The organism is Halocynthiibacter sp. C4 (assembly GCF_028823805.1).
Taxonomy (GTDB): Bacteria; Pseudomonadota; Alphaproteobacteria; order Rhodobacterales; family Rhodobacteraceae; genus Falsihalocynthiibacter; species Falsihalocynthiibacter halioticoli.
Genome location: NZ_JAPEIE010000001.1, coordinates 509,519 through 567,189 on the forward strand (window position 1 = coordinate 509,519; position 57,671 = coordinate 567,189).

A 57,671-nucleotide genomic window follows, 5' to 3' on the forward strand; every position below is an offset into this window, starting at 1 on the left:
TCGAAATGATGGCTTGGTTCAATGCCGCAGGTCCGGAAAATCCATCATTTACAGGCTCAAAAGGCAGGAGTGCTCCGAGCAACTCGGAGCACTCCATCATTTTCTCGGTAATGATCGGGCCTAAGCTTCCACGATCAGCTTTCGTCTTCGACGAACCATTCCCAAGGGCGTGTGTACATCGATAGCGCTTTGCTGATGTCGGCTTCTGTTGCGTCGGTTTTTGATGTGATCTGAGCGACCAACCCACGCTTCTTGCTTTCAATAACTTCGACGACCTCTGCGTTAACCTTGGCCTTAGACAAGGCTGCGTCATAGATGCGCTTGATCGCCATTTTGCGCAGGTCGGGTTTGAACACTTTGCCCACGGCAGTTTTGGGAAGTTCGTCGATGATCTCGATATATTTCGGCCAAGCAGCGCGCTCATGTACGTGCGTCTTGCAATATTCGAGAAGTTCCTCGGTCGATACAGAAGCGTCTTCGACAAGCTCGACGTAGGCGCAGGGGATTTCGCCAGAGTGCGCGTCAGGCTGACCAATTGCACCCACGAACCCAACAGCAGGGTGACCTGACAGTGCTTCCTCTATTTCGGCAGGGTCGATATTGTGACCACCACGGATGATGAGGTCTTTTGCACGACCCGTGATCCACAGGTAACCATCTTCATCCAATCGCCCAAGGTCGCCTGTGCGAAGATAGATATCGTGATGGAAGAGGTCGTGGTTTTTGTCGGCTTCGGTATAGGTCGAGCCGGGGTTGACGCCAGGATTGTAGAGGCAGATTTCGCCAACTTCGTCTTGCGGAGCCTCAACAGGGCCGTCTGGGGTTGCCTGAAGGATTTTCACCTCGGTGTGCGGGAACGGAATGCCGACCGAGCCGATTTTCTTTTCACCGGATGGTGGATTGCACGACACCAGACAGGTCGCTTCTGTAAGGCCATATCCCTCAACGATAGTAACACCGCTTGCCTCTTCAAATCGGCGGTAGAGCTCGACCGGAAGCGGGGCGGAGCCAGAAAACGCCGTCCGAAGTGTTGAGATGTCCGCATCAACTGGGCGCTGCATCAGTGCTGAAATAGCGGTTGGAACGGTGATCATAAATGTGACCTGCCAGCGTTCTACGAGTTTCCAGAAATTGTCGAATACGCCTTCTCCGCGGTATCCCGCAGGAGTTGGGAAAACAACATGGGCACCAGAGGCGATCGTTGACATTAAGATAGGATGCACCGCGAACACATGGAACAAAGGCAGCGGACAAATCACCACATCCTCGTGCGTAAACAGCAACCGTTCCCCAAGCCAGCCGTTGTAGATCATGCCGGAATATTTGTGCTGCGCGACCTTTGGCATACCTGTGGTGCCACCCGTATGGAAATAGGCGGCAACGCGGTCTACTTTGCTGTCTTCAAAAGCGAGTTTGTCGGACGGGTGTTTCGCTAGTTCGGTATTGAAATTCAAAACTTGGGCTTTGTGCGACACAGGATTTTTCGGGCGTACCAGCCGCGCGAGCCAGCTTTTGGGTGGGGTAAGATACCGCGCCAAGTCGACTTCAAGAACGGTTTCAACATTCGGCGCAAGTTTAACGGCTTCGGCCGCTTTTTGTGCGACTTCGGTCTTGGGGAAAGATTTGAGCGTAACAAGAACCTTCGCGTTGGTTTCGCGGAGGATGGAGCCGATTTGCTCCGCTTCAAGCAGCGGATTAATCGGGTTGGAGATGCCAGCAATCATTCCGCCAAGCAGGGTCACAACCGTTTCGGTTGCGTTAGGCATTAGATAGGCTACAACGTCGTTTTCACCGACGCCAAGCGCGCGAAACATATTTGCGGCTTGTACCGATTTTCCGCGCAGATCATTCCACGTGAGCGTCTCTGCAGGGTCTTGAGGGCCTGACATGAGCTGAAACGAAAAGGCGTTGCGGTCGCCATGTTTGTTTGCAGCCGCCGCAACGAATTCATACATGGTCTTCGCGACATCCCGATCTTCCCATTCCGCTTCCGCTTCGATGGTTTCGATGTCTTTGCGCGACGCAAATTTGCTCATGCTTGTCCTCCCAATTCGACAAAAGCGTGATTTAGCCTTTGAGAAAACATGCGGATACTGCGGTGGATGCGCAAGTTTTACGTTGCGAAACCGCCAAGATTATTCTGCGGCAACGCCGTCAGTGAATTGAAGGCGTGCCAAACGTGCATAGAGGCCACCCTGTGCAACAAGGGCGACATGGGTGCCTTCTGCAACAATTTCGCCGCCATCAAATACCAATATCCGATCTGCCTTTTTCACAGTCGCAAGGCGATGCGCAACTATCAGAGTGGTTCGGCCCTTTGCCATGTCTTCAACAGCAGCCTGCACAAGTCGTTCGCTCTCGGCATCGAGCGCGCTTGTGGCTTCATCCAACAGCAGAATCGGTGCGTCTCGAAGGATGGCGCGGGCAATGGCGATCCGTTGCTTTTGGCCTCCAGAGAGCATCACGCCACGCTCGCCAACTTGGCTGTCGTACCCATCGGGTAGTGCTGACAAAAACTCATGCGCTGCTGCAGCTTTGGCCGCGGCTTCGACTTCTGCATCGGTTGCATCTGGGCGTCCAAAACGAATGTTCTCGCGTGCAGTGGTGCCAAAGATGATCGGGTCCTGCGGTACAAGCGCGATAGCTTCGCGAAAGTCTGTACGTTGCAAATCTTTGAGGTTGTACCCATCGATCTGAACCGTGCCGCTGGTTGGATCATAGAACCGTTGCAAGAGCTGGATGACGGTTGACTTACCCGCGCCGGATGGCCCAACCAGCGCAACTGTCTCGCCTGGGTTGATGGATAGATTTGCCCCCTTTAGGGCTGCGATATCGGGGCGGGCAGGGTAATGGAATGTAACGTCGTCAAACAGGATCTCGCCGCGAACAGGGCGGGGAAGGGGCTTGGGCTGGCTCGGGTCTTCGATCGCATCGGTGGCGTTTAGCAATTCGACGAGTCGTTCTGTTGCACCAGCTGCGCGTTGCAGCTCTCCCCAAATTTCAGACAGAGCGCCAACGGCGCCGGCAACCATGATCGCGTAGATTAGAAATTCAACAAGTTCACCAGGCGTCAGCGCTTCGGAACGTACACTTTGGACACCAACCCAAAGCACCCCAACAACACCGGAGAAGATCAAAAGGATCACCAGAATCGTCATGATCGCGCGGGTTTTGATCCGCTTCAGTGCGACCAGATAGGATTTTTCTGAGACATCGGCGAAGGTCCTTGCAGAGATTGCCTCGTGGGTAAAGGCCTGTACTGTTTGAACCGATGAAAGCGCTTCGCTCGCGTTACCGGAGGAATTCGCGATCCAGTCTTGGTTCTCGCGGCTGAGTGTTCGAAGGCGCCGACCGAGAACAACAATCGGAACAATCACGAGCGGTACGCTCAACAAAACAAAACCGGCAAGCTTTGGGCTCGCAAGGATCATCAAGACCATACCGCCGATCAGGATCAGGAAGTTCCGAAGGGCAACAGAAACCGAACTGCCAATGACCGAGAGAATAAGCGTTGTGTCGGTCGTGATCCGGCTTAGGACTTCGCCGGTCATAATCTTCTCGTAGAACTGCGGGCTCATGCCAATCACGCGCGCAAAAACAGCTTTACGAATGTCGGTCACAATGCGTTCGCCAAGGCGGGTTACGAGATAATAGCGCAAGCCCGTACCAATCGCGAGAATCCACGCAACTGCGAGAGCAGCCGCAAAGTAGCTATCAACGAGTGCGCCGTTGTCTCGTTCGAACTCGTCAATGACGCGTCCTACTGCTGCTGGCAAAACAAGTGAGGTTGCGGCAGTAAGGACAAGCGCAAGCGCGGCAAGCGTTACGAGCCCATAGTAAGGGCGAACAAAGGGCAAAAGGCCAGTGAGTGCCTTTATCTTTTTGGACTTTGCGCGCTCTTCTTCAACTTGAGCCATGCGTGTTCTCCGATAGTCTGGCGTTCCCCTCACATAATCCGCCAGCGCAAGCGCAACAAGCGCTATGTCGTCACGGTCATAAGTTTGGCGCGAACAGTAACCTTACAGCGCAATCAACGTTGTGCAAACGGCGCGCAATACAGAGTAAATTTACAGGATGGGGAGGTTGGAGCGGGCAGCGGGAATCGAACCCGCATCATCAGCTTGGAAGGCTGAGGTCTTACCATTACACAATGCCCGCGTAACAAGTGATCAACTATTTCATTGGATTTTGGCCGTCAAGGCAAATGCGCAAATTGAAAGTAAGTTTGAGGGAAATTTTGCGTTTGAACCGGTGCGGTAATCTAGAAAGCAAGGCGCAATGAACTTTGGGCCAAATTTCTAAAGTGGCCAGAAGAACATGATCGCCGGAACCGCAACGAGAATAACGATTACCTCAAGCAACAAGCCCATCCGCCAGTAATCACCGAACCTATAGTTACCAGGTCCAAGAATAATCGTGTTGTTCTTGTGCCCGATCGGCGTAAGGAATGCGCAGGAAGAGGCCACCGCAACCCCCATCAGGAACGGGTCTGGGCTTGCGCCTATAGACTGCGCAACAGAAACCGCAATTGGGGCTGCGATCAACGCGGTTGCAACGTTATTCAGAAAGTCGGAGAGGGTCATTGTTACGATCATCAATACGGCGAGAATAGCCCATGACGGGAAGCCTTGCATCTGGCCGACGATCTGATCGGCAATGAGTTGGCTGCCGCCTGACTCTTCTAACGCGGCACTTAAGGGGATGAGAGAGGCAAGTAACACAATGACTTTCCACTCTACCAATTCATAGAAATCCTCGCCCCCGACAAGATCAAGGGCGATATAGGCAATCACACAAATGCCGAGCGTGACAGCGAGCGACGTGACACCAAAAACAGAGAGCGCAATTGCCAAGCCGAATATGGTAATTGCTGCGATTGCTTTTGAACGCTGAATGACTTCTGTTTTGCGGTTTTCAAGCGGAAGGACACCAAGCCAATTGCACGCGGAGTTTAGTCGCTCATCCGGCCCAATCAGCAAAAGCAGATCGCCTGCTTTTATTTCCAGCTTCCGTACGCGATCGCGAAATCGTTTCCCCTCGCGCGAAACGCCGACAAGTGTCACGCCTTGCCGCCCCATGAGGCGGAGATCCATGGTGTTACGCCCAACAATCTTGGCCCCGTCTGGCACAATCGCTTCGACAAGGCTTAGCGAACCACTGCTTAGGCCCACGTGCTTCTCGGTGCCCACGACATCAAGGTCAGCGGCACCAAGAAAGGCCTCGAATTTCTTCGGATCGCCCTCAATTACGAGGAAATCACCTTTGCGAAGCTCCCTTGTTCTTGAGAAGCCGGACAAGCGCTTGCCCCCACGTACAAGCCCGAGAATAGTTACATCACTGTCCTGTGCTTTGGGATAAAGCTCCGCGACGGTTAAGCCGATTGATTTTGAACCTTCTTTTACGCGTGCCTCTGCGACGTATAATCCGCCGTCACCTTGCTTCGAAAGCACATCCGGACGCTCAGGAATAAAACGCCAACCGATGAGCGCGACATAGGCAATACCGACAATCGCAACAACAAGACCAACGGGTGTAAAATCAAACATGCCAAAGGCTTCGCCTAGAGCGTCGGCGCGGTATTGTGCGATCACAATGTTTGGCGGGGTGCCGATCAGAGTAATCATCCCGCCAAGGATTGTGCCGAAGGACAGGGGCATCAAACTCAACGAAACAGCGCGCTTTGCCTTACGCGCGGCATCAATGTCGAGCGACATAAGGAGCGCAAGTGCAGCGACGTTGTTGATGACCGCAGACAGTACCGCCCCCACAAGCGCCATGATCGAAATATGTTGTGGTAAAGAACGGTCAGGTTTCATCACCAAACGGGCGATGAGTTCCACCGCGCCCGAATTGATCATGCCGCGCGAAACGATCAGAACAAGCGCAACAATAACAACGGCGGGATGCCCAAACCCCTCGAATGCATGCGATGGCTCCACGAGCCCGCTTATTGCTGCGATCATAAGGGCGGTGAACGCAACAAGATCGTATCGAAACCGTCCCCAGACGAGAAATCCGAAAAGACAGAAGAACAGAGTGAATAATGCGATCTGTTCGTAGGTCAAATTCAAGTTCTCCCAATTGTTCTAGTACAAGAGTTGGTGGCAAAAAATATCAGCTCAAATACGTATTATCTGACCCAATAGTCACATGGATTCGGTGTTTTGTGAATAGCGAGAAATCCACGCTGACGACTTTCACAAGTATGCGGCAAATGACAATTGGGCCTAGTGGCGAGAGAAAGAGAGCTTGGTTTTCCCTGAACGGAACAAGGTTTGATTGCACGCCCTGTTGTGGTGCCAAAGATGGGAGCCGGTCTACTACCGCTGGATTGAAAGTCAGCTAATCTCGCCGAGTTTTTTGACGCTCTGAGTGCCGCGCGTTTTACTCAACGAACAGAGCGCGATGTTCTTTGCAATAGGTGACCAACATATCCCGAAACGCGCGCAGCTTTGGCGCTTTCCAAACGTCATCATGCCCGACGACCCAGACATCAGTGTAGGGCCGCGGAGGCAGAACCGGAACTTGTACCAATTCCGCGCTTCCTCGCCCAAGGAACAGTGGCAGTCGAACGACACCCAATCCTGCCTGGGCCGCGCCGACCATCGCGACCATGTCGTTAAAGCGGAATTTTATTCGATTGTTTGGGAACTCTGGCTCAATGTCGTTCGGAAGCCCAGAGTGTTTGGTATAGGCAATCCAGTCGATCATTTCGCTTGGGTCTTGTTGGATTCTTTCGGCCCATTTTCTACTGGCAAAGCTCGCCGTTTGTTGAGTGAGAAGCCGGCGCCCTTTGAGCGTGTCGCCAGGGCTGTCGCTAATGCGGATAGCGAGATCAGCTTCAAGCCGGGTCATGTCCAGAATCTTGTTCGTTGCCAGAATGCGTAGCTCGATCAAAGGATAGGCTTCGCTAAACTGGGCAAGCATTGGTGCAAGGAAATGAGCAATCAGCAGTTGCGGTGCCGTAATTGTCAGCGGACCGCTTAGCTTTGGATCGGCGCCGAGAAGATCGCGTTGAAGTTTATGGCTTACCTGTTCCATTTCCGTTGCGCCTTCGGCAATGATCCCTGCTGCGGCCGTAGGGACGTAGCCGTCCGGCGTTTTTTCAAACAGAAGTGTGCCGAGTGTTTCTTCGATGCGCTTGATGCGCCGCGCAATGGTTGTGTAGTTCACGCCGAGTTCCTGCCCAGTACGTGAAAGCGACTGATGGCGCACCAACATTAATACAGTTTGATAATCGTCCCAGTTCAGTCTCATGCATGCGTTTTCGCATATATGTCATGCATAGGCACGCGTTTTCTCGTGTCCGGTCAAAGCGTAATCTTAACGCACAATAGAAAGGATTTCGTTATGATTTATGCTTATGCAAACCTAAAGGTCACAAACAAAGAGTCGCTTTTGAAGTACCGCGATCTCGCAGGGGAGGCGCTTGCCAAACATGGTGGCAAGGTTGAAAGCTCTGCAAATCAGTTCACCAAGCTTGATGGATACCCAGATTTCCCCGATGTCGCTGCCCTATTGAGTTTTCCTGATCGAGACGCAGCAATTGCGTGGGCGGAAGATCCAGAATTGGCGCATGTGCACGAGCTTCGTCGTGGTGCAGGGGATTCGGAAATCGTGCTGCTTGGCTAAGTCTGTCTAACTTAATTGGCGCGGTTTATGGTTTGCATTATGCGAGCAGTGCCGTTTCCAAATAACTTTGGAAAGCGGAATTAAGTCTGAGCAAAACTTCCGCCAAGGCTAACATTTAGCTTCACAAAATCACGCGCTTGATTTCGAACATCAAGCGCGTATGCGTTCTCGTTGTTGAGAAGCGAACGCTCGGCATCAAGCACTTGAAGAAACGAAACCGAACCCTCTGCAAATCGTCTCTGGGCAATGCTGAGAACTTCTCTGGAGGCAATGACGGCTTCCCTGGATGCCTCTACCGCGATTTGGTGTTGTGACAGGCCGTAAATAGCATTTCGCACTTCTTCGACCGCAAGGACGACTTCCTTTTCCCAATCTGCCTGCCGTTCCGCAATTAGACCTTTGGCCGTTTCAATTCTTGCCTTCCGTACAGGCAAGTCGAAAATCGGAAGATCAAGCCCTAACCGTAAAAAGCCAGCGCCCGGCAAAACTTCCGCACCGCTGACATTCACATTGACGTTTCCGGTCAGTACCAGTTGCGGATAAAGGTCTGCTTTCGTTAACCCAAGAAGCGCTACAGATTCTGCTAAACGCTGCTCCGCACGAACGATATCCGGTCTATTACGCAATAAGTCCGCGGGGACGCCCGTCGAGACAATATGCGATTTGGCGACTGGCTGCGGGGCTTTGACATCAAGGTCTTCTCTGTTCGCAAGTTCAGTCGTTCCAACCAGTGCGACAATTCGATTTATTCTCTTAACGAACTCAATTCGTGCTTCAGGAATGTTGGATTGGGTCGAAAGCACGAGAGACCTTGACTGCGCGACTTCGAGGTCAGTTGCATTTCCTTCGTTAGCAAGCTTCAAAGTGGTATCTAATGTTGATTGGCGAGTGTCTAAGACCCTAATTTGTATGCGCAGTAGCTCTTGTGCATAGCGAAGGTCGATATATGCAGCGACAACCTCTTCGACGAACAAGAGCTTCCAAACATCAAGTTCAGCATATGCAGCGTCCAGACGCGCGAATGCCGCCTCGCGCTCGCGTTTCAATCTCCCAAATAAATCAATCTTCCAAGATGCTTCAGTTCTTACAAAACCAGTGCGTACAGTAGGGTTTCCTCCTCCGGCGTCGATCCTGGACTCTGCTACTCTTGCATTTCCCGAAATAGGAAAGCCCGCACCATCAACGACGCCTTGGGATTGCTGAATTCGTGCTGCGTAGCGTTTTACGTCGAGGTTTTGCTGAAGACCCTGTTCTACGAGCCGATTGATAACGGGGTCGTTGAATGCCTGCCACCATTTGGCATCATTCTTTCGAATGGGCTCTGCCGATTTTCCAGTGAAACTATCTGATAACTTCATCGTTGGCGGAGTAAAGTCTTCACCAGCGGCACAGCCGGTTAACAATAGCGACCCAAGGCCGACCAGAGCGGTTCTTCTATCCATGTTTGTGTCGCGACTGCCCATCTCGAATCTAATTGTCATTTCTGATTGGAGTGAGTTTAGGTCACCCATTCGAACAACTTGTTTTCACTGTAGGGCACATTTTGCCCATCAATAAACCTTTTCTGGTTGATACGAGATTTTTCGGGGGACCTGTGACTTGCTGATATTCTCGAATAGGGAATCTAGTTTAGGGATAACTAGGTTCACTAAAGGCGATAACGCGTCTTGGTGGCACTTTTGAGTTCGAGCCGGTCGAAGCGCTGGCCGCAGTAAGATAAGGACTTGCGTGCTAGAGCGCTAGATCGTGTGCCGAACGGCCAGCCGTACAGTGCGGGATCAGGTTCTAGAGATTGCTCTGCAAATTCCGCGCAGGATCAAGATGTTTGCAATTGGCGTAAGCGCTGCAAGGATTGGCCAGAAACGCTCCGGAGCCAAATCAACAAGCAGGGTCCATGGAAACCCCAATATGACAACGAAGACTCCGGAGAGGGGATCTGTTGGTTGCCCGAACCACCCAAATGTCCCGACAAGCATCAAGAATACGGCAGCGAGATAGGCTGCGATGAAACCTCTTATGATCCACTTGCACATCGACGCAACCTCTCTGAGTTCCGGCTACTCATTTGTGCTCATTGGCTGCTTAGTTTGAAATCAATCCAAGCGCGACTTCCATTCGTGCTGAGCTACAGAAACAGCGCTTTGCATATTCAACTTTTCGCTCGGAATCCGCTTTAAGGCCAACAGCAACGTTACAGTCTTCGCCGGCAGCTCCGGCCATCTGATAAGCAGATCCGTTGCGCCCTGATTTCTCGAGTGACTTCAAATAACCTGCAGCTTTCTGCAGCCTTGCGGTTAGGTCTGCTTGAAGTTCATCGCCGACCGACGACTGAGAAATATTGATCAAACGATAGCTTCGGCATGCTGCCAGAATATCATCAAGGGTCACTGTTACGCGGCGGTTTGCACGCTCCGCCGTTGCAACTTTCACAACAAGATCGTTTTCTCCGCGACTTTTTACGCTTCCGATCCGCGCAACAGGCACTCCAAGCGCGACCAGAGCTTGCGCAACTGCTGTGGCGCGTTTCTGGCCGAGGCTTTGGTTGTAGGAGTTGGACCCAACAGCGTCTGTGTATCCAACAACCACGGTTTGTTTATAGCTCTGTTGTGCTTTCAGCTTTTCGGCAATCTCTGCGATCTGCGCCTGTGAATTGGCGTCGAGCGTATAAGAGTCGAACTCAAAATTGACCGTTCCAATATCTTGGGCCTTAACAGCGAGTGGAAGGATCGCAAATAACAAAAATATCAGGAACCGAAAGCGCGTAATCATTGTATAATACCCCTTGAACTTGAATGGGAGAATGCTAGCATTCGAAATGCGACCGTGGCAACTTGATCTTGGAAACTATAAGGAAGTGTATACTTTTGCTTAATTTTATGGTTTCCTAGATCAAATTTGAACTAACATAGTTAATGCTAAATCAATTGGAGTCACGATGCCTAACAAACTGAAGGCGAGCTTCGGATTGACTGCGACTTTCGTAGTATTTGCTCAGATTTCGCACGCGCTCTCGCTTGAGGATACAATTCTTTATGTTCTTGAGACCAACCCCGAAATAACCGCCGCCGAAGCCAACAAACAAGCGATTGAGTTTGAGCTGGATCAGGCCGAGAGTTTTTACTATCCGCGTTTCGAGCTTGAGGCATGGGCGGGGTCAAGCCTGAATAACGGTACAACTCTTTCGGATATTACGTCTTCTGACTCCGCTCTATCTGGATACAGCGTGACGGGCCGCATTTCCCAGACGCTGTGGGATGGAGGCGAGCGCCGTGCCGAAGTTGCACGTCAAGCGCTGCGTATTGATGCTGCCGCACTTCGTGTAATGGAGCGGGCAGAGGTTTTGTCGCTTGAGGCAATCAGGCTTTACGCTGATGTATTGCGGAGCCAAGAATTGGTTCGGTTGGCTCGCGAAAACCTTGACTATCATCGCGAAGTTTATGCCCGTTTGGAAAATGCACATGCTTCAGGTGTTGTTCCGATTGGCGACCTGCAGCAAGCGCAAGAACGGGTATTTCTAGCAGAAGACACATTGTTTGAGTTCGAGCTTGGCGCCAACGATATCGAAGCGTTTTTCATCGAAGTTGTGGGTGTTGCCCCAACAAACTTGCAGCCGATGGGCCCATATTCCGGCGCACGGCCTTCAAGTCTGGACCAAGCACTTTCTGTCGCACGACAAAAGAATCCAACAATCAAGTTCTCGCAGGCCGATGTTGCTGCGGCGGAGTCATTGGCGCAAGTTGCGCGCTCGTCTCGGATGCCGAAACTGAACCTCGAAGCCGATCTGATCCATGGTGAAAACCTGAACGGCTTCGAAGGTCGTACCGAGGATGCGCGACTTGGCTTGATGCTCCGCTATGAGTTTCAAGGCAACCGCAAATCCGCGCGAGAGCAAGAGCAAATAAGACGTGTTAGTGAGGCTCGTTCAAATCTTCTGCGTCAAAGTAGGAGAGTTGAGCGCGAAGTTCGTCAGGCATGGCGAAACCTCGAGACATTGCAAGAGCGTGTTGCAGCCGTTTCTCAGCAAGCGCGCCTTTCCAGAGAACTCCGGGCGACATACGAGGAGGAATATCAAGTCGGTGTGCGCTCGCTCCTCGATATTCTCAACACGCAAAGCGCGCTGTTCCAAGCAGAGGCGCGATTGGTAAACCAGCGTTCATTGCAGCGTTATATCGGGTTTAAGCTGTTGGCGACAATGGGGGTACTGCTTCCAACACTTAAGATCGAACCGCCCAAAGATTCCAAAGTCTATGCACAGGAAGCAAAAAACATTCCTGACAGCGAGATTTCGGAGGTCGAAGGACGGAGCGACGCCAGATCTCTGACGGAATGGCGAAAATCTCTCGATAAGTAAGGGAGATTAGAAGTGGGCGCCCCTAGCAAAACTATAGGACAGGCGGCGGGCGTCAGCGCGCGGGCAAATGTTACCGTATCTCAAGTTGCAAAGGTGCCGGAAAGCGATTGGGGGTTTGCGGAAACTTCGCGAGACCCTTTGGCGTCCGCCATCTCGGATTGCATGCGAGAGTTGGGGCGTGATGTTGGGCTTGAAGCAATACTTGCGGGCATTCCACTTCCGGATGACGGCCGCCTAACACCGCAACTTGGTCTTGCGGCTGTTGAAGCTCAGGGGTTTCGCGCGCATTTAACGCGCCGCAAATTAGACAGTTTGCCAGAGGCCGTTCTACCTGCTGTTTTGTTTATGGAAGGGCGCGATGCTTGTGTCTTGTGTGAACGGGTAGGTGACCAAGCAATCGTGATTTGGCCAACGCGGTCAAGCGATAAGCTCGAGATTTCCTGGCAAGAACTGACGCAGAAATACAAAGGCCATGCGCTCTTGCTGCGACCTGAAACCTTGTCAGAGAAAGAGCAAACTGATGCCGCCAAGCCCCAAGGGCGACACTGGTATTGGAGCGTGTTTGCTCGGTTCTGGCCAGATTACACGCAGGTAATCATCGCGTCGGCGCTTGTGAACGTTTTGGCGCTGGTGACGCCGATATTTACAATGAACGTGTATGACCGCGTATTTCCAAACGCTGCGGTTACAACTCTTTGGTCGCTTGTCGCGGGGGTGGGAATTGCGTTGGTGTTTGATGCAGTTCTGAAGTGGTTGCGCACGAGCATTATTGACCGCGTTGGACGCAGGGTTGATATCGCCGTATCTGCTTGGTTGTTCCGTCATATTTCAGACATCAAACTTGCCAGTCAATCGATGCCAACGGGAAACCTGATGAACACGCTCAAGGATTATGAGCAGGTGCGGGATTTCTTTTCCTCGCAAACATTGGCGACCCTGACAGATCTTTGTTTTGCTGTCCTGTTTATCGCGGTCATCGCCTATATTGGTGGCCCTTTGGCGATCCCTCCGGCGATTTCGCTCGCTGCGGTGCTGATCATGGGGCTGATCATATTGGTGCCGCTACGCAAGGCTTCCTCGCAGGCGCGCGAAACCCAAGGAGCGAAGAACTCTGTTGCCGTCGAGGCGATCTCTGATCTTGAGACGCTCAAAGCGATTTCGGGGCAGGGCCGTATGCAGCGCAGATGGGAGCAGCAAGTCGCGGAAAGCGCCAAGTCCCAAGACCGAAGCAAGGGCCTCGCAACCTTTGCAACAACCTTCACTGGGTTACTCCAGCAATTGTCATCGGTTGGTATCGTTGTGATCGGGGTCTATCTGGCGCTCGAAGGTACAATAACTATGGGCGCTGTCATTGCCGCAATGATCCTTTCAGGGCGCGCTTTGGCGCCGACGGCCACTCTTGCAAGCTTGTTCGTGAGAGGCAGTTTTGCTTTTTCGACACTGCGGAGTCTGAACATGATCATGCAGATGCCCTCAGACAGCGCGCCGAATTCCAAACAACTCAACACAGAAATTGACGAAGGCCGCTTCCAACTAAGCGATGTTGGGTTGAGTTATGGCGAAAGCAATCTGTCTGCACTCTCGGGCATCAATATGGATATCCGAGGCTTGGAGCGAATTGGGGTGATTGGCCCCGTCGGTGCGGGAAAAACATCACTCGTGCGGTTGTTGTCGGGTCTTTATGCGCCAGATGAGGGAATGATCCTGCTGGATGGTTTGAACATGAACCAGCTTAGTCCTGCAAGGTTGCGGAGCGCGGTTCAGGTCTTGCCACAAGAGGCCGTGCTTTTCTCTGGAACGCTTGCAGAGAATATAGCATTCGGCGTTCCTGCGGCTTCGGGTAAGGATATCATGAACGTGGCGCGGCTTTCCGGTGTCGACAAGCTCGCGGCGCGCCACCCGATGGGGTTCTCCATGCCGATATCAGAGCGTGGCCGCAATCTCTCTGGTGGGCAGCGGCAAATGGTGGCGCTTGCGCGGGCCTTACTTGCGCGTCCTCGGGTGCTGATCCTTGATGAACCGACAAGCGCGATGGACGTTCAGAATGAGCGGCAGTTCATCACACGACTTTCGGCAGCTATGAAAGAGCGCCCCATGACGCTTATCGTCTCGACGCATCGCATGGGGCTTTTGGAGCTTGTTGATCGGTTGGTACTTCTGAATGACGGGAAGGTTATTCAGGATGGCCCGAAAGCTGAGGTTCTCAAAGCGCTTGAGCGATCTGCCAAAAGAGATGCGCCATGAAGGACACTGATTGGGATCTAAAGGAGTTTGCGGATGGCGCGGCGGCAAGCCGAATTGGCCGCACCTCATCGCGGTTAACAATTTTTCTCGCTGTATTGCTCGCGATGTTTGTAGGCGGGGTGCTTTGGGCATCTTGGGCTGTTGTTGAAGAAGTCGCGCGAGCGGGGGGGCAGGTTGTTCCTTCGGGGCGCGCGCGAACAGTAGAGAGCTTAGAGGGTGGAATCGTGCGGGAAATCAACGTGCGCGAGGGCGACGTTGTCCGCGCAGGCGATGTTCTTGTTCGGATCGACGATACAGGATCAGCAGCAAACCTTGGTGAGCTTCAGGCGCAAAAGCAGGCGCTCACCGCGCGCAGTATCCGGCTTGAAGCGGAGGCGATCGGAAGCGAGGAGTTGGATTTTTCGGGGACCACGATTGCCCCAGACTCACCCTTGGCTTTGCGAGAAATCGCGCTCTTTAACAGTCGCCTTGCGTCATATTTCGGACAGCGCGCCGTGGTCGAGGCGCAGGTCGCACAACGCCAACAAGACATTCATGAGATTAGCTTAAATATCCAAAGAGCTGACGAAACGCTTGCCTTGCTGGATGAAGAGATCGAATTGCGTGCAGATAGTGGTGTTGTCTCTCGCGCGCAAATCATACCGACCGAGCGCGAACGCATTGCGAAGCGCCAAGAACGCGATAGTTCCGCGAGTCGTCTCGCAAGCGCAAAGGTTGCTGTGAACGAGGCGGAGGCGCGCCTTGTTGAGTTGGAGCTCAACCGTAAAGCGGAGATAAGCACCGAACGGTCCGATACGATGAACCAGCTAAGTGTGATCAATGAATCCTTGATCAAAGCAAATGATATCGTGTCGCGCGCAAATCTCAGGGCGCCGGTTGATGGCATCATTTCCTCTCTAAACGTTAATACGTTGGGCTCTGTTATCGCACCTGGCGAGGAAGTTTTGCGTGTGGTTCCGCTCGATGATTTTCTACAAGTTGAAGCGCGGGCTAGGCCCGAGGACATTGCATTTATGCGACCGGGGTTGCCTGCGCGTGTGAAGCTGACGTCGTTTGATTTCACGATTTATGGCGCTCTTGACGCAAAAGTTGAACGTGTTGGAGCGGACGCAGAAAAGGACGAAACAACTGGAGAAATCTATTTTCCGGTTATTGTTGTTACCAACGAGACAACGTTGGAACATGAAGGTCAAACCTTTGATATTCGGCCAGGAATGGTTGCTTCGGTTGATATTATTACCGGCGAGCGAACTGTTCTGGAGTACCTTCTTAAACCATTTCAGAAAGCGAGATTTGAGGCCCTGCGGGAACGATAGATCTGGGGGAAGGTCACATTTTCGCGTGTCTCTTCAACCCAAACTATTCTTAAGATAGAGTTAACTAAATCATGGAGGTGCATAGTGACATCCGAGATTGAATTTTTAGAAGCTGGTGTGACGCCCGCGACGACTAAAGAAGAGTTGTCGGCGTTGATTGCTGCGGCGAAAAATGGCGAGACCGTAGAGCGGCTCACAATGGTCGAAACCCAATCCCAAAGTACACTTGCTCTCGACGAAGGCGCGCTGTTTTCGTATGTGACCGTAGTCGGCAGTGATCTCGTGCTTGTGCAGCCCGACGGCGCGATCATTGTATTGGTTGGTGCAAACCGCGAAGGTTTGACCATTTTTGCCGAGAACTTTTCAATTTTGTCCAGCAAGCTCGCCGAGCTTGCCGATATCAATTCCGATTGGGAGAGTATTGAAGGTATTCAGGCAGTCGACCTGCTAGGTGCAAATAAGGTTACACAGGTTTCTAAGCCTGGCAGCGGCGAGCCAGATGCAACGAGCGTACTTGATCCTCTGATCGGTTTGCCGATTAACCCGCTTTTGCCTCCAACCGAGTATGTATTTCAGGAGAGGGATGACCTTTGGGCAGCGGGCGACAATGGAACCGGCGCTTCGGGGCTCTTGGTGGTTCAGACATCACCATTTGAATTGCGTGAAACCGATGCCACGGTGACTGTCAATTTTGCGGATCATTTTTCTATCACCGCACCTAATGTCGGTAATGATCTTACGCTGTTCACCGCAACATTGAATGTGACCGGCATTCCGGTGGGCTCGACTGTCAATTATGGTACACTGACCGATGCTGGTAATGGGACACTGACCCTGAGCTTTACGGGCAGTGAAAGCCAGTATGAACAGCTGACGCTCGTACTTCCGACCGACTTTTCAACAGTAAGCAGACTTGATTTCGCTCCCGGCCCTTTGATGGGGACGCTGAAGATTGAATCGGTTTTCAATGAGGTCTCCGAAGTACCTTTCGACATAACTGTATTGTACGAAGGGGACGTCACGATGGACGGGCCTGGTGTTATCAACACAGTCGAAACTGATGCAGAGGTTGATTGGAAGCCTTCTGATGCCCTGATCCCGCGCGCCACGGATATCGACGGCTCAGAAAGCATCACCAAAGTCGCATTCGCAATGCCGGGCCTTCCTGCAAATACACTTATTTCATTCGACAATGGCGCTACATTCCAAGCTTTGCCGGCGACCTACGGTTTCACCGGTACGCTTGCGGAATACATGGATATCGTTGTTCGGCTTCCGACCGATTTCTCGACCGAAAACCCCAATATCGATTTGAGGGGAACTGTCATTGCGACGACCAACGAAGGTGCTGTCTCCACTAGAAGCTTCGCGCTAAACGTTGACTATGAGTTGGACCTCACGCTCACAGCCCCGGCTGTTTTGAACGGTGTCGAGGATGGCAACGGTACAGACGGCTCTGGTGTTACGATCGATCTCGGTATCGATGTCGTGGCAACTGATCTCGACGGCTCCGAAGACAATACGACTGTTAGGATTGAATTTACGGGCGTTCCAAGTGGAACGGTATTTTCTACCGGTGTCTATGGATCAAACAACGGCGTTTGGCACGGCACGATGGCCCAAGCCAACAACTTGAGCCTTACCTTCCCAGGAGACTTCTCTGGCTCCATCTCTTCGATCATCTATGCGAATAGTCCGGAAGGGTCGCTTCAAACGAACCAAACAATTGTGATTGCCCCGACCGGCGATATTGATTTTGATATCACGCCGATAACGACAATGGAAACAGATGCGCCAGTTGTTGTGCGGCCAGCGGATTATTGGAAAGTATCCATAAGCGACAACGATCCGGGAGTGCCGCCTGAAACATTAGATACAGTTACTCTAACACTAAATGACCTGCCCCCAGGAATGGTTTTCAATGGTGTTCCTGCATCTACGATCAGCTACAATGATGCAACGGGCGGCACTTTGGTGTTTAGCGGCACTGGCCTTCAATACAAAGCGCTCCGTCTTGTTTTCCCCAAAGACTATTCTACAGAAAGTCCATTAACCGGAGCATCAGGCGCACTCGAAGGCGTGTTGACCGCGACCTCTACTGAAGACCCGACGGGGCAGTCAGTGGCTGTGAATATCAGGATCACACCCGAAGGTGATGTGACGATCGATGACACCCTGCCTGATACTATCCCAGACGAAACTGACAGCGTGACACCCGTTTCACCGTCATCGCTGTTTGCGCCGATGGCGACCGACATCGACGGTTCGGAGAGTATTGAAGAGCTTATTCTTATCGTAGCAGGGCTGCCCGGAAATGTGACTTCGGGTTCAGACATTAACTTGAACGCGCCAGGTGCCACAGCAGTATTCTCGACGGCTGCTGATGGCTCGGTTGCGATGACCCTCACACTTACGAACGCTGGCGGAACGGATGTTGTAACGGCGTTCAATGCAATTGATTTCGAACTCGCGGCTGATTTTTCCACTGCCAACCGCTCTGACTTGGCGGGCAACCAAACCCAGTTGCCACTCACATTTACGCTTAAGGTTACAACGGACGAAGATGCCTTTCTGTTGACAGATACACCTGACGATGGGCAAGCGACGTCTGTTCGGGTGGTAGATATTGGATTTGAAGAGGATATCGATCTAGCCGCTCCTGCAAAAGTGACGGCTCTCGAAGACAACAACAACACGACAGCTGGTGTTACGGTTGATCTAGAAATTGTGGCGGCAATCGGTGATATCGACGGCTCAGAGACCGAAGACCCGAATGATCCGCTCTTTGCTCCCACTGTGACGGTTACGTTTATAGGCCTTCCCGCGGGTGCGGCACCCGTCGGCGGTGGGACTCTAACTGGCAATGTCTGGAGCGGCAGCATTGCCGAACTTAACAATCTGCAGCTTTTCTTGCCGGAGAACTATTCAGGAAATCTCATTGCCGACATACGCGTTGAAACACGGGAAGGCGTTGAGACAACGCAACAAATCATCGAAATCACGCCAGTGCCCGATGACAATATTACGGTCGACATTGTCGCGACCGAAACAGACGCAGAGCTTCCGCTTCGGTTTGGCGACTATAGCGTCATAGATGACCCTGACCCAGACGAAGTGATCACACTGGTTTCATTTGAAATTACCAATGTGCCAGCGGGATTTTACGCTACAGTAGGTGGCGCGAATGTCGGGACAATTGTAGGCGGTACATTTACATGGGTTCCGCCAAATCTGACTGATCTCAACAATTTAACTATGGTATTTCCGAAGGACTATTCTACGGAAAGCCCTGTTGGGCAGCCTCAGCCTGAGGTCACCATTGAACTGGATGTTACCGAGTCCGGCGTTACGACACGCGAAACTGTAACTTCACCTATTACCATTTACGTAGAAGGCGATGTAGACGTTCCAGACGCAGTTGCCGCCCTGAGCGAAACGGACGCTGTTCTTACACTCAAACCCGCAGATTACATTGATCCAGTTGCAACAGATATCGACGGGTCGGAATCCGTTACGAACGTTTCCGTCAACTTCAGCGGAATGCCCACAGGGGCCGAATACTCGGTTGCAGGTGGACCATATCAGCCTGCGGCTGGAAAGTTCTCATTTACTGGAACGCTGGCAGAATACGAAGCATTGGTCCTTCGTTTCCCCGCCGACTTTTCAACAGAAAATCCAGCTACGACACTTTCCGCGCAAATTACTGCGCTGACAGATGAAGGTGGGATTGACACGGGGACCCTCGAGATCCGGATTTCTGCTGAAGGCGATGTTGAAGTCACGGGCCCTGGACTGATTGACATAACAGAGAATGACGCACCCGGAGACACGGACGAAGATACAACTTCACAAGCTCCTTTAGAGTTTAAACTGGTGGACGCTGTTCAAGGCAATGCAAGTGATGCCGACGGTTCTGAATCAATTGCACAAGTCGACGTGACGATCTCTGGGCTTCCGGCCGGCGCTCTCTACTCGTTGAACGGCGGCACTAGTTTTGCTGCGTTCCCAGCCGGTGGGCTTCCTCCACTTACGTTAGCGGAATACAATAATCTGGTCTTCCAGTTGCCGGACGACTTCTCAACCGCAACTCCTATTACCGGCAGCGTTACCTTCACCACCGACGAAGCAATTCTTAACGGCGAGATTGATGTCGATGCCACCGATGGTATCGAAACCAAAGACTTCACGGTCAATATTGCGTCCGAGGCTGACGTCGATATCGACGTGGCGGACCTGACACGGATCGAAGATTTCGGCTTGCCTATTCCGCTGAATATAGACGCGACGGTTACGGATATCGATGGCTCCGAGAGTATAACCGATATCATCGTAACGTTCGATGGCTTGCCAACGAATGGACCTACTATCCTGTCTGACGGAACTGCGACGCCAATCTCGGTAACAGGTCCGGTCGCGACATTGAACTTGTCGCCTTCGCAGCTTCAGGCACTTTCGATCACGTCGTTTCCAGAACACTTCTCGGGAATTATTGATGTTAACGTCACCGTTGTCACCGACGAGGGAAATACGGCCGGAACCTCGACTGACTTCAAGGTTAATATAACACCAGTTGCAGAGCCTGAGATTACGCTATCCGTTGATACCAGCCCTTCAAGCGTTACGTCACCAGCGCAAGACCAGTTTGTGGTAAAAGAGGACACGACTTTTGGCCTTGTGATCAACGCCAATACTCCTGACCAAGACGGCTCGGAGCAACTCACTACTATCGTAATCGAGAATGTGCCCACGGGCTGGATTCCCGCAGGGACAGTCGATCTAACGCTATTCTCTGGGCCGGATGCGGCGAGCATCGATTCCGCTCAAATGGCCGGTACAACGCTTACGATTAACCTTGTGCCAGGGACAACTGCGTTCGACGCGACCGTTCAAGTTGCCCCTCTAGAGAATGATGACCGTGATGTCGCAACCATAGTCGGCGCTGACCTTGTTGGCGCTGTAACATCAGAAGACAGCGCTGCGGGCCTGCCTACGGACACCGCGACGGCTGTTGATGCAATTGATGTTGATGTTGACGCGGTTGTTGATGGCGCCTCGGTTTCTACGACGGACGTTGTAGCCGATGAAAACAAAACCGGCCCATTGACGTTAAATCTTGGCATCTCAAATCTTGCTCTCGTCGATAACGATGGGTCTGAAACGATAAGTGAACTTGATCTGACGTTTACGTTTGAAACGGCGTCAACGAACTTTGACCCGTCTGATCCTGCTCAGTTCTCGCTAACCGTTCCGGCCGTACATCAGGGCAATATCACGATCGTCGAAACAGCCAGCACCGGAAATAGCGTTAGCTACAAATTCACTCCAACGTTCGGCGCGTCCAACACTCAATTTATGGAAGCTCTCGAAGCCATTGAGGTTAGCTACCCTCAACATTACAGCGGCATCACAACGATCGACGGTGCGGGGTATTGGAACGAGACCACAACCAATGATGTTGAGATCGACACAAGTGATAACTTCTCCACTCTGCAAACGTTCCAGTTTACACAGACGATAAACCCGCTGTCTGAGGTGCTGTTTAGTACCAGCGTTTTTGTTCTGAGCTCCGCGGAAGTTGCGAGCGGCTCTCCAACGTCGATTGAAGCGGTAAACCGCAAAGGCGGCACCTTCACGGTAACGGATATCCTAACGCTCTTGGAGAGTACTGACGATGGTTCTGGACCGGGGCAGGTTGAAGTGTTTGTCTCGCTCGAAGGCTCTACGCCAGACCTCGATGGATCAGAACAACTTGATAAAATCGTCATTGAAAACGTGCCGGAAGATTGGATTGCCCAATACGTATCTGGCGGCAATATTGACCAAGCAGCGTTCTTTGATCTGAGCGGAACTGGGCCAATCCCCGCTTCTGAATACGCGAAAATCAGTTCGGCGACTTATGACGCTGGCACGGGTAAAGTCGAGATAACATTCGCTGCAGGCGTAACAACGTTTGAAGCGTCAATTCAACTTACGCCGACCCTATACGAAGATTACGATATTGATCGCTCAGACACAGATGACTTTACCTCAGCGGGGAGTTTCTTCGGAGCGGACCTGAACGTTTCGCTCAAGACGATTGATACAAACACCGCAACAAACGCTTCTAGAAAAGCAGCCGCGATATTTGATGTCGATACGGATCCGATAAACAACTTTGCAACAATCACAAACCTGCCTAACGGAAATGAGCAGGTCATCGATGACGCAGGCGGAATATGGGGCGTTTCGCTTTTGCCGCATTTTCCAGATATGGACGGATCGGAGCAGATTACCGCGATTGTATTGCGTGGTGTGCCCGAAGTTGTAACGGTTTATGTTACCGACATTAATAACCCAACGGGACCGAAAGTTCCTGCGCTGATAACTGAGGTCGGGGTGCCGACCGGCTTTAACAGCTGGAGCTTGGAAGGAAATGCGGCGCTTGGAATTTATCAGTGGGAAAATCTTGAGTTCCACGGCATTCCGAAGCATTGGGCCGGCGATTTCGTACCCGCACTGCAGGTTGTTACAACCGAGGATGACGGTGGTACGCGCGTAACAAATATCGATGTGCCAATCTATATCGATCCCGTGGCGGATGGAGGCGACCCTTCAGAGACTGCCAATACCCAAGAAGATACCGCGGTACAGATTTCGATCGATGGAAACATCATCGATAACCTGACGAATTCACCTGGTTCGCCTGAAGCAATTCTGGGTGTTGTTAAGCTCGAGAATGTTCAAGCAGATTCATTCGGACGCTTCCCCCGTTTCTTCGACGGCGACCCTGCTGCAGGTGGAACGGAGATTTTCCTATCGGGTGGTCAGGTGATATTGACACCCGCGCAGGCCCAAAACCTTTGGGTCTTGCCAGGGCAGGATAGCAACGAAGATGTCGTTTTCGACGTTAGCGTTGAATACTATGAAACGATTGATTTGACTGAATTTACCGTGGCAACAGGTACGGTAACCATTTCTGTGCAAGGTATTGCAGATCCTGTAATCTTGACGGTACAGCAGGAAGATCCAAGCCAAGTAGCTGGTGGTATTCAGCAAAGCGATGTCGATAGCGATTTCCGTCCGGGGACCGAATACGACAATGTTTATGGTTACGCCGGAAACGATGATCAGCCGTTTCTGTTGGATATGCGCCTAACCGACTTGGCATTGGAAAATGGTCTGAATTATTCCGGCGCTATGTTTGAGGCGGCAACTCCTTTGCAGGGGACCATGACCGAGATAACCAACGCCGGCAATTTTGATGGCTCAGAAACGCTGTACTATGTAATTACTGGCGTTGATCCGAGTACTTCGTTTTCTGGCGGTTTCCTTTCCAATACAAAGTCCATAAGCGGTACGGATAGCTACATCGTTGCAGCAAGTGATCTCGCGGCGCTTGAATTTGTACCAACGAGTGTGTCGGAGGTTACATACTACGATCTGAAAATCCATGCGATCGTTCTGGAGGATGATCAAGACACCAGCGGTCTGCCGAACACGTCGGTTGAAGATAATCTGAACTATCTGAATAGCCTTCCCGGCGGCTCGGTGACCACAGAAGACTTCGCTATTGTTGTACTGCCCCAATCTGGCGGTGGTAACCCATGCGATCCGGCTCAAATGATCGGATTGCCCTCGCTCTCCCTTGTTGGAAGCGGAGACGAAGACACAGAGATTGCATTCCAACTCCAACTCACTCCTGACGGTACATACAATTCAATTAGTGACCTTACGAACTTGCCCAACGGTGTGAATGGGAATTTCACCTTGGAAATCGATTTGCCGCCGGGCGCCACGATTTCCAGTAATCCACCGGGAGCAGTTTTGCTCGATCCGGCAACAGGTGGGTATGTAGTAGATGTTGCGCAGCTTGGGATTGATCCAACTGATCCAACGTTAACAGCTGGCAGTATCTTGTTTACGCCGCCGCCGCACGAATCCAGTCCGGTAAACCCTTTTGCGCCTGGCGAAACGTTCGGTCCGGATGACCCTTATGACAATTTGAACAGCCTCGACTACTCGATGACGCTCGAGAATTTCAGCTGCAACATGCAGACAAATTCCGGCCCACAGTCGTTTTCGATAGTGATCCACCCAGTTGTTGACGGTCCCGAAATCAATTTCACGGGTGCAAACAAGTTTGACGAAGATACCGATTACGCGCTCGGACTTGACGTCACAGGCCCTGACGGCGGTGAGCGGCTCGTTGGTAACGTTGAAATAACCATTTCTGGTGGCGGGAGTGCAGGGGTCGTCCTAAAAGATTCAAGCGGAGCGGTTCTTTTGCCGAACCCGTCAGGGACGTATTCTGTTCCAAAAGACGACGTCGCGGGCCTTACGCTTCGACCGACCGAACACTATAGCGGCACCCTAACGATCACGGTTTCAGCAACTTCTGAGGACATTAACGGCGATCAGAAAACAGTTGATGCATCGAAAACGATCGAAATCACCGCCGTTGCAGACACGCCAGAAATCATATTCGACGACACAATTATCGACCCCGAAACAGGGCAGCCTTACGTCGACAACTCGGGCGGCCAAGCCGTAATTACAATTATCGAGGACAATGCCTTTTTGCTCTCGGATGTTGTGACTGCGGATACACCCGATCAGGATGGTTCAGAAACGATCTCTATCGTTCTTTCAGGTGTGCCGGATTATTTGAAAGTTTCTGGTCCAAGCGGTAGTGGCTTTATCGATAATGGCGACGGCAGCTATACAATTTCAAGATCAGCATTTTCCTCGGTCACGCTCCAGTTGAAAGACGAACATGCACGCACTCCTGATCCATTGGACCCGAGTATTCCGGCGTCAATTCCCCTCACGCTTGAGGTCTCGACGATCGAGCTATCAAACTCGGATACAGCGTCAACAACGGTCGATTTTTCGGTGGTGGTGCTGCCGGATGCCGATATCCCAACACTGACCGCGAGTATCGATCCGACAACGGGTACAGAAGATCAGCCGCAACCATATACCCTAACGCTTGAAGCAACGACGCCTGATCCTCATGAGACTATATATTTCGAGATCACAGACCCTGGGAGTGGTGTCGTGTATCTCGACGGTGCTGCAATCACTCCGTCCGGTGGTGTGTTTACGATTCCGGGCAAGGCGTCTGGCAACGCGTTTATTCCTGATGGCGTAGTCACATTCGTGCCTGGGCAGGATTTCGGCGGGAATGTAGCGCTCGAAGTCGTTGCTGTTACCGTTGATAGTTCAGGAAGCTATACGGACGAGGAGCGCTCGACACCTGCTGATCTGGATTTAATCGTTACGCCAGCACCAGACCTGAATCTAACCGTTCTAACATCTGACGTTGTTCTGCAGGAAACCGATGCGCCGGTTGATTATGCACCGGCCGCTGATTTTGACATCTCTGTCACAGATATAGATGGCTCCGAAGTCGTTGATACCGTTACCTACACGATTAACGGTGTTCCGAGTGGGACAACTTATTCGGTCAGTGGTGGCACACCTGTGCCTGTTAGCGGGACGCTCGTCTTTACTGGAAGTCTGGCCGAATTCAACGGACTTTCCATTCAATTCCCAACTGATTTTGCCACCAATGGAACAAACCTGACAGGAAGCATTCAGGTCACAACCAACGAAGGCGGCAACGAGAGCGGAAACTTTAATATCGAAGTTGCGGGCGAGCTCGACCTTGATGCCACGAACACAACGCCAATTGCTCTGGCAGAAAGTGGTAGCGATGTTGTTGTCGAGTTTGAAATCATAGCGACGGTAACAGACACGCAAGCGACGCCATCGGAAACGCTGGAAGAGGTTGTGATAACCTTCAACGCCCCGATCCCTGCGGCTGCGTCCGTTTCAATCGGAACCTTTGATGCTTCACGGACTACGCTGACAATCACACGGGGAACAATGGATGTAGCACTGTTTACCGCAGCTGTCGCCGCGTTGACGCTTACCTTCCCCGTGGCGGTTGCTATGCCAATAAACGGGGATATAACAGTAACGACCAACCACGGTTCAGCACCCGCATTGCCATATGTTGTCGAGCTAAATCAGGCGCCAGATGTGAGTGCGCCCTTGGATTTCGATTCCATCACTACAACGCTTGACCTGACGTTTACTGATCTCCTCGCTAACGCGACAGACCCGGAAGGAAACGGGATGACCATCGTCAGCGCGAGCACCAATGATCCGGACGTAACGGTCACGTTGCTTGCTGACAGTGTTCAGATTACGGTTCCTAAAGGCTACATCGGTACGCCTGTGCTGACCTATACAATTCAGGACGACGGAACCCCGAATGCAAGCACAGAAGCAACCGCAAATCTGGACTTCAACACCATGCAGATGACGGTCGATGGCGTGGCGCCCGGCGGTCAGCAGCTCATGTCGGATGTAATCGGTGGCGCTGGCAGCAATGACACGGCTCTTGCAACAGAGTTCGACGATGCTGTGATTTATTCTGCAACCCGCACATACGCCGACGTCGAAGCGTTCTCTATGCTCGGCGGTGATGATTTCGTCGATTTATCGGCCGCAACAACAGGATTTGAAGTCTATGGCGGCGGTGGGGATGATGTCCTCATAGGATCGAACCAAAGCGATATCCTTTCCGGAGGTACCGGCAGCGATACGCTAACCGGTGGTGGTGGTTCCGACATTTTCGAACTGACAGATCTACAAATTGCGGATGTCATAACTGATTATGTTTCACCAACGGCCTCGGCTACAGAAAGTGATCAAATTGATCTAACGGCTTTGGTAAAGCTTTCAGGCAGCGAAATCCCGACTGACCGTATTTCATACAACAGCGGATCTGGTGACTTGCAGGTTGACGGCGTCAGCGTTGCTGCTGTCGGCGCTGCTGCTGGCTTCTCTGACCAAGTCGAAGTGATCTTCCTTGACGCGCAAGGGGCGCAGCAAACGGCGGTTCTTTAGGAACTTCTTGAATAAATGTGTGCCGCAACAAATCGCGGCCACTCTTTGCTCGAATCGCGTTTGGCTAGGAGTGGCTGAGAAACCGGGCTTGTTGCATCGGCAGATAAATGAACTTGGAGGGAGGCTTTAATGGTGCTGCCGGAGAGAATTGAACTCTCGACCTCTCCCTTACCAAGGAAAACTCAACAAGAGGTAAGCCATTGATCTCAAATGATTTACTATCCATATGGATATAAAGGCTTGGCGTTTGGCTAAACTCAACTCGTGCAAGTTAACTAAGGTCATCTAGGTTCGGGAAAGGTCAATTTGAGGCTTTCTAGGTCTGAATTACTGGAAAAAACTCCCATCAGGAGGAAAAGAAAAACCCTGATGGGAGCCGTAGTTTCTCAGGTTCGACTGAATTTGGGATCGCTTTCTTCGAGATCTTCCCCATCTTTGGCATCGGCAACCTCTGCCCAATCGTCTGCGTCCAAAGGACCAGAAGATGGGAGATAAACAGATTTACCATGCTCACCATCTTCGAGAATCTCGGCAACAATCACACGGTCATTCTCAGCGCCGTTGGAGATCTCCACGGCTGCGCCTTCAATATCCGAAGTTATGTGTATTCCACTTGTTTCCGAATGTTGTATTTGGAGTTCTTTCTCACCAGCCGGCTTCGATGTGGAAATGGTATCCTTAAGAATTTTCATGGTCTGATTTCTTATCAGGTTTGACTTTTACGAGGTGCCAAATGTACCACTGATAGGGTTGGTTCGATGGGAATAATCTTAGGAATATTCGGTTCCCAAAACTGGTCTACGCCAATGCTTAACTAAGCAATCAAAACAGCGAGAACTAAGCAGAAGAGACAAGCCGTGATCCAAATACCGGTGCGTTTTATCTGTGAGGCCATCCTGGTCGTTGCATCTGTCTGGGCCAAAATTGCACTATTTCGTTCTGCTTGAAGCAAGTGAATTTCCGCTGCGGTCGCACTATCTTCGCTATTCAATGACTTGTTGGCTGCGGCTTTTGTTTCATCTTCATGTTTGGTCGATAAGTCTGAAAAATTTAGCGGCCTAGTTATTCCAAAAACAACCGGAGGATTGTCTCTGTCGGAGAGCCTTTTTCTTCGTTCTGAAGTGTCGACCCAAAAGTCGTTTGGAATCTCAGAAACGTTTTCAATGTCATTTCTGTCATTTAAGTATTTAATTACTCTTCCTTCACTGATGGAAGGGGACCAGACCGCATAGAATTTTGGGAATTTGCTTGTATCTATGGACAAATTTAAAGTCGCGTTTCCTTTTGCCAATTCAGATGCAAGTAAATCAAATCGCGATCTATGTAAGTTAATCTGGATATAGAAATCGTTGCACCCGTCTAAATCCATATCCGGCTCAATGTAGAGCCCGCCAAATTCAGTGGATTCTCCATCATTATTCGAACGAATTGTAAGTGATACTTCCTTGGTTTGCGATTCATGACCAAGAAATGACAGGCTATACTCTCCCCATCTGGCTGGCCGGAGTACTCCCTTGCCTGCAATTACTTTAGAGATGGAACGGTCGGATTCCGTAGTTTCGTCATACTCGTTTATAATTTCATAGCTTGTCGTAATATTTAAATTTTCGAATTTTATATATAGATCAATGTACGAGACACGCTGGTATTGTGGTTCTTCTCCTGTAGGTTCATCACCCTCATATTCGACAATCGCACCATAATTGCCGAATCCGCTATTTGGTAAAAACTTTATTTTTTTCATGAGAACTACCTCGCATAGGCGTTTAGCACGTGGATCAATCGTTTTTAGTCCGCGACAGGAGAATCGAACCGTACGTATTGTGGGTTAGTCTAGGTTTATAAGAAGCCGATTTACAGGGCTAGTTACATGTGCCTGACCAATAGGTCCGGCTGAAATGGAACCACCTCTAATGGGGATTGAGGTAGGCGCTGCGCATCTAACTTAGACGGACTTGCGGGGCACTTATGGCGTTACTGTAGCTTGTTCCGAAGCGCTTCATAAGGGGTTTGCCCGTTGTGCGCACCGTGCGGTCTGGCAAAATTGTAAAACCTTTCCCATTCGTCGAGTTTGGTCTCGAGATCGATATCCCCCTTATAGCTTAGAGGCTGGTAAAACTCCTGCTGATCGGATTGATGTGAACGCTCGACTTTTCCGTTGAGCTGAGTCGTGCCCCGCTTGATAAAGGCGTGCCTGATGTCGAGATCTTCGACATACCAATGGAATTTGGCTTGGAATTCCTCGCCACAGTCAGTTCGAACTTCTCGAATGCGAAGCGGGAACTTTTCGATGATGTGGTCAATGAAGTCGATCGTGTTTGCTTGAGTGTGTTTCTCGTAAATCCTAAGCGCTCGGACTCTCGTAGCATCATCGATTGCTGTGTATTGGAAGCGATGCACTTTCTTGCCACCTTTTCCTCTGAAGGTCAGGAACTTAAAGTTGACTTGTATATGGTGCCCAGAAACCTGTTTCTGATAGCGCTTGGTGTGTAGTTTGCGCATTCGCGTTCCTCTGGGCAGGCGGTTTAGACCGTTGCGCTTAAGGATGCGGTAGACCCCTGCGTCCGAGATTTTGATGCCGTGATAGCGCGCCAAATACCAGACGATCTTAATTGGCCTAAGATGATACTTGCGGCGCAGATAGAGAACCTTCTCGACGATCTCATCTGGCGTTTGGTTGGCAGGGTTCTTCGGGATTGATTTGGCATTCTTCAACCCAGCTTCGCCATATTTTTGATATGCTTTGCGCCATCTATAAAAACTGGACCTGCCGATCCCAAAATACCGGCAGGCTTTGCGAGCATTGCCGATCTTCTTGGCGTGTTGAAGCACTCTTAGTTTACGTTGGATGTCTCGTTCTTCGTTTGTCATGAAAACTTCCTTCACCCCAAAATGGGTAATTTACAGGAAGTGTCCCGAGAGACCGTACATATCTACAGCTGAACATAATGGACGATGGCAAGCGTAAGGCCAAGTTTCATCAGTGGCTCAACGAGGACGGGCGGAAAATGCTGATCCACCAGATAGGCAGAGTCCAAGGCCTTATGGAAATGTGCGGTTATATCGAAAACTTCAAAAGCACCGCAAAGACGCAAAAGAGCGTGTCCATAGCCCCATATCTGTTCGATGACATGAACAAGATCATAGACTAAGAAAATCGGCGCCAGATTAAGCGGGACCAGTTAAGCATATAGGCCCTCAAACCATCGTATGTCCCGTCACCCTCTGATCAAAAAAGAACGCTTCCATTTCAACTGGCGTACTTTCTTCAGACGCTGGACATTTATCGGAACTGTTTTCTCTTCAGGAGCCATCAGTGAATTGTCTTTTGTTCTGGGAAGCGATGAAGCACAATCTTTTGTGCCGTCTCTTCAGCCTTAGCCTCGATGATATCCATCTTCTCGTCAAACTCAGGATCGTTAAAATCAAGGTCCTCTACAGCTTTAATAAGGGAATTCAGTTTGAGCAAAATACTCTCACGCATCACTACCACCAAACTCCTCTATGAAGTTTTCTCGAGCCATCACACCTTGCCTTTGGCTGTCCTTGAAGATCGTAACAACTGTACCAATGGAGTTCAGCGAAACCGTTAATCCCTTCTCTTGTGCCTGTTGTATAGCTTGCTGTAGTTGGCGATCTATCAACTTCATCAGGAATTCTCCCGATTAAGAGGATTGAACGGCTTCTCCGGCCACGACGACGGAGGCACGCCAACAAGGGAATACTTAGGAAGCTCTCCAACTGGTGGAAAGCTATCAAGGAAATCCGTGTAGTGCTCTTTATGCACGTGAGGCATGGCAATCATGACGTGATCGATTGGTGGAGCTATGAAGTTCCACAGTTCCACCAAGTTAAGAGTCAAGATGCCACAATAAAGACCTTTGGTAGGAGTTTCAGCTTTCAAGAATGTACGTTCCGCGTGATGTACGAGATATTGAGATGCCCAATAGGCAGAGACTTTTTGCTCTCGCGGACCGTGTTTGAAGAACTCTGTGGCGGCGGTGACGTCTTCGATAGAGAGACACCCAGTTGAAAGTTTCTTCCTCTCTAAAAACCCTTCAGTGAGACAGACTATACCACTTGTCATGCCTGTTCCCTTATGGAAACATTCACCTTGTTCAGGAGAGACCAAAACCATCAGGGAAGCATTTGAGTCTGTGGGTGGTTCGACGCCTTGGAAAACCATCTCGGCACACGCTGCCAACGCCTCTAGCATCTCGTGTTTGAGAAGAAGCTCCACATTCTTCAGTGCTTCAGGATCTGTGGCTTGGAAGTCTGGATCAGGTGCCATCACCGTCACCAGTGTCATCCTCATCAGTGGTGAGTTCAAACTCGCCTTCTCGGAGTTGGCGCAGACGTTCCACACATCGAGTTCTAAACTCTTTTTGCGTCTCGGGAGCTGTGTCAATCCCATCACCGATGGTAAGAATTTCCTTGTGAACCACGTGATCAGTGTGGTCATACACATGGATCGTGAACTCTTTGAACTTCTGCCGATGGATGTTCTTGTTGAAGTTCACAGGGAAACGCCCGTCGACGCGTAGATTGTCAGGTACGTGCGGCATGAACATACTCCTTCATGTTTTGGGGGATTGGCTGCATCAAATTCCAATGTTTATTGAACTGAGCATTATAAACGATAGTCGTTGTTCGCTTGATTGATTGCTTCACCCGTGGGATTGGGAAAACGTCAAACAATGGAACTTCGAGAAACTCACAGGAGCAGAGGATTGTTGCCATCTCCTTCATGCGTGTTTCTCCAGTGAGTGAGAGGAGCGCAAATGTGGGAGCTAAAAGTTTTGCTGAACGGTCTTTGCCATGCTTCCGAATAGCACCAACATCAAGTCGTGAGAGCTGGTCAGAATAAGGATTGCGACACTTGATCTTTTCAGCAACCACACGTTCCGAACAGAGTGTAGTCGGGCCAACGGCGCTTGCCCAGGTGGCCTCCTGATTAAAGGTTCCATCGGCTTGATTAGCTAGAAAACCACCCATCTTTCCAGTTCTATCATCTGTGTACTTATGCACTTCCAACAGAGCCTTCAGATCCATCAGGTTGTGTTTGTAAGCGTACACCGCACACGCCGCTGCATGTGCTAGCTCATGGCGTGCCGCTGAGAGGCGTTTTGTCTTGGAGATCTTCATGTGAGGAACTGCTTCACGAATGGATGAGGCTCACGGGTGTCACCATCTGGAATGTGCATTCGTTTGGTTTGGTGACACTTCACGAAGCCATCTATGAGTGCACGTGTTTCCAAGCCCAACAAATAGTTGTACCCATCCGTTAAAGTCTCATCAGGGGTCTTCAGGTGTTGTTTGATGGACTTCTGGATTTCGTTTTTGACCCACGTACGCTCCTTACTCCGGTCAAACTGTGTGGTTGTGGTCATTTCAAACTCCTCCTGCTGCTGAACGGATGAATTGTGCTTTTGTGGCCTCTGACTTTCGTTCAATTTGGCGATCTTTGAGCCTTCGTTTAGCTCTGAGCGCTTTAGAGCGTTGGGCGGCTTTCACACGCTTGATTTCTTCCTGATGGAATTGACAGGCGGCGGATAGATAGTTTGCTCGTAGGTTCTTTTCCTCGGGCTCATAGGCGTCATTTGTGACGATCCCGTATTCGAACTTATTGGTGATCTGGAGGCCGATCTCATCTGTGAGCCGTTTGTAGATCTCATCAGGTAAGAGCTTGAACATGTTCCGCTCGTCGAAATTGAAGATTTCCTTACCTAGAAAACCTACAACGCATCCTTTTGTGGCTATGCACGCTGTGGCAAGACGTGAGAGTTCACGTTCACAGTGCTCAAGGTTATTCGAAGCTGTGGAAACATCGGTTTCGAGGGATTTGAGGACTTCCTCAAGCCCATCAGTGGTGTCACTCAAATCGCACAAAGCCATATTCGGATCTATGAGCTTAACGATCTCAGATGCACGAAACAGAACATGTGCAGACGTCACTAATTGATACATGGGGTTTTGAATATCGTTGGTCTTAGCGACGTCTTCAGGTTCGCCTTTTAGAGCACGGAGAGCTGTCTCAACTGCCAAAAGCTGGAGTTTCGAGTTCTCGAGTAACTCTTCACAGAACCGGAAGTCACGAACCGAAACGACGAGAGCGCTCTCGGGTAGCATATTCTCATCAGATGAGTTCTTCTCAAACCCTTGGGCTCGTTTAGCTAGATCATTCCGTAATTTTTTAACAATTCGCGATGTTGACCCTTGGGTCATCACGATGGGTGCCTGTGAACGGTCTTTGGGTATGAAGATGGGAGAGAGTGTTTGAGCCATGAGCAATTCCTCGGATTAAGTCTCCCCGAACAGTCGAGAGAGAACAGCTCAATGGTACCGTGATTTATGGTGTTTGGATATCCGGGGGTGTTCCATAAAGTTTTGATAAATAACGATTTTTTACGTTTCGGAGACTAACCAGAAAAGTGGGACATCATTATATATGCCTGAGCGCTTCCAAATTTCTTCGGAGCCACCACGTTTGATGTGGACGGATTTGGATCTCCCAGACTTGAGATCGTGGTAACGTGTAGCTTGATCAGTCTTCAGGAGTTCACAAATTTCGTGCAAGTCATAACTTACGATCTCTAGATCTGACACTTTCGGATGGCCGATGTTTACCCGATATTTAGTGCCTTGCCGTCTCATAAGTTCGGATACGTGGTTTTGTATTTCGCCATGTCGGATTTCGCTAAGTCAGATAGTCGATCAGCTGCCTTTGTCTCTCGTATGGCTTGAAGGATCTTTTGTGCACGATCCGAGTCAGAGTCATCAGGTGGTGGTTTACAACTGGAACTCATTGATGCCGTCCTTTCAAAAGTTGCATAGCAGGTGAGATCTCGAAAGCTTGAGGATCGTCATCGTCATCATCTGGATCTGGTTTATTCAACGATTTGTGCTTCAAGGCTATGTCAACAGAGCGAGCTTCTATCGCCTGAATAGTATTGAGGTCTTTTAGGTTGAGGCTTAAGTTAAGTTTGGAAATAAGTGACGCATGAATAGCCACAAGTGCTTGAACCGTGCCAACTCTGGGGTTTCTGCCGAGCGTTGCGGTTGGAGAAATCACGGTTGTATCTTCTCCCAAAAGGAGATCCATTTCCTCGTGCAACTTTTGTGTGGTCTTCACCAGAAGAACGAGCATATCAATCTCGGCACCTGAAAATGGTACAAGTTCTGCACGTCCAGATGCATATTGCACAAATAACGTCTTCTGGATCTCTGAAAGCCCATCAGGTGGAGTGGGCAAGTTTTCCACTCGCACAAGTTCAGGTGGCGGAGTTTCTATAGGCTCGACAGGTTCAGTTTTTGACTTTTCTCTAAGCTTTTGACGGCGTAAAACCTCAGCTTCTGCCGATTTCGGATGCATACCTTTTTGACGGTCGGCACTAGTTGCTTTTCCATCGTGCGTGCTTTCGTTATTTAGCGAAATCTTATCGGTCATGAGGTGTATCGTACCGTGGGATTGCAAATTGAGAAATCCCATCAGTTTTGTAAAAAAAACCTCAAAATCAGACCCTTGGAAAACTCAACAGAGGCGTTCAGTTGTGCAGCACGTTTCCCCCAGTCGATGTCACCCCCGAAGTCTCTCTAAAAGTGACACCCCCCTGGCCTTGACACACTCCCCGAGCCAATAACCCCTACACCTTGATGATCTGCCGCAAACCAAACAGGTCGTCAGTGCTTCGCCTGTCCACGCCTGAGCACCTCTAACACCTTCGACAGAGGATTAACTGGGTAGGAGCTAAAACGTGCTGTAGGAGCGAAAAACCTAGGATCTCAGGCCTTAAAAATCCCACCAGTGGACACCCGAATTTTAGAATTTGTTAAACCACAAGTTGAACGCATCGTTGAATTCTAGAGGTTTGTGTTTTTTTGGTCTCAATTAAGGCATTGATTTTAAATAAAAAATGGGGTTTGTGAGACCGTTGAGGCCGTGTAGGAAATTTGGGGCGGCCTCAGATAAGTTTTTATTTTTATTACGCTTTATAGCTTTGAGGCCGTGAGACCATACTTTGATAGTAGTTGTGAGGGGTAAAAAAAACAAAAGAACGAACAATGAACAAATGAGAGAAGTCGAGGGTGTGAAATAGGAAAAAAGGGGGGTAGGGGCCTAAAGCCACGGTCTTACGGACTCACTGAAGTATTATCTTTTAAAATCAATATGTTAGCTAAGGCCAAACTGAAATTGGCCACGGTCTCACGGCCTCACTAGAATTTTTATTATTTAAAATCAATATGCTAGAAATTCGGGATTGGGCATGATTGAGACCGTGCCGGTCTCACGAAATTAGGGAAAGCAATGAGGCTGAGGGGGCAATCACTGGTGATTTCTGCAACATGCCCTTGCCGTGCTGTCGTTTAATCTAGACCAAAACCCTCCAAAATGAGAATGTCCGAAAATACTAGAACGAGTACATAGCAATCTTTTCAAGGATACCCTGAGGAATTGAAACAAATCATCCAATGGATTGGTGAACGATGTGACATATTCCTGTCATTCGATCACAGCACTCAAGCAAACATCGTGCTTGTAATGCTCACCGCGATAATCGCTGTCACGAATATGCGACTGGTTTGGAATTCACGGAAAGCACACCAAAGAGAACTTCGGGCTTATGTGACGGCAATCGACGGTACTATTGAGGTCTTACCCTTACGGGATGGAGGGTATAGTGCAAAAGGTTATATTATTCTTGAAAACCAAGGGAAAACACCTGCCTACAGTTTTCGAACCCTGCCCAAGATCCAGTGCGGCCCTAGTGAAACGCCCTTGTTTGAGCCCAACCCAGCAGAACCCGAAGATTGGAATACCTCGATCATCGGTAGCGGACAACGAGCAACGGCAAACCTCACAAGTTGCCACATAAATCAAGACCAATTAACTGCTGTTCGCAATGGGGAACAGAAAATCTATGTATCACTACGGGCGGAGTATAAAGACGTTCTTGGGAAACAAAGATTCTTCCTAGCTCGAATAACTAATGGTGAGAGACTTAGAGAACGCGAGGGGCAGGCAAAGAGAGAAAACCGAGGCCTAATTTTCAGTTGGCAGATATCCCCGCATCAACTTGGCTACGATGCCGATTAGATATGCCTGAAGTCACCAATGCTTCCATCACGGGTGAATGAAAGTCTTAAATATCAAGGCCACTCTTTTTCAAAGGTGAGTTCAATCCAGTTAGGATGATTTCCAAATCTGGGAAACGTATGCCTGAGATCATCAACATGCGTCTCTGTGGTAAAAAGCCTGCACGTTCTTCCTTTCCTCGGTGAAGAACCCGATATCGATTGATGTGACCTTCACTTATTAGAGGTTCGAAATTCAGGCTCTCAGCAATCTCTGCCCAGCGCTTGAGCAGCATACCGGACGCATCGGGATATGTGTCAGCTAAAAACTTCTCAAACCAAGATTTCGCGCTATTGATAGCCATGAGAGATCCACCAAGCTCGTCTTCTTTCGTGGTGCCATCACGATCAGCTGCTATGAAGATATCTTGAACAAACTTTTGTTCCGTTTGATTTAGGGAATTGAAGATACCCTTACCTTTGATAGACTCCGCACGTTGTTCAATCCAGAAGATGAACTCCTTACCAATCTCAGCAGCGTTATCCACGAAACTCTTGGAAGCAGACACCCCATCTTCATCAATTTCGATATCCTCGGGCTGTAACGGATGCTCTAATCTAAACTGGTGAATTATTTCCTCTGCTGCGTTCTGAGCACCTTCAAGACCTAACATTTTGAGTTCGTCAACGGACTCAAGAACCAGACGGATGATAAGATGCTTGAGTGCGTTCCGGTATTCGGAAGCTGTAACTCCATTTGAGTTCAACAGTGGTAGATCTGTTTTAGCATCACCTTTCATTCTGATGAGTGCCCAACGGTTGATCAACTGTGGATCGGCACCAGCTTCAGTTTGTAAACCTCGTGGCATGGTGGCAGCGGATGCAATTCGAGCGTTGATCTCGATTTCTACAGATGCCCCGTTCTTCAGATTGGCACGAACGGTGCCTTCAGTGGATTTGAAGAAGTCGGGAACTCCTCGTAACTCATCGAACCACCACCCTAACGCTTCCGCAGCTTCGACAAAATTAATAGCGACTGGTTTGTTATCGATGATAGCGGCAGTCTCTTTCACTGTTGTCTCTCTAAGCAAGCCAAGATCCCGAAAGACTCCCAAGAGTTCAGACTTGCCCCAATTCGACGGAGCCAGCAGAAGAACATTCGCTTCCTTAGTCTTCTTGAAGTTTGACGCAACCAGCATTCGTGTGAGCGCTGGAAGGAAAGGTGCGTGTTCTAGATATTCGGCTTCGATATCCGGATTAGGGTTGCCTTCAGTTCGGACCGTTCGGACACGGTGTTGAAAGTGAACTGATAGATTTGAGGATTTCGGATCAAACACTGCTGTTGCTCCTCGCATTCGTGAGAGATGTGACAAACCCCAGATGGAAGCCTTTGGAGTAATCACACGAGCCTTCCGGTTTATGCGTAAGTTCTGCTGGATGATCTCCCACATCAAGGATTTGGCTTTTTTGAGGTTTGCTGTCGTAGTGTCTGGGTTCACCTGCTGAGCGTCAACGAACTCATGGAAGGATCTGTTGTCCTCCGTCTCCGACGCATGTTTGTAGATGGAGATCTTGAGATTATCTATGACAGCAGTTTGGAAATCCATCTTGCTAAAAGACGTAAATGGATCTCGATTTTTACCAACGAGATTGTAAGCATCGTTCGCTGTAGCAAAGGTGTTTAAAATGAGAAGTGCTACGTTCTTCTCGTTGATGAACTTCTTCCAATAGTCGATTGGTTCGTTTGAATGAAGTGCGCAAAGCTGGGGAAAGCGTGAATTGAAACTACGTTTGATATTCCGAAGCATCTTACGAACTGCAATTCGGCCTTGCTTTTCACCTTCAACAAACCAAGATGGTGGAATTGTACAGTCTTCAACAACCTCACAGCCTGCAAACTCAACGTCGAAGTCCACGTATTCCTTTGGTTGGACACCCGCGAACTTGAAAACTGTCCCAATTCCATAACCCCCACGTTTCTTAGGATCGGCACTTCTCCACAGCTCATCAAATGCGGATTGTGACCAGTTTCTAGGTGTTTGTTTTCCCTTGGTGAACCCACCAGAGGACCACTTTTGAGCAAGCTCATACCCTTCAGCTTCTTTACCTATAGAACAGTACCAGTGATGGAGACCATAGATTACGGGTGCCCAAATTTGCCATTTCATTGACGGAGAAATATTCTTAAGAGCTTCCTTGATGACTTTCGGGGTCGCTATCTCTTCTGTGTAGATCCGATTGCTGCGGACATCTAAACTCTTTGGAAGGGCATTACTTGCTTCTTTCTCATAAGCACGCTCAGCGGCTAAACGACGAAGCTCTACGTCCAGACGATTGAACAACCCTACGATCTCATCAGTCGTCATTTCAGGGAAGTCACCAGATGTAAGACGTTTCACAACTGTGTCATATCCAACATTTGTGTCTAGATCTTCCAGTTTGTACCAGTCGTAGAGTTTATCCTTTATAGCCGGATAATGTCCGAACATCACCGCTTGCTGACCCAACACCAGAAGCTCTAACTGGTTCGGAAAGCCAGTGTCCGGATCTAAAAAGCGATCAGTGGTTAACTTCTTAAGCTCTCCCTCATCCTTGATGCGTATGAGAAGAGCCGCTTTATCTGGATGCCCAAACCGGACGAGCGTTTGCTTGTGCGAACTGAACACAGTGTCCGTCTTTAGGAACTCCAACAGGTGAGAAGTTATCCCTCCTGATGGCGTATCAAGATCAAGGCACACATAATCATGGCCGAGGAGCAAACCAACTCCGGTTGAGGATTTCCATGCTTTGCTAGGCGGTTCAACTGATGGATCTACCCAGTTCTTATACTTGGGCTGTTTTCCAAGGAGTGGAATAACTGGTAAGCCATGCTCTTTCAAAGAGATGAGACTTTTTTGATTTAGGGGGTTTTTAGCTTTGGAGATTCTCGGCATAATTATCCTTGCATATAATCCTTTTGGGAGTTCGAATTTCGGTTCGGCTCCCATTTTTTCTGTATGGGCTCAAGGTAATATCGTACCGTTCCCTCACCTCGTGGAATATCCCTTACTTAACTTTATCCTGTTGAAATCCGGACATTTTTTATGTTCCTAGATGTCTCTTGCGCGAGTGTCTTCCAGCTATCAATTTTTTAATCACTAGAGCATCTTCAATCAATTTTTGTTATAGATAGAGAATTTTATAGATAACAGGAATTGATATGTTGAAGCCAAACGATCACAGAGATTGATCAATCGAACAGCGTTGTTCTCGTCACAACCCAACACATCGACAAACTTTGCGCATGTAATGTGTGGAACGTGTGTGGAAGCTCAAAATTCCAACTGGTGGGTTTTCAAGCATCTCAAGAAATGGAACTATCAGGAGTGCTAATCGAGCTTAGCAGCGGTTTAGCTTGAGGGTGATCGTTTGCCCAAACCTCGGTCACCCTCTTCGTTCTCCCTTACACTTTAAGAACTTCCGAACCTCTCTTTCCGACCATAGCAACTGCTTATTGATGTACGTAGTGGCATCAGGAAGAGTACCTTCTTCGATCATTGCTTTGACCTGATTGCGAGTTACCCCTCCTGCGAGCTGTTGCACACCATAGAGGGTTAGGTATTCACGTTCTTTGAAGCGTGACATCCGTGGAACTTTCACATGCGTTTTCATTCCTCTTCTCCTGCTGACTTCCGACGCTCTAAGAACTCCTCAATCCCGATCTCACACCAGAGTGGGGAACCGTTCAGGTTAGTAATTGGAACGGGTAGCAGGTTGTCTTCCATCGCCTGATTTACTTCCTCATCAGAACTGTAATCCGTCAGCTGTTTTAGGCCCTCTCTGGTGAGATAGTGGCGCTTGGTCATTTGGGGAAAGCTCACCAGTTGGATGTGTGTGGTTCTCATTTCTCTTCTCCTTGTTTTTTGAGTAAATCCTCTAACCACTGTTCAATCCAATGGGTTCGCGAGACTACACGCCGTCCAAGAACGACATGTGGTGGGAAGAGGTCTTGTCTCTTCAGTAGCTCAAGTGTGGAGCGTGGAAGACCCAACGCTTGGGCAATCTCGTCGAACCCTAGAACTAAAGGTTCGACGTCTTGAGAGCTCTCAGGTTCTGGGATTTCCACCAGTTGAGCTTTTCTAATCTTGGGTAGTCGTTGCTGTTTCATACCTCGGAGATTAGAGGTGTGAAGTTGTGTCAGTCAGTGAGTGATAAAAAAATTTCAGTCTTTCAAATCGCGATACACGCTAGGCTCGGACACACCCAACATGTGAGCGATTTGCTTGACTGCGTATCCCTTACTCTTCAACTCTTTGGCACGTTGACGGCGTTTACGTCTGTTGACACTTCGATCCTTGTTGATCGTGTGAAACGAGGAGCGTGGTCGATGTTCTAGGATTGCCTGCGTTGCAGCTAACCAGTCTCTCTCAGCTGGAAAAACTCCACGCTCTAGCAGAGATTTCAGTGTGTCGATCCGCCAATCGTTAACAGAGATAAGGTTGATGAGTTTCAAAGCGAAAACTGGATCTTCAAAGACCTCAGCTTTGTAAAGAAGCTCGAAATCGTCGTCAGTGTCACCAGTGGCATCAGTGGAAGTCATAAGTATGCACGTAGCTCCTCAATTCCCGCGTGGAAGTAAGTTTGCTCAATCATCCGAACTGAGGTCCCTGTGATTTTTGCCACTATAGAGATTGGCACGTTTTGAGATATCATCCGACTTATGCGCGAATGTCGAAGAGTATATGCGCAAACGCCTTCAGGTAAACCAGCATCTACAACAGCACGTCTCACCAATCTGACGTGGCTGTTCGGTTCCCACGGTTTGCCATTCTGACGAACTAAGAGAAACTCGCGCATGTAACGTTCATCAGTTCGACTGATGGCTTTTGAGACTCTCTCAGTCATCAGGAGTGACACGCTTTCATCCGTCAATGGAACGACCCGAGGTCCTGTCTTTCCGTCAACACGGAGAGTCCGGTTCTTTGGGTCAAAGTCTGACATTCGTGCATGTGTCAATTCACCAAGGCGACACCCTGTAAGAAATAACACCTGAAGAAGTTGTTTCAAATCGGATCTACATGCACGAAAGAGTCGTTCTATTTCAGCATCTGTTAAGTTCGACGCTCGCTCGGTTTCGCGTTTCTCAACAGGTAGACGCTTGAAGGTGTTCCAAATCCGTTTTCCCTCGAAGCCAACAGAGTCACTTGCACGATTGAGAGCTGCTTTCAAGGTAGCCAATTCCCGATTGAAGGATCCATAAGAGGCACTATAGCCATTCTTCCACTTCACAATGTCCGAGAGCTTGAAATCCGAAAGCTTACGATCTTTGAAGTGAGGTTCTAGACGTCTTATCGAACCGTACACCTCGTTCCGCTTCTTGAGAGTACGAGCCGAGCCAGCTTTCCAGTCTGCCCAAGCTTGAAGAGCTTCCGAGACTGACAGATCTCCTGACTGTGTGGATTCATCAGTGGTGAACTCTGGGTTCGTGCAAATCGAGAGAGCTTCCTCATAGGAAACTCCAACGCTGTCATAATCATCCGCTACGCCTAGTGGTGTGTAGACGTATTTCCCATCAGTGGTAATGGTTCTCAAAAACCAACGTCCAGACGTGCTCACGGAGCGTCTGCGATAGCAGAGTGTCCGGTTTGGTGTGATCTTATGGGAGTAAACAGAGGAACGTGGTTTTAGTTTGAGTCTTCTCGAGGGAGTTGCAAGTTCTTGGGTTTTCATAAGCCAACGGTTCAGAATTTGGTTAAAGGGGTATTCTGAACCGTACTATGTGCAACTAGGGATTTTTGAATATCCCCTATTTGAAACCCATGGTTTCTTAAGGTTTCTTAAGGTTTTCTGAGGGGAGGATGGTGCTGCCGGAGAGAATTGAACTCTCGACCTCTCCCTTACCAAGGGAGTGCTCTACCACTGAGCTACGGCAGCCAACGGGATAAAGTCCGTGGCGCGTGATTAGACGTATTCGGTTGGCGACGCAAGCGTCTTTTGAGGAATATCCGCTGCTTCATTGGGGAGAGCTTAATTTGGCCTAGGTCCGCTTATTTTCGGGCTGTTCAGGCTTGCATGTGTGCATTTGCTGGACGCTCACGCTGCCCTGCGTTAGATATTCGACATGAGTTCGGGAACCAATGATAAATCCGTAAAACCGGGGCGCAAACAGGCGGCTGAGGAGCGTGAAAAACGTCTTAAGGCGGCATTGAAGGCGAATATGGCCAAACGCAAGCAGCAGGTTCGTGCGCGCAAAGATATAGATAACAAGGCAGAGTAGGGCAGAAAATGGATTCAATCGTCGTTACGGGCAATGGCCCACTTAAAGGCCAAATTCCGATTGCGGGTGCCAAAAACGCCTGTCTCACCTTGATGCCTGCGACGCTGTTGTCAGAAGAACCGCTGACCTTGACCAACGCACCAAGACTCTCGGATATCAAAACGATGAGCGCATTGTTGGCTTCGTTTGGGGCGGAAGTCTCAAGCCTTCAGGACGGCAAAGTGCTGGCGATGTCATCGCACAATATCGACAATCACGTGGCTGACTATGAGATCGTGCGGAAAATGCGCGCGTCAAACCTTGTTCTTGGGCCCCTGCTGGCGCGGCTTGGCCATGCGATTGTTTCGCTGCCAGGAGGCTGTGCGATTGGAGCGCGGCCAATGGATTTGCACATCGAAGCGCTTGAGGCGCTTGGTGCGGAGATCGAGCTTAAGGAAGGGTACTTGCACGCAAAGGCCCCAAAAGGGCTAAAGGGCGCTGTGCATGAGTTGCGCTTTGCCTCTGTCGGCGCCACAGAAAACACAATCATGGCCGCGACGCTTGCGAAAGGGACAACTGTTCTCAAGAACGCTGCGAGAGAGCCAGAGATTGTTGATCTGGTCGAGTGTCTTCGGAAAATGGGTGCGCAGATCGAAGGTGAAGGCACCTCCACAGTTACGATTGAAGGTGTTGACCGCCTTCACGGGGCCACGCACCCTGTTGTTACGGACCGGATCGAACTCGGCACTTATATGCTTGCGCCAGCAATCGCGGGGGGCGAGGTCGAGCTTCTTGGTGGTCGTATGGATTTGCTGGGCGCCTTTTGTGAGAAGCTTGATGCCGCAGGGATCGATGTTCGCGAGACGGAAAACGGTCTGATGGTCGCGCGCCGTGGTGATGCGATCAAGGCTGTCGATGTAGTCACCGAAGTTTATCCTGGTTTCCCAACAGATCTACAGGCCCAGATGATGGCGCTGATGTGTACCGCCGAGGGCACCAGCGTGCTTGAAGAACGGATTTTTGAAAACAGGTTCATGCACGCCCCAGAGCTTATTCGTATGGGGGCGCAGATTGATGTGCATGGAGGTGTTGCCAAAGTAACGGGCGTAAAGCGCCTCAAAGGTGCACCGGTTATGGCAACGGATTTGCGAGCATCAGTATCGCTTATTCTTGCTGGTTTGGCCGCTGAAGGTGAAACAGTTGTGTCCCGCGTTTATCACGTTGATCGCGGTTATGAGCATGTCGTTGCAAAATTTGCGGGCGTGGGCGCACAAATTGAACGGGTGAAAGAATGAGTAACGACGCCACATTCGAAGACGGCGCAGAGAAACCGCTGCAACTTGTTGCAGCAGATGAAGAAGACTTGCAGGTTATTTCTAGCGTTGCCCAAGACGCTGTTTTCCCGATTTCCGAAGTCGCTTGGCGCCCGCAAGAGCGGCGCTTTGCGATACTTCTTAACCGGTTCAGATGGGAAGACGCGCCGAACGCAGAGGCGCGTAATCGTCCCTATGAACGTGTGCGTTCCGTTCTGACTTTTGAGGATGCAACAGGGGTTGTAAGTCAGGGGATTGATCAGAACGATAAAGACCTTGTCTTCTCGATCCTGTCGATTGGCTTTGAGCCGGGTGAAGATGGAACAGGGCGAATTCTAGTGGTTCTGGCAGGGGATGGGCTGATTGGCGTGGATGTGGAATGTCTCAATGTCACATTGCAAGACGTGACCCGCCCCTATATCGCTCCGTCCAAATCTATGCCTCAGCACCCGGAGTGATCTATGCCTCTTTTTCTAAACGCCTCTGACACCGGTTTTGATGCCGAGTTTCAAGCGTTTCTAGGTACCAAACGTGAAGACAGCCCCGATGTGGATGTGGTCGTTGCCGATATTATTGCAGATGTGCGCAAGCGAGGCGATGCGGCGGTTGTGGACCTAACCAATAAATTCGACCGACTTGCGCTCACGCCCGAGACGCTGCGGTTCTCGCCAGAGGAAATTGAAGCAGAATGTGCGAAAGTTGACGCCGAGGATGCAGCTGCGCTTGAATTGGCCGCTTCCCGTATCCGCGCCTATCATGAGAAGCAGCTTCCAGAAGATGCAAGCTGGACAGATGATACCGGCGCAATGCTTGGCTGGAGATGGACAGCTGTTGCCGCGGCGGGGCTTTACGTTCCGGGCGGGCTCGCAAGTTACCCTAGTTCGGTTCTGATGAATGCAATTCCCGCAAAGGTGGCGGGTGTTGAACGTCTTGCGATCTGCGTTCCAACGCCAGATGACGCAGTAAACCCGCTTGTACTGTTTGCGGCGCGCCTTGCTGGTGTGGATGAGATCTATCGCATAGGTGGCGCACAGGCGATTGCTGCGCTTGCTTATGGCACCGAAACTATTGCACCTGTTGATAAGATCACTGGCCCGGGCAATGCTTTTGTCGCCGCCGCCAAGCGTCGTGTCTTTGGCAAGGTCGGAATCGATATGATCGCCGGCCCGAGCGAGATTTTGGTGATTGCAGACAAGAACAATGACCCAGACTGGATTGCGGTTGATCTTTTGAGTCAGGCTGAGCATGACGAGAGCGCGCAAAGTATTCTGATAACGGATGACGCAGAGTTTGGCCGCGCCGTTGCGCAAGCCGTTGAAAAACGCCTCGAAACGTTGGAGCGCGCTGCTATAGCTGCCCCCAGTTGGCGCAACTTTGGGGCGGTGATCACCGTTCCAGATCTGGAGCGTGCGATCGCACTTTCTGATCGGATCGCGCCGGAGCACCTTGAGATTTGTGTTGACGATGCTGATGCTTTGGCTGCCAAGATAAGGCATGCAGGTGCGATTTTCATCGGTCAGTACACGCCCGAAGCAATCGGCGATTATATCGGCGGACCGAACCATGTTCTGCCGACAGCGCGTTCCGCACGGTTCTCCTCGGGGCTGTCTGTTATGGATTTCGTCAAGCGAACCACGCTTTCGCGTATGACACCTGAAGCCTTGGCCGCAATTGGCCCGTCGGCTGAACGGCTGGCTAAATCTGAAAGCCTAGAGGCGCACGGCCTCTCGATCCGAGCAAGGTTGGACCGTATCAACGAAGGGTAACGACATGGCAACAAATCGCATCGTTGCAATCGAGATTGACGATGAAGGCCGCGCTCCTGCGACAGCAGAGATCGAACAGGAGCGCCGCGTTGCCATATTCGATCTGCTTGAAGACAACAGCTTTGCCTTGCCGATTAAAGAAGGGCACGATCCAGAAGAAGGGCCATTCAACGTAACTTTGGCCATTCGCGAGCGCCGACTTGTGTTTGATATTCGCAGCGAAGACGAGGCGCCTCTTGCTGAGTTTCACCTCGCACTTGGGCCGTTTCGACAGGTCGTTCGCGACTATTTCCAGATTTGCGAGAGTTATTTTGACGCGGTAAAGAAGCTGCCCCCAAGTCAAATCGAAGCAATTGATATGGCGCGGCGCGGCATTCACGACGAAGGTGCCCGCGTTCTTCAGGAGCGGCTCGAAGGAAAGGCCAAAGTCGATCACCCAACTGCGCGCCGCCTGTTTACGCTTATATGCGTCTTGCATTTCGGGGGATAAATGAACCCCGACCGCCCGACCTCTGTCCTTTTTTGCTGTGATCACAACTCTGTACGTTCGCCAATGGCAGAGGGGATCATGAAGGCCATGTACGGCAAATCGATCTATATTCAATCGGTTGGCGTTCACAACGATCTTGAAATTGATGGATTTGCGATTGCGGTGTGCAGCGAGTTAGGTGTCGAGCTTTCTCGACACAAGAGCCGCTCTTTCGACGACATGCAGGATTGGGGCGACGATTTATCTAGTTTTGATCTCGTGATTGCGCTGTCGCCAGCGAGCCAGCGCCGCGCTTTAGATTTGACGCGTTTGTTCCATCTTTCGGTCGAGTATTGGCCTGTTTTGGACCCGACCGGACTCGGAGAAACGCGCGAAGATCGGCTGCAGTCATACCGGCAAACGCGCGACCAAATCAAAAAGCAGTTGCTAGAACGGTTCGGAACGCCCGAAAATCCGCTCTAATTCGCGCAAATTCCTGTGTTTCACGCCAAGTTGTCCTTGAAAAATGCGAAAATGACGCGCATTTAAGGGGCGCTCGTGCACTGGCACGAGAAAGGTAACGAATAGGAGAGACCATGGCCAAGGAAGAAGAGCTCGAATTTCCAGGTGTCGTCAGGGAGCTTCTGCCAAACGCGACGTTTCGGGTCGAGCTGGAAAACGGCCATGAGATCATCGCGCATATGGCAGGCAAAATGCGCAAGAACCGTATCCGCGTTCTTGCCGGTGACAAAGTCCAAGTCGCCATGACGCCATATGACCTCACCAAAGGTCGCATCAACTATCGCTTCAAGTAAGCGATGCGTTTGATCTTAGGGTCTGCAAGCCCACGCCGCGCCGAACTTCTTAAACAGATTGGCGTGGTGCCTGACGCTGTGCGCCCTGCGGATATAGATGAGACGCCCCAAGTGGGCGAATATCCGCGCCCGTATTGCCAAAGGCTTGCGCGTGAAAAGGCGAAAGCGGTTCAGGCTGCGCCGGACGAGATTGTTTTGAGCGCGGATACGATTGTGGCGATTGGCCGTCGTATCCTCGGCAAGCCAACTGATGAAGCCGAGGCGCGCGATTATCTTCGCCGCCTTTCGGGGCGCCGCCATCGCGTTGTAACTGCTGTCGCGCTGCGCGTAGGCGACAAGATTGCCGAGAAAGAAACTGTTACCATCTTGCGGATGAAGCAGCTTACCGAAGCTGATATCGACGCTTACATCGCCACAGGCGAATGGCAGGGCAAAGCAGGAGCCTATGGTATACAGGGCTATGCGGCGCGGTTCATTCCGTGGATTAATGGCTCCTATACGGGCGTCGTCGGTTTGCCGCTAACTGAAACCGCGCAACTTTTAGAAAGCGCGGGTTACCCGCTGGAGGCCGCATGAAGGGCAGCGTTGTTGCATTAGACCAATGGAAGGGCCGCGGTGCGGCTGCGATGTTGGTTGATGGAAAGTTAACCGATCTTCTGATTGATCCCGCTGCGCAGGATATGCCCGTGCCGGGAACGATTTACCGTGCCATCTGTGATCGTCCGCTGAAAGGGCAGGGCGGTATGATGCTGCGGATACCTGACGGCACCGCATTTCTGCGCCAAGGTAAGGGGCTCGCGCCCGGGCAGTCTATTTTCGTGCAAGTCACAGGCTTTGCCGAAGAGGGGAAAGCCGTTCCTGTTACTCAGAAAATTCTATTCAAAAGTCGCTACGCGATTGTGACGCCAAATGCACCCGGCGTGAATATCAGCCGCGCGATCCGCGATGACGACATCCGCGACGAGTTGATGGAGTTGGCCAAGTCTATGATGGAGGGTGTGCCACACGGCCTCATCCTCCGCTCGATCTGTGAGCATTCAGATCATGAAGAAATCGCCGATGACATAGCGCTCATGTTGGGGCAGGCCGATGGCGTCCTTGGCGCTGAGGACAACGGAGCGGAGCTTTTGCTTGATGGCCCCGATGCTCAATTGCTTGCGTGGCGTGATTGGCCCGCGCCGGATGTGATGGCGGCGAATGAAGGAAGTTTTGCCGATTACGAAATCGATAGCATGGTTTCTGATACGCTTGATGATTTCGTGCCATTGAGCGGCGGCGCCAGCATGTATGTGGAGCCGACACGCGCGCTTGTAGCCGTTGATATCAATACGGGCGGAGATACATCCGTTGCTGCGGGCCTTAAGGCAAATATCGCCGCGGCTCGCGACCTTCCGCGCCAAATGCGCATTCGTGGACTCGGCGGGCAGATAACTCTTGATCTCGCTCCAATGACCAAGAAAGACCGGCAGACCTTTGAAAGCGTGTTGCGCGCGGCCTTTAAGGTCGATTCGATTGACACTGCGCTTGTGGGCTTTACACCGCTTGGCCACTATGAACTGCAACGAAAACGCGAACGTTTGCCGCTTAAGGATTGCGTAGAATGAATTGTCCGATTTGTTCAAAGGATTCTGATAAGAAATATCGTCCCTTCTGTTCAAAGAACTGTGCTGACATCGATTTGGGCCGTTGGTTCAACGGAACCTACACTGCACCTTCCGAAGAAGAAGACGATTTGAGCGCACTTCGAGATGAGTTAGAAAAAACAAATCGCAAACCACACTGATTTTTTGCGATTTGCCTCTAGACACCACCTTTTAGCGCGTCTAGAACACCGCGACCCGAACGTGAAAACGTTCCCCAGTGCCCGGGTAGCTCAGGGGTAGAGCAGTGGATTGAAAATCCTCGTGTCGGTGGTTCGATTCCGCCCCCGGGCACCATTCCCAACAGGTAAGCTACTGTTTCCCTTCAGCTTTAACTGGAGCTGACCAAGGGCGTAGTACATGCTGGAGAACAAAACCGTTCCCTTCTCATTTGTGAAAGATGGGATCTTCTACTTCACACGACGGGTCCCGAAGGACCTCGACCACCACTATACCACCGGAAAAATATCCTTCTCGCTGCGGACAAGATCAGCGGCGGTCGCAAAGTCCCGAGCGCAAAGAGCAGTTCAGCAACTCGATGAACACTGGTATCACCTACGCATCCAAGACGTAGACCTACCGGGCAAGCATCTTCTGAAGATGGGAGTTGCCGCCGAGCTTGGGTCTTCGATGTCATGCACCGATCAAGCCAGCGTTGACACTGTAAAGCTCTCAGAAGCCGTGTCAGTCTATCTGCAGCTGAAGGGGCAAGGGCGTCCAATTACCTTCCACAGGGCTGCTGAGCGGTCGTGTGGCTATGTCTTGGATGCCTGCGGGGACAAAGACATCAGAAGCTATACCAAGGCGGATGCCAATGCGTTTCGCGACGAGCTGGTGAAGCGAGAATTGGCGGGTAGCAGTATCACTCGCATCTTTGGGACCGTCAGGTCAGTCATCAATTTCGCTGCTTCTGAAGCCGGTATCACACTCACCAACCCATTCGCTGGTGTGTACTACGACAGAAGTGCCGGTGTCGAAGATCGTGAACCTATGCCAATCGAAGCGATCCGCTCTCTGCAATCCAAATGCCGGTCCCTTGATGACGAACTGCGATGGCTGGTTGCTCTGGTCTCGGACACAGGGATGCGGCTTGCAGAAGCTGCGGGTTTGCTCAAAGAGGATTTCGAGCTGAATGACCCAGTGCCTCACGTAGTTGTCCAAGAGCATCCTTGGCGTCGGCTGAAGACATCAGCTAGCAACCGAAAGGTGCCTCTGGTCGAGGCGTCACTATGGGCCGCCAAGCGCTTACTCTCTGAGAACGCTGACAGCCAGTTCGCTTTTCCCCGGTACAACAAATCGAAAACCACGAACGCTAATTCCGCCAGTGCCGCGCTGAACAAATGGATGAAGCCATATGTACCGAGCCGTTGCACGATGCACAGCTTTCGTCATTCGATGCGTGACAGGCTTCGCGCTGTCGAGTGTCCGTGCGATATCGTCGACCAGATAGGTGGCTGGCAAACCGAAGGCATTGGGCATGGATATGGCAAGGGCTATCCGATTGAAGTGCTGAGCAAATGGCTGAAAGCAACGGCATAGCTCCAGCATGTACTACGCCCCCGGGCACCATATTATACGCTAAGCCATTGTAAGACCTCAGCTTTATCATTTTATAGAGCTGCCGGAGAACAAAACTGTACCCCACTCATTTGTCAAAGGTGGCTTTTTCTATTTTGTGCGGCGAGTCCCTAAAGATCTGAAGCAGCACTACACGTCGTCGAAAATTTCGTTTTCACTGAGAACCAGATCAGCTTCAGTTACAGCACCGCTGACAACAAGAGCTGCACAACAGCTTGACGAGTATTGGTAACACCCGAGGATCAAGGACAGCGAGCTACCGGGCAAGCACATGCTTCGATTGGCGCAAAACGCCTATGCTGCTCCGGTATCGTTGGTTGCGGCACCCAGTATGCCAGAGGCGGTCAAGCTATAGTTGATGATACTATGGCGCGCCACCTTCCTTCGGAAACCAGTGCTGCGTCTTATTGGCGAAGGCGACGAGAGAGAGCATAACTGGCACCTCAACGAGCACGCCGACGACCGTGGCGAGGGCAGCGCCCGACCCTAAGCCGAACAAACTGATAGCGACGGCGACGGCCAATTCGAAGAAGTTTGACGTGCCGATCATCGCGCATGGCGCTGCAACGTTGAAGGGGATACCCCAGGCCCGCGCGGCTCCGTAGGCCACGAAGAAAATTCCATAGGACTGGATCAGCAATGGCACAGCGATCATCGCGATAATGAGAGGGCGCTCGAGGATTACCTCTCCCTGAAAGCCGAATAGCAGAACCACCATTACAAGCAGCCCGACGATTGAAAACGGCTGCACGCGTGATTTAAACGCATCGATTGATGCTTCGCCGCCCTTCGCGACAAGATTTCGGCGTGTCAGGTAACCGGCGATCAATGGCAGCAGCACGTAGAGGCCAACTGACAACAACAGCGTGTCCCATGGCACTACAATATCCGTTACCCCCAACAGGAAAGCTACGATAGGCGCGAAGGCAAAGACCATGATCACATCGTTCACGCTGACCTGTACCAGGGTGTAGGTTGCATCGCCGCGTGTGAGGTTCGACCATACAAAAACCATTGCCGTGCAAGGTGCAGCCCCCAGAAGAATGACCCCTGCGAGATAGGCCTGCGCGTCGTCGGGGGGGATCAGCCCAGCGAAGACATATTCAAAGAACAGCACACCGAGAGCCGCCATGGTAAAGGGCTTGATTAGCCAGTTTACAACAAGTGTCACAACCAGCCCTTTTGGCTTGTCACCCACTTGCCGCAGCGCGCCGAAATCCACGCCGACCATCATTGGATAGATCATCGCCCAGATGAGCACCGCCACAGGCAAGTTAACCGAAGCGACTTCCAACGCCGCAAGGGCCGCAAAAAGATCGGGAAAGAGATTGCCCAAAAGCACCCCCGCACCAATGGCAAGCGCCACCCATAAAGAAAGCCAACGTTCAAAGTTTCCCAAGCCGTTCGTAACGGAAAGAGAAGTTTCAGTCATGTCAGCCTCCTTAGCGGGCACAGGCAAGTTCATTGATAATAGGTTGGCACAGGTCAGCACGTCCTCCGCAGCAATCTTCCATCAGGAAAACCAATAGGCCGCGTAAGCCATCCATGTCAGCGAAGTATCGAATACTTCGGCCTTCCCTTTTATTTCGGATTAGACCAGAGCGAGTCAGGACGGTCAGGTTGGATGACATCGTATTCTGGCGAACGCCAAGGGTGTCACTGATGTCGCCGGCTGACATACCCAAATCCCCAGCTTTAATGAGGAGACGGAACGCATCGAGTCGGGTAGGTTGGCTAAGGGCCGCAAAGGCGTCGAGAGCATGAGGCTTATCCATAAATCATGATGTATTGATGTGTTGACCATCAGTCAATTACTGCTGAGCACTTTGTAAGTTCACTAACGCTTCCCTTGTTACCTTGCCTGAAAGTCAAATTTGGCTCCCAAATCACCCGAATTTCCTGCTTAGTAAATAGGGCCCAGGGTCCCTGTTAATTCATGGGACTTGCTTATTAAGCGAGGTGGTACCAAGATGAATAAGAAGAAATACGAATTTGATTATGTCAGTTTCAATTTTGGGTTGTGATATGTTTAAAAAACTTTCTGCAGAATTCTTTGGTACATTTTGGCTGGTGTTTGGGGGGTGCGGTAGCGCTGTGCTTGCCGCTGGGTTCCCGGAGCTCGGCATCGGCTTTGTCGGGGTCTCCATGGCATTTGGCCTTACGGTTTTGACGATGGCTTTTGCTGTCGGTCATATTTCCGGAGGCCATTTTAACCCTGCTGTCACGCTTGGGCTGGCAATCGGTGGGCGCTTTTCCTGGAGTGAAGTCTTGCCATATTGGATTGTGCAAGTCATCGGCGGCATATTTGCCGCGGCAATACTTTATATTATTGCGTCTGGCGGCCCTGAGTGGGCGGCGGGAAGTTTTGCTTCCAATGGCTATGGCGAACTATCGCCAGGAGGGTACAGCATGATCTCTGTGCTCATCATTGAAGTTGTTCTCACCGCAGCATTTCTGATTATTATCCTTGGCTCAACATCGGCGCGCGCTCCAGCAGGTTTTGCTCCTATTGCCATTGGACTCGGCCTTACGCTCATTCACCTAATATCGATCCCAGTCTCCAATACTTCGGTTAATCCCGCACGTTCGACAGCGACAGTATTTTTCGCCGAAACAGGGGCTATGGGTCAACTCTGGTTGTTCTGGGTTGCTCCCCTAATTGGTGCGGCGATCGGTGCGGTGATTTGGAAGGCACTGTTGTCTGATGACGACTGAAACCCGTCCTCATTTTCATTGTAAGAAAACGCGCAGCCAGAGTGTTGCGACCTACTGGGCCAATATGCGAGCGATGTGAAAACCTCACGTCGTCGCTATTGGTCCCAGTACAACAAACTGAAGAGAGAGCCATTCTAAGCCAATATGGCAAGACGGCGGCCCGTAACTCAGTGCCGGCCGTTCATTACATTTGATTTTCCGGCAGCGTACAGCCGCGTAAATCAGCGATAGCCGAGACGGCAGCATCGGCGCCCGCGTTTACCACTTCGGCAACAAGGGTTTCAGGGTTCTGCAATACACCATCAAAACTGGTTTTCACGGCCGTCACCTTCTCATTCAGGGTGTCAAGACGAAGCGCTAGCTCCTCTTGCGCAGCGCTTGTCAGCTTCCCAGGTGTCTCACGCAATGCCACGAGTTCGGTCTTCAATTCAGCTACTTCGGAAGAGAGTGCTTGAACCGAGTCTTGGAGCGGCTCCACATGCACAAGATTTTTCGCGAATGTGGCCGTTAAATTGTCCACCTTCTGTAAAACGCGCAATTCCAAGTATAAGCAAAGAGCGACTAGAATAAGTGTAGCATTCAACATTGCCAAAAGTAGATTTACTATTGTTCGACGCAGGCGGGATGCAGGTTCTGACATCTTGTTTCCTCGATTAATTCGACGTTGAGAACACCGTAAGTTTCGTTGCTCTATCTGTCGACTAAATATGCTGACAACTGGCCTGATACGGGTGTCAACGGCCTGGTTTAAGGCGGGCCGTCCATCTATATTTTTGTACAGTCTGAGACGCCCAAAAGCCGACCTGAATGTGCGAGGGAATACTGGGGCGACGAGAGTTTGCAAACTTTGAATCTCCCCTTTTGAAGTGGCCCGCCCCTATAGTCAGTTCGCGCATCGCTTGCTGTTTCATAAATATCTAAGGGAAAGCGTTGGTTGCGGTTAACTGCAGGATTGTGTCGTGAAGTGCCTTTACTATATCTCTATGGTCTCAGCATTCTTGAAACCGACGAAATTCAACAACAAGACCTACACTTCAGCGAGACGAGCTTCCATTGGTACTTCATTTTACGAGGATTCTCGATTTAACTCGCTACCGGAGAGAGCTTCACTTTGAACTTGATTGTAGCGTGCTTCCGTTTCGGCACTTTTTGAACTCCATGTTGTAGGAGTGCAGTAAACGGCAAGTCTTAGCTTGTCATAGTACCCTGAATTTTGGAGATACCTCGTCGTATTGCCGAAGTTTGAAGATTAAATTGCTAGGCTCGGTACCTGATATTGATTGTTTGTCAGTAGAACTAAATGTCCCGTTATTGTGCTCTCCCCGAAATGTACGTCCCGGTGAATAGACAGGCTGCAAAATTTTAAGTACTTTTGGAGAAATTTTAGTAAATTTGCTTTAAGCATCTGTTGCTAACTGATTGAGAGGGCTCATTATGGTGAAGCTGAAAGATATCGCCGATGCAGTTGGGGTCTCCAACTCAACGGTTTCGCGAGTTCTGAGTAATGATCCTTCGCTCTCGGTCTCGGCGGATACACGGCGCGCGATTATCGCAAAGGCGAGCGAGTTGAGGTATACACCGCGCCGCGCGCGGGTGGCAGTGCAAGCAGAACGCAACATAATGGTCCATGTCGGGCGTTGGCTTGGAGATGAACTGGAAGACCCGTATTATGCCGGTCTGCGTTTGGGGATTGAGCGGTGCTGTTTTAGCCAGAATATTCAAGTTTCAATCACGTCCGATGAATCGGCTATCCTCGATTTTCTGAAAAAGAAGGCCTCTGGTGTCATCGTGATTGGCCCAGTCCCGAGCGAGTTCCAACGCAAGATTGAAGCTGCTAAGGGGCGGGCTGTCATGATTGACGGGCCGAGAAAAGCGCATGCTTTAGATAATGTTTTCCATGCTTTAGATAATGTTTTCCATGATTTATATGGTGCTACGGCAAGGCTTCTTGATGATTTGTGGGAGAAGGGATACCGCAGGCCAGGTTTTATCGGCGGCGAAAGCAAGTACAAAGAGAGCCTACCCAAAGAGACCCGACATGTGGCTTATTCTGAATGGATGGAACGTAAAGGTATTTTTGATCCGGCGTTGGTTTGTGTCAAAGGCTCGACCATTGATTTGGGTTATGAGAGCGCAGTGAAGCTCTTGGAAGCCGCGATGCCGCCTGATGTCATAATCGCCTGTACTGACACGATGGCGATAGGCGCCTATCGTGCAGCGCAAAGCAAGGGTCTCGAAATACCAAAAGACATTTCAGTGGTCGGGTTCAATGATAATCCGGCGTCTGAATTTCTTAACCCGCCGCTCTCTAGCATTCGCTTGGCTCCCGAGGTTGCGGGAACCTCAGCAGTGGAGATGTTGGTCGAACAGTTGGGCGGGCGAGACGTTTGCAAAAGTGTGGTACTGCAGCCGAAGATCGTTTGGCGAGCGAGTACTAGGTAATTTCTTGACTGAATTTACTAAAAAATTTACCAACAGATTCGACCTAAAGGAAAAGACTTAGAATCTGTCGGGAGGAGGGCATTATGTCGTACACGGAATTTTGTAACGAAGGTTGGCTCTTTGCGCCTCTGGAAGGTGAGGGGTCGAACGCAACCGAAGTTTCGCTTCCGCATTCGTCGGTTGAGCTTCCGTACGATTATTTTGACGAGAAATCGTATCAGAAGGCCTTTTCCTATCGTAAGAGAATTGATTGGTCCGAAGCATTCGCTGGCAAGCAGGTTAGCCTCGTTTTTGACGGTGTGATGGCCGATGCAAGGGTGTTTGTGAATGGGCAGGCTTCCGTGGCTTATACTGACGGCTACACACCATTCGAAGTTGATCTTACTGAGGCGCTTGGCTCCGAAGGCGTAGAGGTCGAGGTTCAATTGAGCGGCGCCGAAAATCCGGAAATTCCTCCTTTTGGCGGGCAGATAGACTACCTGACCTACGCAGGTATCTATCGTGATGTTTGGATCAAGGTTTCTGATCCAATAGCATTTGGCAAAGTGCGTGTTGAAACGCATGATGTGTTGTCCGAGCAGAGCAAGGTTCGGGCAGAGTTTGAAGTGTTGGCCTCTGTTGGGATTCCCGAGGGAGCCGCAGTCTCTGCTGAGGTGTTAGATTTCGAAGGCAACAGCGTTGCGCGAACTGATTTGGCTCTGGCTGAAGGTGTTCAGAGCGTCGAGTTTAGCGGCCTATCGAATATTTCTCTTTGGAGCCCCCAAAATCCGTCACTTTATACGCTTCAGTTGTCATTTGAGACAGAGGCGGGATCCGACAAGCGCGAGACCGCCTTCGGGTTTAGAGATGCCAAGTTTACGCCAAAAGGTTTTTTCCTGAACGGCGAGCGCGTGAAACTAATCGGTCTGAACCGGCATCAATCGTTCCCTTACACCGGCTATGCGCAGGGGCGGGCCTCGCAGGAGCGCGATGCTGAAATTCTAAAGAATGAGCTTGGTTGTAACATCGTTCGAACCTCGCATTATCCTCAATCGCCTTGGTTCCTTGACCACTGCGATCGCATTGGGCTCATGGTTCTGGAAGAAATCCCCGGTTGGCAGCATATCGGCGGTGAAGAATGGAAAAATCGGTCGGTTGAGAATGTTCGTGCGATGATCGAACGCGATTGGAACCATCCGTCGATTATCATGTGGGGCGTGCGTATTAACGAGTCTCCGGACGACAGCGATTTCTATCAGCGCACCAATGCCCTTGCCCGCGAGTTGGACCCAACGCGCCCAACTGGGGGAATTCGCAAGGATCTCGAGAGTGAGTTCCTAGAGGACGTGTATACGTTTAATGATTTCATCCTCGGTGAGTTTGAGCTTCCCGGTGCGAACCGTGAACGGACCTCATTGCGGAGTCAGCAGGAAGCTACTGGCCTAGGCAACGACGTTCCTTATTTGGTCACGGAATACAACGGCCATATGTATCCAACCAAAGTATACGATCAGGAGCAGCGCCAGATTGAGCACGTCACGCGGCACCTCGATGTGCTTGATGCGGCTTTTGCGGATGATAATATCGCGGGCTGCATCGGATGGTGCATGTTTGATTACAACACGCATTCAGATTTCGGATCTGGCGATCGGGTATGTCACCACGGCGTAATGTCGATGTTCCGCGAGCCGAAATTTGCGGCATATGCCTATGCAAGCCAAGTGTCACCGCAAGAGCGCGTTGTAATGCAGCCTGTTACGATTTGGGCGCGCGGAGAGCGAAACATTGGTGGTGTTTTCCCTCTGATGGTTCTCACAAACTGTGATGAAGTGCGCGTGAAGTTCCCAAGCGGAATTGAAGTGCCGATGATCCCGTATCGGGAGAGATATGCGCATTTGCCTCATCCTCCTATGAAGCTTGAACCTGGTGATCTGCCGAATCCGGAGCTTGGAAGATGGGGTAGCGCGTGGCTTGATGTAGAGATTGTCGGGCACTTAGATGGCAAACCGGTCGAGCGGAAAACAATGCTTGCGGCTCCAGTCGCAACAACGCTCGAAGTTGCGCCGGATCAGAGCGAACTGGTCGCATCGCATGGAGAAGTTCGAGTAGCAATTCGTGCCTTGGATCAGGTCGGCAATCTGCTGAAGTTCATAAGCGAGCCAGTAACGATTTCGGTTGAGGGTGCGGCCACGCGTGTCGGGCCGGAAGTTACCACATTGCGTGGTGGGACGAGCGCATTTTGGGTGCGCCCAACCGGCGAAGCTGGCGAAGTGAAGGTCACAGTGAAAAGCCCTCGTTTTGGAACGATTAAGGTTGCACTGACTGTTCGCGATTAACGACGAGGCCAAACGCTAGTCAGATCCGCCCTAAATGATCGGTCGGGCCTGATATCAATGGCATGTCGTAAACCTAGGTGCTTTTTCCGTCTGCCAAATTCTGTGCATTGATGCCAAGTTCCATGACCTTGAATGTATGAGCCTGCGGAACAGCGGTTTCTGTCCTGTTTTTGATGTCGTGCACAAGGCGTTTGAAATATGGAAGCCCGGCATCAGAGCAATCAATCCGTTCGCAGCGTGTTCCGTTGACGAGGAACAGATGGTCAATCCCATCCTTGCCGCCGAGATCAACGTATTTGCGGAGCTCGATATACCCTTCTGTACCTAGGATCGTCAGGCGGCCGTCACCCCAATTGGGAAGGGCGTCTGGCGTATACCAGTCGACGCGCACATAGCCGTGGCCTTTGTCGCTCTTGATTGATAATTCGCCAAAATCTTGCAAGCCTGGCGTTTCAGGATTGGCATAATTTGCGGCGTTGGCCATAGTGATCTCAGCGTCCGTCGAGCCGGTGAAGAATAGAAACTGATCGATCTGGTGGGACGCGATATCGGTAAGGATGCCACCATAAGCGTCCTTGTCGAAAAACCACTCTGGTCGTGTCTCTTTGTTGAGCCTGTGCGGGCCCAAGCCCACAGTCTGAATCACACGCCCGATTGCACCATCGGCAACCAGTTCTGCGGCTCGTGTAACCGAGGCAACTTCAAAGCGCTCTGAAAAATCGACGGTCCAAATTCGGCCCGTTTTTGCGACGCACGATCGAATTTTCTGGAGCTGCTCCAACGTTGTGCAGCCAGGCTTGTCTGCCATAACATCTTTGCCCGCTTCCATTGCCTCAATTGCCAACTGCGCGCGATTGCTTGGCACGTCTGCG

At 50.7% G+C, this 57,671-nt stretch carries 49 protein-coding genes and 3 tRNA genes (2 of these 52 running past the window's edge); 24 read left to right on the forward strand and 28 right to left on the reverse strand.

Going from position 1 to position 57,671, the window contains the following annotated elements; translation table 11 throughout:
* On the forward strand, nt 1-124 hold the final stretch of the coding sequence (locus tag OU789_RS02520; RefSeq protein ID WP_274652992.1) for an ArsR/SmtB family transcription factor. The gene continues 224 nt to the left of window position 1, outside the view; the window shows 124 of its 348 coding nt (coding positions 225-348); the start codon falls outside the window, past its left edge; its stop codon occupies nt 122-124.
* A 10-nt stretch (nt 125-134) separates the two neighbouring features.
* Here the strand turns inward: OU789_RS02520 and OU789_RS02525 are convergent, their stop codons facing one another.
* The 5 genes from OU789_RS02525 to OU789_RS02545 form a co-directional block, all read right to left on the reverse strand.
* Complete coding sequence (locus OU789_RS02525) at nt 135-2,036, reverse strand: acyl-CoA synthetase (RefSeq protein ID WP_274652994.1); 1,902 nt, start codon at nt 2,034-2,036, stop codon at nt 135-137.
* Between the two features lie 99 nt (nt 2,037-2,135).
* Complete coding sequence (locus tag OU789_RS02530; RefSeq protein ID WP_274652996.1) at nt 2,136-3,917, reverse strand: ABC transporter transmembrane domain-containing protein; 1,782 nt, start codon at nt 3,915-3,917, stop codon at nt 2,136-2,138.
* Nucleotides 3,918-4,084: 167 nt separating this feature from the next.
* Nucleotides 4,085-4,158, reverse strand: a tRNA-Gly gene (locus tag OU789_RS02535).
* Nucleotides 4,159-4,298: 140 nt separating this feature from the next.
* Nucleotides 4,299-6,065 (reverse strand): SLC13 family permease, encoded by a 1,767-nt coding sequence (locus OU789_RS02540; protein WP_274652998.1) that lies wholly within the window; start codon nt 6,063-6,065, stop codon nt 4,299-4,301.
* Nucleotides 6,066-6,384: 319 nt separating this feature from the next.
* Nucleotides 6,385-7,257, reverse strand: a complete 873-nt coding sequence (locus OU789_RS02545; RefSeq protein ID WP_274653000.1) for a LysR family transcriptional regulator — start codon at nt 7,255-7,257, stop codon at nt 6,385-6,387.
* A gap of 93 nt (nt 7,258-7,350) precedes the next feature.
* Here OU789_RS02545 and OU789_RS02550 point away from each other — a divergent pair, with 93 nt between their 5' ends.
* Entirely contained in the window at nt 7,351-7,632 is a 282-nt protein-coding gene (locus OU789_RS02550) for a DUF1330 domain-containing protein (protein WP_274653002.1), read from the forward strand.
* Between the two features lie 80 nt (nt 7,633-7,712).
* Here OU789_RS02550 and OU789_RS02555 read toward each other — a convergent pair whose 3' ends face one another.
* Complete coding sequence (locus OU789_RS02555; protein ID WP_274653004.1) at nt 7,713-9,074, reverse strand: efflux transporter outer membrane subunit; 1,362 nt, start codon at nt 9,072-9,074, stop codon at nt 7,713-7,715.
* A gap of 640 nt (nt 9,075-9,714) precedes the next feature.
* Entirely contained in the window at nt 9,715-10,401 is a 687-nt protein-coding gene (locus tag OU789_RS02560) for an OmpA family protein (protein WP_274653006.1), read from the reverse strand.
* Between the two features lie 166 nt (nt 10,402-10,567).
* On the opposite strand from OU789_RS02560, the gene OU789_RS02565 reads away from it, so the two are divergent.
* The 4 genes from OU789_RS02565 (at nt 10,568) to OU789_RS02580 (ending at nt 26,439) form a co-directional block, all read left to right on the forward strand.
* A complete protein-coding gene (locus OU789_RS02565) occupies nt 10,568-11,983 on the forward strand; it encodes a TolC family outer membrane protein (protein ID WP_274653008.1) in 1,416 nt (471 codons plus the stop codon).
* A gap of 12 nt (nt 11,984-11,995) precedes the next feature.
* On the forward strand, nt 11,996-14,227 hold the full coding sequence (locus tag OU789_RS02570) for a type I secretion system permease/ATPase (protein WP_274653010.1): 2,232 nt from the start codon (nt 11,996-11,998) through the stop codon (nt 14,225-14,227).
* Nucleotides 14,224-15,543: an HlyD family type I secretion periplasmic adaptor subunit gene (locus tag OU789_RS02575; RefSeq protein ID WP_274653012.1), complete on the forward strand. Its 1,320-nt coding sequence runs from the start codon at nt 14,224-14,226 to the stop codon at nt 15,541-15,543. The genes OU789_RS02570 and OU789_RS02575 overlap by 4 nt, the downstream gene beginning before the upstream one ends.
* An 84-nt stretch (nt 15,544-15,627) precedes the next feature.
* Nucleotides 15,628-26,439 (forward strand): Ig-like domain-containing protein, encoded by a 10,812-nt coding sequence (locus tag OU789_RS02580; protein WP_274653014.1) that lies wholly within the window; start codon nt 15,628-15,630, stop codon nt 26,437-26,439.
* A gap of 386 nt (nt 26,440-26,825) precedes the next feature.
* Here OU789_RS02580 and OU789_RS02585 read toward each other — a convergent pair whose 3' ends face one another.
* The 3 genes from OU789_RS02585 to OU789_RS02595 form a co-directional block, all read right to left on the reverse strand.
* Entirely contained in the window at nt 26,826-27,131 is a 306-nt protein-coding gene (locus tag OU789_RS02585; RefSeq protein WP_274653016.1) for a hypothetical protein, read from the reverse strand.
* 122 nt (nt 27,132-27,253) lie between these two features.
* Complete coding sequence (locus OU789_RS02590; RefSeq protein WP_274653018.1) at nt 27,254-28,183, reverse strand: hypothetical protein; 930 nt, start codon at nt 28,181-28,183, stop codon at nt 27,254-27,256.
* 230 nt (nt 28,184-28,413) lie between these two features.
* A complete protein-coding gene (locus tag OU789_RS02595; RefSeq protein WP_274653020.1) occupies nt 28,414-29,310 on the reverse strand; it encodes an IS481 family transposase in 897 nt (298 codons plus the stop codon).
* Nucleotides 29,311-29,387: 77 nt separating this feature from the next.
* On the opposite strand from OU789_RS02595, the gene OU789_RS02600 reads away from it, so the two are divergent.
* Nucleotides 29,388-29,591, forward strand: coding sequence for a hypothetical protein (locus tag OU789_RS02600; RefSeq protein ID WP_274653022.1), 204 nt, complete (start codon nt 29,388-29,390; stop codon nt 29,589-29,591).
* Between the two features lie 161 nt (nt 29,592-29,752).
* Here the strand turns inward: OU789_RS02600 and OU789_RS02605 are convergent, their stop codons facing one another.
* From OU789_RS02605 to OU789_RS02640, 8 genes are all read right to left on the reverse strand, one after another.
* Nucleotides 29,753-29,923: a hypothetical protein gene (locus tag OU789_RS02605; protein ID WP_274653024.1), complete on the reverse strand. Its 171-nt coding sequence runs from the start codon at nt 29,921-29,923 to the stop codon at nt 29,753-29,755.
* Nucleotides 29,916-30,089, reverse strand: coding sequence for a hypothetical protein (locus OU789_RS02610; RefSeq protein WP_274653026.1), 174 nt, complete (start codon nt 30,087-30,089; stop codon nt 29,916-29,918). The genes OU789_RS02605 and OU789_RS02610 overlap by 8 nt, the downstream gene beginning before the upstream one ends.
* Entirely contained in the window at nt 30,089-30,730 is a 642-nt protein-coding gene (locus OU789_RS02615; RefSeq protein ID WP_274653028.1) for a hypothetical protein, read from the reverse strand. Before OU789_RS02615 ends, OU789_RS02610 begins: the two co-directional genes overlap by 1 nt.
* Nucleotides 30,720-31,004: a hypothetical protein gene (locus OU789_RS02620; protein ID WP_274653030.1), complete on the reverse strand. Its 285-nt coding sequence runs from the start codon at nt 31,002-31,004 to the stop codon at nt 30,720-30,722. Before OU789_RS02620 ends, OU789_RS02615 begins: the two co-directional genes overlap by 11 nt.
* Nucleotides 30,988-31,584 carry a hypothetical protein gene (locus OU789_RS02625; protein ID WP_274653032.1) on the reverse strand — a complete coding sequence of 199 codons (597 nt, stop codon included), beginning with the start codon at nt 31,582-31,584 and terminating at the stop codon, nt 30,988-30,990. The genes OU789_RS02620 and OU789_RS02625 overlap by 17 nt, the downstream gene beginning before the upstream one ends.
* Nucleotides 31,581-31,829: a hypothetical protein gene (locus OU789_RS02630; protein WP_274653034.1), complete on the reverse strand. Its 249-nt coding sequence runs from the start codon at nt 31,827-31,829 to the stop codon at nt 31,581-31,583. Before OU789_RS02630 ends, OU789_RS02625 begins: the two co-directional genes overlap by 4 nt.
* 1 nt (nt 31,830) lies before the next feature.
* Entirely contained in the window at nt 31,831-32,724 is an 894-nt protein-coding gene (locus OU789_RS02635; protein ID WP_274653036.1) for a hypothetical protein, read from the reverse strand.
* Between the two features lie 517 nt (nt 32,725-33,241).
* A complete protein-coding gene (locus tag OU789_RS02640) occupies nt 33,242-33,886 on the reverse strand; it encodes a hypothetical protein (RefSeq protein WP_274653038.1) in 645 nt (214 codons plus the stop codon).
* A gap of 1,005 nt (nt 33,887-34,891) precedes the next feature.
* On the opposite strand from OU789_RS02640, the gene OU789_RS02645 reads away from it, so the two are divergent.
* The gene (locus tag OU789_RS02645; protein WP_274653040.1) at nt 34,892-35,533 is read left to right on the forward strand and encodes a hypothetical protein; all 642 of its coding nucleotides are present in this window, start codon (nt 34,892-34,894) and stop codon (nt 35,531-35,533) included.
* Between the two features lie 46 nt (nt 35,534-35,579).
* Here the strand turns inward: OU789_RS02645 and OU789_RS02650 are convergent, their stop codons facing one another.
* The 6 genes from OU789_RS02650 to OU789_RS02670 form a co-directional block, all read right to left on the reverse strand.
* Nucleotides 35,580-38,444: a PriCT-2 domain-containing protein gene (locus tag OU789_RS02650; RefSeq protein WP_274653042.1), complete on the reverse strand. Its 2,865-nt coding sequence runs from the start codon at nt 38,442-38,444 to the stop codon at nt 35,580-35,582.
* A gap of 490 nt (nt 38,445-38,934) precedes the next feature.
* On the reverse strand, nt 38,935-39,162 hold the full coding sequence (locus OU789_RS02655) for a hypothetical protein (RefSeq protein WP_274653044.1): 228 nt from the start codon (nt 39,160-39,162) through the stop codon (nt 38,935-38,937).
* Nucleotides 39,159-39,395, reverse strand: a complete 237-nt coding sequence (locus tag OU789_RS02660; RefSeq protein WP_274653046.1) for a hypothetical protein — start codon at nt 39,393-39,395, stop codon at nt 39,159-39,161. Before OU789_RS02660 ends, OU789_RS02655 begins: the two co-directional genes overlap by 4 nt.
* Nucleotides 39,396-39,712: 317 nt before the next feature.
* Complete coding sequence (locus OU789_RS02665) at nt 39,713-40,090, reverse strand: terminase gpP N-terminus-related DNA-binding protein (protein ID WP_274653048.1); 378 nt, start codon at nt 40,088-40,090, stop codon at nt 39,713-39,715.
* Nucleotides 40,087-41,220 carry a tyrosine-type recombinase/integrase gene (locus tag OU789_RS16955; RefSeq protein WP_446719155.1) on the reverse strand — a complete coding sequence of 378 codons (1,134 nt, stop codon included), beginning with the start codon at nt 41,218-41,220 and terminating at the stop codon, nt 40,087-40,089. Before OU789_RS16955 ends, OU789_RS02665 begins: the two co-directional genes overlap by 4 nt.
* Before the next feature lie 129 nt (nt 41,221-41,349).
* Nucleotides 41,350-41,424 (reverse strand) — tRNA-Thr (locus OU789_RS02670).
* A 187-nt stretch (nt 41,425-41,611) separates the two neighbouring features.
* Here OU789_RS02670 and OU789_RS02675 point away from each other — a divergent pair.
* From OU789_RS02675 to OU789_RS16910, 13 genes are all read left to right on the forward strand, one after another.
* On the forward strand, nt 41,612-41,767 hold the full coding sequence (locus OU789_RS02675) for a hypothetical protein (protein ID WP_263954009.1): 156 nt from the start codon (nt 41,612-41,614) through the stop codon (nt 41,765-41,767).
* An 8-nt stretch (nt 41,768-41,775) separates the two neighbouring features.
* Nucleotides 41,776-43,041 carry a UDP-N-acetylglucosamine 1-carboxyvinyltransferase gene (gene murA, locus OU789_RS02680; RefSeq protein ID WP_263954008.1) on the forward strand — a complete coding sequence of 422 codons (1,266 nt, stop codon included), beginning with the start codon at nt 41,776-41,778 and terminating at the stop codon, nt 43,039-43,041.
* The gene (locus tag OU789_RS02685) at nt 43,038-43,517 is read left to right on the forward strand and encodes a DUF2948 family protein (protein WP_263954007.1); all 480 of its coding nucleotides are present in this window, start codon (nt 43,038-43,040) and stop codon (nt 43,515-43,517) included. Before murA ends, OU789_RS02685 begins: the two co-directional genes overlap by 4 nt.
* Before the next feature lie 3 nt (nt 43,518-43,520).
* Complete coding sequence (gene hisD / locus OU789_RS02690; protein WP_274653052.1) at nt 43,521-44,825, forward strand: histidinol dehydrogenase; 1,305 nt, start codon at nt 43,521-43,523, stop codon at nt 44,823-44,825.
* A gap of 4 nt (nt 44,826-44,829) precedes the next feature.
* Nucleotides 44,830-45,315 carry a UPF0262 family protein gene (locus tag OU789_RS02695; protein WP_274653054.1) on the forward strand — a complete coding sequence of 162 codons (486 nt, stop codon included), beginning with the start codon at nt 44,830-44,832 and terminating at the stop codon, nt 45,313-45,315.
* Complete coding sequence (locus tag OU789_RS02700; protein WP_263954002.1) at nt 45,316-45,777, forward strand: arsenate-mycothiol transferase ArsC; 462 nt, start codon at nt 45,316-45,318, stop codon at nt 45,775-45,777.
* A gap of 113 nt (nt 45,778-45,890) precedes the next feature.
* Nucleotides 45,891-46,109, forward strand: coding sequence for a translation initiation factor IF-1 (gene infA, locus OU789_RS02705; protein ID WP_039004513.1), 219 nt, complete (start codon nt 45,891-45,893; stop codon nt 46,107-46,109).
* 3 nt (nt 46,110-46,112) lie between these two features.
* A complete protein-coding gene (locus OU789_RS02710) occupies nt 46,113-46,685 on the forward strand; it encodes a Maf family protein (protein WP_274653057.1) in 573 nt (190 codons plus the stop codon).
* A complete protein-coding gene (locus OU789_RS02715; RefSeq protein WP_274653059.1) occupies nt 46,682-47,713 on the forward strand; it encodes a ribonuclease E/G in 1,032 nt (343 codons plus the stop codon). Before OU789_RS02710 ends, OU789_RS02715 begins: the two co-directional genes overlap by 4 nt.
* Nucleotides 47,710-47,892, forward strand: a complete 183-nt coding sequence (locus OU789_RS02720) for a DNA gyrase inhibitor YacG (protein WP_274653061.1) — start codon at nt 47,710-47,712, stop codon at nt 47,890-47,892. Before OU789_RS02715 ends, OU789_RS02720 begins: the two co-directional genes overlap by 4 nt.
* Nucleotides 47,893-47,971: 79 nt before the next feature.
* Nucleotides 47,972-48,046: transfer RNA gene (locus OU789_RS02725), tRNA-Phe, on the forward strand.
* A 63-nt stretch (nt 48,047-48,109) separates the two neighbouring features.
* Nucleotides 48,110-49,288, forward strand: a complete 1,179-nt coding sequence (locus OU789_RS02730; protein WP_274653063.1) for a DUF6538 domain-containing protein — start codon at nt 48,110-48,112, stop codon at nt 49,286-49,288.
* 79 nt (nt 49,289-49,367) lie between these two features.
* Nucleotides 49,368-49,559 carry a DUF6538 domain-containing protein gene (locus OU789_RS16910; RefSeq protein ID WP_342453573.1) on the forward strand — a complete coding sequence of 64 codons (192 nt, stop codon included), beginning with the start codon at nt 49,368-49,370 and terminating at the stop codon, nt 49,557-49,559.
* Between the two features lie 132 nt (nt 49,560-49,691).
* On the opposite strand, the gene arsB is transcribed toward OU789_RS16910, so the two are convergent.
* The gene (arsB, locus tag OU789_RS02735) at nt 49,692-50,759 is read right to left on the reverse strand and encodes an ACR3 family arsenite efflux transporter (protein ID WP_274653065.1); all 1,068 of its coding nucleotides are present in this window, start codon (nt 50,757-50,759) and stop codon (nt 49,692-49,694) included.
* Between the two features lie 10 nt (nt 50,760-50,769).
* Nucleotides 50,770-51,102: an ArsR/SmtB family transcription factor gene (locus tag OU789_RS02740; RefSeq protein ID WP_274653067.1), complete on the reverse strand. Its 333-nt coding sequence runs from the start codon at nt 51,100-51,102 to the stop codon at nt 50,770-50,772.
* A 250-nt stretch (nt 51,103-51,352) separates the two neighbouring features.
* On the opposite strand from OU789_RS02740, the gene aqpZ reads away from it, so the two are divergent.
* A complete protein-coding gene (aqpZ, locus tag OU789_RS02745; RefSeq protein WP_274653069.1) occupies nt 51,353-52,042 on the forward strand; it encodes an aquaporin Z in 690 nt (229 codons plus the stop codon).
* Nucleotides 52,043-52,226: 184 nt separating this feature from the next.
* Here the strand turns inward: aqpZ and OU789_RS02750 are convergent, their stop codons facing one another.
* Complete coding sequence (locus tag OU789_RS02750; RefSeq protein WP_274653071.1) at nt 52,227-52,682, reverse strand: hypothetical protein; 456 nt, start codon at nt 52,680-52,682, stop codon at nt 52,227-52,229.
* A 794-nt stretch (nt 52,683-53,476) separates the two neighbouring features.
* On the opposite strand from OU789_RS02750, the gene OU789_RS02755 reads away from it, so the two are divergent.
* Both OU789_RS02755 and OU789_RS02760 read left to right on the forward strand, forming a co-directional pair.
* A complete protein-coding gene (locus OU789_RS02755) occupies nt 53,477-54,484 on the forward strand; it encodes a LacI family DNA-binding transcriptional regulator (RefSeq protein ID WP_274653073.1) in 1,008 nt (335 codons plus the stop codon).
* Between the two features lie 83 nt (nt 54,485-54,567).
* A complete protein-coding gene (locus tag OU789_RS02760; protein WP_274653075.1) occupies nt 54,568-56,799 on the forward strand; it encodes a glycoside hydrolase family 2 protein in 2,232 nt (743 codons plus the stop codon).
* Nucleotides 56,800-56,872: 73 nt separating this feature from the next.
* Here the strand turns inward: OU789_RS02760 and OU789_RS02765 are convergent, their stop codons facing one another.
* Nucleotides 56,873-57,671, reverse strand: the 3' portion of a protein-coding gene (locus OU789_RS02765) for a Gfo/Idh/MocA family protein (RefSeq protein ID WP_274653077.1). The gene runs 212 nt beyond the window's last position; 799 of the gene's 1,011 nt are visible here — the last part of the coding sequence; its start codon lies off the right edge, out of view; its stop codon occupies nt 56,873-56,875.

Excerpts from the sequence above, each read along its gene's own strand:
- murA (WP_263954008.1), top strand. The coding sequence starts at position 41,776 with ATGGATTCAATCGTCGTTACGGGCAATGGCCCACTTAAAGGCCAAATT.
- OU789_RS02615 (WP_274653028.1), bottom strand. The coding sequence starts at position 30,730 with ATGGCACCTGATCCAGACTTCCAAGCCACAGATCCTGAAGCACTGAAG.
- OU789_RS02595 (WP_274653020.1), bottom strand. The coding sequence starts at position 29,310 with ATGACAAACGAAGAACGAGACATCCAACGTAAACTAAGAGTGCTTCAA.
- OU789_RS02635 (WP_274653036.1), bottom strand. The coding sequence starts at position 32,724 with ATGGCTCAAACACTCTCTCCCATCTTCATACCCAAAGACCGTTCACAG.
- OU789_RS02700 (WP_263954002.1), top strand. The coding sequence starts at position 45,316 with ATGAACCCCGACCGCCCGACCTCTGTCCTTTTTTGCTGTGATCACAAC.
- OU789_RS02730 (WP_274653063.1), top strand. The coding sequence starts at position 48,110 with ATGCTGGAGAACAAAACCGTTCCCTTCTCATTTGTGAAAGATGGGATC.
- OU789_RS16955 (WP_446719155.1), bottom strand. The coding sequence starts at position 41,220 with ATGAAAACCCAAGAACTTGCAACTCCCTCGAGAAGACTCAAACTAAAA.
- OU789_RS02530 (WP_274652996.1), bottom strand. The coding sequence starts at position 3,917 with ATGGCTCAAGTTGAAGAAGAGCGCGCAAAGTCCAAAAAGATAAAGGCA.
- OU789_RS02655 (WP_274653044.1), bottom strand. The coding sequence starts at position 39,162 with ATGAAAACGCATGTGAAAGTTCCACGGATGTCACGCTTCAAAGAACGT.
- OU789_RS02675 (WP_263954009.1), top strand. The coding sequence starts at position 41,612 with ATGAGTTCGGGAACCAATGATAAATCCGTAAAACCGGGGCGCAAACAG.
- OU789_RS02695 (WP_274653054.1), top strand. The coding sequence starts at position 44,830 with ATGGCAACAAATCGCATCGTTGCAATCGAGATTGACGATGAAGGCCGC.
- OU789_RS02685 (WP_263954007.1), top strand. The coding sequence starts at position 43,038 with ATGAGTAACGACGCCACATTCGAAGACGGCGCAGAGAAACCGCTGCAA.
- OU789_RS02630 (WP_274653034.1), bottom strand. The coding sequence starts at position 31,829 with ATGACCACAACCACACAGTTTGACCGGAGTAAGGAGCGTACGTGGGTC.
- OU789_RS02555 (WP_274653004.1), bottom strand. The coding sequence starts at position 9,074 with ATGGATAGAAGAACCGCTCTGGTCGGCCTTGGGTCGCTATTGTTAACC.
- OU789_RS02585 (WP_274653016.1), bottom strand. The coding sequence starts at position 27,131 with ATGAAAATTCTTAAGGATACCATTTCCACATCGAAGCCGGCTGGTGAG.
- OU789_RS02575 (WP_274653012.1), top strand. The coding sequence starts at position 14,224 with ATGAAGGACACTGATTGGGATCTAAAGGAGTTTGCGGATGGCGCGGCG.
- OU789_RS02760 (WP_274653075.1), top strand. The coding sequence starts at position 54,568 with ATGTCGTACACGGAATTTTGTAACGAAGGTTGGCTCTTTGCGCCTCTG.
- arsB (WP_274653065.1), bottom strand. The coding sequence starts at position 50,759 with ATGACTGAAACTTCTCTTTCCGTTACGAACGGCTTGGGAAACTTTGAA.
- OU789_RS02715 (WP_274653059.1), top strand. The coding sequence starts at position 46,682 with ATGAAGGGCAGCGTTGTTGCATTAGACCAATGGAAGGGCCGCGGTGCG.
- OU789_RS02755 (WP_274653073.1), top strand. The coding sequence starts at position 53,477 with ATGGTGAAGCTGAAAGATATCGCCGATGCAGTTGGGGTCTCCAACTCA.
- OU789_RS02640 (WP_274653038.1), bottom strand. The coding sequence starts at position 33,886 with ATGACCGATAAGATTTCGCTAAATAACGAAAGCACGCACGATGGAAAA.
- OU789_RS02565 (WP_274653008.1), top strand. The coding sequence starts at position 10,568 with ATGCCTAACAAACTGAAGGCGAGCTTCGGATTGACTGCGACTTTCGTA.
- OU789_RS02710 (WP_274653057.1), top strand. The coding sequence starts at position 46,113 with ATGCGTTTGATCTTAGGGTCTGCAAGCCCACGCCGCGCCGAACTTCTT.
- OU789_RS02600 (WP_274653022.1), top strand. The coding sequence starts at position 29,388 with ATGGACGATGGCAAGCGTAAGGCCAAGTTTCATCAGTGGCTCAACGAG.
- hisD (WP_274653052.1), top strand. The coding sequence starts at position 43,521 with ATGCCTCTTTTTCTAAACGCCTCTGACACCGGTTTTGATGCCGAGTTT.
- OU789_RS02605 (WP_274653024.1), bottom strand. The coding sequence starts at position 29,923 with ATGCGTGAGAGTATTTTGCTCAAACTGAATTCCCTTATTAAAGCTGTA.
- OU789_RS02590 (WP_274653018.1), bottom strand. The coding sequence starts at position 28,183 with ATGAAAAAAATAAAGTTTTTACCAAATAGCGGATTCGGCAATTATGGT.
- OU789_RS02610 (WP_274653026.1), bottom strand. The coding sequence starts at position 30,089 with ATGAAGTTGATAGATCGCCAACTACAGCAAGCTATACAACAGGCACAA.
- infA (WP_039004513.1), top strand. The coding sequence starts at position 45,891 with ATGGCCAAGGAAGAAGAGCTCGAATTTCCAGGTGTCGTCAGGGAGCTT.
- OU789_RS02650 (WP_274653042.1), bottom strand. The coding sequence starts at position 38,444 with ATGCCGAGAATCTCCAAAGCTAAAAACCCCCTAAATCAAAAAAGTCTC.
- OU789_RS02660 (WP_274653046.1), bottom strand. The coding sequence starts at position 39,395 with ATGAGAACCACACACATCCAACTGGTGAGCTTTCCCCAAATGACCAAG.
- OU789_RS02625 (WP_274653032.1), bottom strand. The coding sequence starts at position 31,584 with ATGAAGATCTCCAAGACAAAACGCCTCTCAGCGGCACGCCATGAGCTA.
- aqpZ (WP_274653069.1), top strand. The coding sequence starts at position 51,353 with ATGTTTAAAAAACTTTCTGCAGAATTCTTTGGTACATTTTGGCTGGTG.
- OU789_RS02750 (WP_274653071.1), bottom strand. The coding sequence starts at position 52,682 with ATGTCAGAACCTGCATCCCGCCTGCGTCGAACAATAGTAAATCTACTT.
- OU789_RS02550 (WP_274653002.1), top strand. The coding sequence starts at position 7,351 with ATGATTTATGCTTATGCAAACCTAAAGGTCACAAACAAAGAGTCGCTT.
- OU789_RS02740 (WP_274653067.1), bottom strand. The coding sequence starts at position 51,102 with ATGGATAAGCCTCATGCTCTCGACGCCTTTGCGGCCCTTAGCCAACCT.
- OU789_RS02620 (WP_274653030.1), bottom strand. The coding sequence starts at position 31,004 with ATGCCGCACGTACCTGACAATCTACGCGTCGACGGGCGTTTCCCTGTG.
- OU789_RS02525 (WP_274652994.1), bottom strand. The coding sequence starts at position 2,036 with ATGAGCAAATTTGCGTCGCGCAAAGACATCGAAACCATCGAAGCGGAA.
- OU789_RS02665 (WP_274653048.1), bottom strand. The coding sequence starts at position 40,090 with ATGACTTCCACTGATGCCACTGGTGACACTGACGACGATTTCGAGCTT.
- OU789_RS02545 (WP_274653000.1), bottom strand. The coding sequence starts at position 7,257 with ATGAGACTGAACTGGGACGATTATCAAACTGTATTAATGTTGGTGCGC.
- OU789_RS02560 (WP_274653006.1), bottom strand. The coding sequence starts at position 10,401 with ATGATTACGCGCTTTCGGTTCCTGATATTTTTGTTATTTGCGATCCTT.
- OU789_RS02720 (WP_274653061.1), top strand. The coding sequence starts at position 47,710 with ATGAATTGTCCGATTTGTTCAAAGGATTCTGATAAGAAATATCGTCCC.